This is a genomic window from Flavobacterium sp. (assembly GCF_044369455.1).
Classification (GTDB): Bacteria; Bacteroidota; Bacteroidia; order Flavobacteriales; family Flavobacteriaceae; genus Flavobacterium.
The window spans coordinates 1-57,671 of sequence record NZ_JBIPLW010000015.1; the positions used below are offsets into that span (position 1 = coordinate 1).

Genomic DNA, 57,671 nt, shown 5'->3' on the forward strand with positions numbered 1-57,671 from the left:
TTTTACGCTAAGTGTTACCGAGTTAGTACCCACAGCACTATTGAATATAAAACTAGGGTTTGCTATGTTATTAGCTCCAGAAATAGTTACACCTGCAGGTAATGGTGTCCAGTCGTAAGTAGCACCAGTTACTGGAGTAACACCTACGGTAGTGATTGCCGAAGCACTTCTTGCTACGCAATTAGGCGTGCCTGCAGTAAATGTAGGTGCGGCAGGTTGCACATTGATAGTAGTACTAGCAACAGGTGTACTACAAGGTGCAGTTCCTTGTGCTTGAAGCGTAAAAGAACCCGCTGCTGCTCCCGCAGCCGTAACGGTAACCGAATTGGTATTTCCACTAGGGGTAAGCGTGATACCTGCTATAGATGCAGGAACAGTTGACCAAGTTAGCGTAACTCCTACGGCACTGGCATTGATAGTATAGGTATTATTGGTAGGAACAAGAGTAGTGCCACCTCCTATACAATTAGTTGAAGGAGATACAGCTGTAATGGTTGTTGCGGCTGAAAGGCTTCTATTAATTTGGTAATTAAATATTGCAGGATCACAACCGTTGCCAGTGATGGTTAGGGTTAATGTTGCAGGATTGTTGTTACCATTCGTACTTACTGTAGTAGTAGTAGTACTTGTAGTGTTATTGCTAAAAGTCCAACCAGAATTTGGTGCTGACCATGTATAGTTTTGACCCGTTGGAGAGTTAGGGTATGTTATCGTAAATGTTGGTTGTCCAATGGCTAAACAAGCAGAGAAGTTACTATTTAAAGTAGTCAAAGTGGATAGTGTAGTTGCACTAAAGACTGGTGCTACAGGCGCTATTAAAAGAGTTTTAGTAACGCAAGTAGTACGTGTTGGAGTAACTACTTGATTTATAATTGTAAATGGGCCTCCATCGGCGGTGTTTGGATTTACCCTGCCATAGCAGCATCGTAAGGTAAATGTAGAAACAGTTGCGCCAGTTGTAAAAGTAATGGAACTTCTATCGGCAGAAGTGTATGTAGTGCTTGCATTAGCTAAAGCTGCAGGTAAACCACTCCAATAGTAGCTGTCAAAACCTATAGCATCATCGGTATTATCACTAACTATTTGGTCTACCGAGTAGGTGTATTGTGTATTAGGTTTTAAACAATCAGGACCTACTATTTTAGGTACAGCAGCTACAGGTGTAATAGGCGCAACAAGTGTAGTAATAGTTGGATTAAAATTTTTATAGACATTAAAAGTGATGGAGCTTCCACAACCACCAGAGGCCCAGTTTACTCGAACTTGCCCATTGCTTCGAGCCCAGCTTGGATTAGATGGAGCAACTCCTTCAGAAGTTCTATAACGTCTATTATAACTAAGTATAGTTGCAGTTAATCCTGCAGGTGGGTTTGTTGCACCATTGAATCTACCAGTAACACCACCTACGGTATTAGAAGCTGTAGTGTTAGATAAATCACCCAAAAGTGACCAAGTAGCAGTAGTAATTGCCGGTGTAGCTACAGGAGGAATAAAAGTAAAAGTTCCCCCTTGATTTGTTGTAAATGGAGATACTAATAGTATATCAGGCATAGCAACCACCCCACCTTGTCCCACTCGACCAGTTGGGTTAGGGCCTACTGTGCCACCAATACCGGCTACGACTACTCTGCACCCTGCGGGTACTGCTACCACTTGCGCAAAACCAAAGCTTGCGCTCAAAAAAATACTTGCTATCGCAAGGCATTTTAAAATTGAAATTTTTTTCATGTTGTTATTTTTAAATTGTTTGATTAAATTTTGTTCAATTCCTTTTGTTTACCGTGGGAGGAATAGGAACCCACAAGTTCCTATACTTTTTTTGAGTTCTTACTTTCATATCGTAGTATTTTATATCATTTTTCTTTTGGCTATGGTAGAATAACTTACCATTATAGTGTCATTCCGACGCAGGAGGAATCTATGTAAAATCAAAGAGTCAAGATGAAATTCCCTCGCTTGTTTGTGTAGCGCTTTCGATTCCTCCTGCATCAGAACGACAAATAGGGAGCTTTTTTACAGTAATTTCAAAAACTTAAATGGTTTTACTTTATTCAGAAAAATACCAGTGTACTACTGTTTTTTATGTGTTAGTAAATACCCCTGATAATTTGTTTGTTCTTGCCATAGTATAACAGGATTAAAATTTTGCCTATTCTTTATAGTATTTTTGGCTTTAACCTTTACAGTTTATTCTTTTATGAACTGTTTACTAATAATCCATTTTGATTCTTCTTCTTGGTCAAGAAGCAATTGGATATAGTATCGGTCATTTTCGATATTGTCTACTACTATGGTTTCATTGTTGGTAGGAGCAATAGCAACATCTTTTTTTAGTTCGAGATGGGAATTGTAAATTTTGTATCCAATTACGTTGGCTACATCAAGATCAGGCAGAATTTCAATTGAGTTGCTGTTGAGGGCTGATGAAATGGTTACCTTTATTCCGGCACCACCTCCATTTCCCGATGTTGATGTTCCTGTTCCTGAACTGGTTTGTGACCAAATTGGAAGCGAAAAAAATAATACTAGAAGGGTGATTTTTGTTCTCATTGCTTTTTTAGATTTAATTAATTTTTTTCTATAAACTTATTTTAAACCTTAACTCAAAACAATCCCATAAAACAAGGATATTTTATACCCACTTAATGCGATATTTTTAAGGGAAACTGTATATTTGTGTATGATCGCAACGAAGAAATTTAGTGTCATTTTAATTTTACTTCTTTGTATAGTGCATGCTAACGCTCAAAAGAGTAGTGAAAGGGTTAAGAGTGACATTGATTCTTTTTCAAAGTTTTTGGATAAAGATTTAGATGCTGCGCATTATTTTATTCAACGAGCTTATACAAAAAGTATCGTTTTAAAAAATGACTCACTCCTTGCCCGAACCTGCTATAACTTGAGTTATTATCACTATTTAAAAAATAACGTTGACAGTTCAAAGGTCTATTTGAAAAAAGGGCTTGAATTTTCTAAAAAATCGAATTTTAAAAAAATCATCTCGCTTAGTTATATTCAGGCAGGAACAATTGCGGCAGATGAAAATCAGTTTGAAAAAGCCTTAAAATACTATTTATTAGCATTAGACATTGCCGAAAGGAATAATCTTCATAAAAATAAATCGTGCGTTCTGGTTAATTTGGGCAACCTCTCTGTTAGGCAAAAAGACACTTTAAAAGCATTGGAGTATTACCGTCAGAATATAGAAAATGCCATAAAGTACCATTTAAATAATGAACTCATTAGCGGCTATTCCAATACTGCAATATTGTTTGCCTCGAGTGACAAAAAGAAAGCTGCAAAATATTATAACAAAGCACTTTTGATAGCCCGAAAAAATAAGAATTTGTATGCTGAATTTAATTTGCATATCAATTTAAGCGATTTGTATATCAGATATAAAAACGAAAAAGCGCTTAAAGCAGTTTATTATCAATTACTGCAAGCAAAATCCATACAGCAAAAGTTAGACGATTCGAATTTGCTTTTTTTTCTTAATTTTAATTTTGGTGGCTATTATAAACAAAAGAAACAATTTCCTACTGCCATTGAATATTATAAAAAGGCACTAAACACAATAAATAAAAATACACCTTCCAATCAGGTTTTAAATTTATACCATACACTCTCAGAGGCGTATGTTCAAAATAATGATTATAAAAATGCTTTACAGATTAAAGAAAAACAAAATAAACTATCAGAAACTATCTTCACTATAAAAAAAAACAAGGCATTTGATGAAATTCAGACTAAATATGAGGTTGATAAAAAGAATTTAAAGATTCAGCTTTTAACTAAAGATAAAATAATACAGAGCCGCAGAAAGCAAATCATTTTAATTGTTGGCGGAATAATCATTGTTTTTCTACTTATTTTTTTACTCTTTTATAAACAAAGAGTAAAAACACAGAAAATAATTGCCGAAAATGAAAATAAAATTCATTCACAGGAAGTAGCCCGACTAGAAAGCGAAAAGGAATTGAAACGCATTTTAGGGGTGGTTGAAGGGCAAGATCAGGAAAGGAACCGATTGGCACAAGATATTCATGACGGAATTGGCGGTGCTCTCGCGGGTATAAAATTAGAGCTTTCGCAAGTTAATACAAGCTTAAAAAATAATAAAATAGACCAGATAATTACTAAAATGCAAACGGCTTTTAACGAACTCAGATTAATTTCACATAATTTAAGTGTCAGTTCTTTAAAAGAAAAAGAATTTGATTTTTTACTCAATAAGTTAAAAGAAGAATACAAAAGCAGAGGAGAATTTGATACGGAAATAATTATTTTTCCTGAAAACGCAATGAATGCGATATCCCATAATACGCGTTATCAGTTGTTCAGAGTTATACAAGAACTTTTTACAAATACTTCAAAACACGCCAAAGCCAGTAAGGTTGTTTTAAGCTGTACCGTTTTTGATGAACAGATAAACGTAATATTTGAGGATAACGGCAGTGGATTTGATTGTTCAAAAGAAACGGGAATAGGTTTGAGAAATATTCAAGAACGTCTTTCAGTAATAAACGGAACAATAGTTATAGAATCGAATAAGGGCACTGGAACCACAATTATTATTGATATTCCACGCTATGGAAACTAACAATAAAATAAAAATTGCATTAGTTGATGATCATCAAATGTTTCTTGATGGCATGATATCCGTATTATCCAATCAAAAGGAGTTTGAAATAGTGTTTGTAGAAAACAATCCTCAAGTAGCACTTTTAAAAATTAGAACCAATATCCCCGATATCCTTATTTCAGATATTTCGATGCCGGAAATGAATGGTTTGGAATTCATCAAAATGGTAAAAAAGGATTTTCCTCACGTCAAAATATTAGTGCTAAGCATGTTCGATAGCCTTCAGTCAGTTCAGGACATTGATGGTTATTTGTTAAAAGAAACAAATACGGAAGAACTAATCAACATCATTACAGATATTGTTCAAAATGACACGAAACATTTTGGAAGCAGACAAATCATAGAAAATTCCTTCGATTTTAAAAAGTCAATTTTAACAGATAGGGAAAAAGAAGTTATTCAGTTAATTGCCAATGAATGCACAACGGATCAAATTGCCGAAAAATTAAATACCAGCAAAAGCACGATTGAAACCCACCGCAAAAATATTTTCTATAAGCTTCAGGTAAAAAACATTGCGGGTTTAATTAAAAAAGCAATTTATTTGGGAGTGGTGAAATAGCATTGAGAAAATACTTGCCTGCCGGTAGGCAGGGAGAATAGCAAAAATAGTTATGAAGAAAGATTTTTTTTTGGCTCTTTGTTGTTAATGTCTTTATTCTTTTCTCTTTTTTCTTTTTTCTTTAAAAATAATGTTTACTTTTGCGCCACTAAACGAGAGGAGGTGTCTATATTATGTTAATTATACCAATTAAAGACGGAGAAAATATCGATAGAGCATTAAAGCGCTATAAAAGAAAATTTGACAAAACAGGAACTGTTCGTCAGTTGCGTTCACGTCAGGCGTTCATTAAACCTTCAGTGGTTAGAAGAGCACAAATTCAAAAAGCGGCTTACATTCAGAACATGAAAGACGGATTAGAAAGTTAGTCTCTAATTTTTCTAAACATATACTAACCGTGAGTACTTAAAGTTTCATAACTTTGAGGCTAACGGTTTTTTTTATGGAAGTCATTGCGAGGAACGAAGCAATCTCAACATTAATTGTCAGATGAATAATATTAAATCTTTTCATGATTATTTGTTGCTAGAGAAAAACTATTCTCAGCATACCGTTACGGCTTATTTAAATGATATTGGCTTTTTCGAGTCTTTTTTAGCGAATGAATTTGAGGATGACAATTTGATAGCAGTCAATTATAATCAAATCCGGTCTTGGATTGTCTCGCTTTCGGATGATGGGATTTCAAATGCATCCATCAACAGAAAAATTGCTGCTTTAAAATCGTTTTATAAATTTTTGCTAAAAACGAAGCAACTTGATTCGAGTCCATTATTGAAACATAAAGCATTAAAATCTCCGAAAAAAATTCAAATTCCATTTTCGGAAAAAGAACTCGATATGGTTTTGAATCAAATAACCTACAAAGAAGGTTTTGAAGGAGTGAGAGATAAACTTATAGTTGATTTGTTCTATACCACTGGAATTAGAAGAACCGAGTTGATTCATCTAAAAACACAAAATATCGATTTGTCTACTAACACTATTAAAGTTTTAGGAAAGAGAAATAAGGAAAGAATCATTCCAATTTTGCCAATTATTACGGAACAAGTACAAAAATATGTAATCGAAAAATCAAGTATAAAGCAGGATAAAGGGGATGATTACTTTTTTATTTTGTTAAATGGCGTTAAATTAAACGATTCGTTTGTGTATCGATTAATTAATTATTACTTTAGTAATGTCTCCGAGAAGGTTAAAAAAAGTCCCCATATATTAAGGCATACTTTTGCAACTCACTTGTTAAATAATGGGGCAGATATAAATTCAGTGAAAGAATTACTGGGACATTCTAGTTTGGCTTCGACTCAAGTATACACACACAACAGTTTAGCAGAACTTCAAAAAGTATATCACAATGCCCATCCTAGAAACAAAAAGTGATTCTAAATGTTTAATTAATAAAACAATAATTATGAAGGTAAATGTTCATGCAGTTAACTTTACTGTTGACAAAAAATTAGTCGATTTTATAAATGAAAGATTAAGTAAACTTGAAAAATTTTATGATAAAGTTGTCTCTTCTGACGTTTTTTTGAAAGTTGAAAAAACAAGTGAGAAAGAAAATAAAATTGTAGAGGTAAAAATTCACGTTCCAGGAGATGATTTTATGGTCAAAAAACAGTGTAAAACTTTTGAGGAAGCCATAGAGATTTCAGCAGAATCATTAGAGCGATTATTGATAAAAAGAAAAGAAAAAATAAGAACACATATTTAAAATAATTTTTTTTAAAAAATGTTTTGAATAAATAACAAAAAGATATACATTTGCAGTCCGTTAGAAATAGCGGACTTTTTTTATTGATAATGCCAGCGTAGCTCAGTTGGCTAGAGCAGCTGATTTGTAATCAGCAGGTCGTGGGTTCGAGTCCCTCCGCCGGCTCTTTTTTTATTGAAATATGGTTAGGGGAGATACTCAAGCGGCCAACGAGGGCAGACTGTAAATCTGCTGTGTGAACTTCGCAGGTTCGAATCCTGCTCTCCCCACAAGCTTTTAGATAAGAATTTATCCGAAAGTTTACTTTCGAGTAAATTCGGTCTTAAAGTTTGAGTACCGATTTATAGGTACAGGATAATGGAGAGAATCGGAGTAATCCTGCTCTCCCCACAGAATGAAGTTTAAAGTTTAAGGGTTTAAATAGTTTAATGTAAAATGAAACAACTTTAAACTTTTAAACAATTTTAAACAAAATTTCTCTGCCGACTTAGCTCAGGGGTAGAGTGCTTCCTTGGTAAGGAAGAGGTCACGGGTTCAATTCCCGTAGTTGGCTCAAATTAAATTGAAAATTGAACACTAATAAATATATATAACTAAGTTTAAAATTAATTAAAATGGCAAAAGAAAATTTTAACCGTAACAAGCCCCACTTAAACATCGGAACAATTGGGCACGTGGATCACGGAAAAACTACATTAACTGCAGCAATTACAAAAGTATTGTCTGATGCAGGATATTGTCAAGCAAAATCATTTGATCAAATTGATAATGCTCCAGAAGAAAAAGAAAGAGGTATCACTATCAACACGTCTCACGTTGAGTATGAAACTGCTAACCGTCACTACGCTCACGTTGACTGTCCAGGTCACGCGGATTACGTTAAGAACATGGTTACTGGTGCTGCTCAAATGGATGGTGCTATATTAGTTGTAGCAGCTACTGATGGACCAATGCCACAAACACGTGAACACATCCTTTTAGGTCGTCAAGTTGGTATTCCAAGAATTGTTGTATTCATGAATAAAGTGGATATGGTTGATGATGCGGAGCTTTTAGAGTTAGTTGAAATGGAAATCAGAGATCTATTATCTTTCTACGATTATGATGGAGATAATAGTCCTGTAATTCAAGGTTCAGCTTTAGGTGGCTTGAATAATGATCCAGCTTGGACACCAAAAATTCTTGAATTAATGGCGGCTGTAGACATGTGGATTGAAGAGCCAGTTCGTGACGTAGCTAAACCTTTCTTGATGCCAGTTGAAGATGTATTTACAATTACAGGTCGTGGAACTGTTGCTACAGGTCGTATCGAAACAGGTATTTGTAATACAGGTGATCCAGTAGAAATCATCGGTATGGGTGCTGAGAAATTGACTTCTACAGTTACGGGTATCGAAATGTTCCGTCAAATCCTTGATAGAGGTGAAGCTGGAGATAATGCAGGAATCTTGTTAAGAGGTGTTGCAAAAGAAGATATCAAAAGAGGAATGGTTATTTGCAAGCCAGGTTCTGTAAAACCACATGCTAAATTTAAGGCTGAGGTGTACATCTTGAAAAAAGAAGAAGGTGGTCGTCATACCCCATTCCATAATAACTATCGTCCACAGTTTTACGTACGTACAACTGACGTAACAGGAGTTATTACGTTGCCAACAGGAGTGGAGATGGTTATGCCAGGTGATAACTTAACTATTGATGTAGCTTTATTAAGTGCAATTGCTTTGAACATAGGTTTACGTTTTGCTATCCGTGAAGGTGGTAGAACAGTAGGTGCTGGTCAGGTAACTGAAATCTTAGATTAATTTTAATAAAATAGAAATCCAGTGTCGTTTTTTTTTAAAACGACACTGTTTTTTAATAATAATCAACGGGCGTAGTTCAAGGGTAGAATAGCGGTCTCCAAAACCGTTGATGGGGGTTCGAATCCCTCCGCCCGTGCAAAAATAAAATACAATGACAAAAGTTGTTAATTATATATCAGAAGCATTTGAAGAATTAAAATCAAATGTTACTTGGCCAGATTGGTCTGAAGTTCAGCGATTAACTATTGTTGTGGCTGTTTTTTCAATTGTTTTCGCTCTAGCAACATGGGGTGTAGATGAAATGTGTGCCAAAGCAATTGCAGGGATATTTAATTTGATAAAATCATAATTCTCTGAAATGGCCGATAATAATGTAAAAAAATGGTACGTCGTTAGAGCGGTAAGTGGACAAGAGAATAAAGTCAAAGCTTATATCGAAACGGAGATCAATAGATTAGGAATGTCGGATTACATTTCTCAAGTTCTTGTTCCAACTGAAAAGGTTGTGACGGTTAGAGACGGAAAAAAAATTGCAAAAGATAAAGTATATTTTCCAGGGTATGTAATGATTGAAGCTAATTTAGTTGGTGAAATACCTCATATTATAAAATCAATTACTAGTGTAATTGGTTTTTTAGGGGAAGTAAAAGGAGGCGATCCTGTTCCGTTAAGAATTGCAGAAGTTAATAGAATGCTTGGAAAAGTTGACGAGTTAGCTGTCAATGTTGATAATCAAAACATACCATACACTATTGGCGAAACCATTAAAGTAGTAGATGGTCCTTTCAATGGTTTCAACGGAACTATTGAAAAAATAAATGAAGATAAGCGTAAACTAGAAGTAATGGTTAAGATTTTCGGAAGAAAAACTCCATTAGAACTAGCATTTGTGCAAGTAGAAAAAGTATAATTTGTTACACTATTATAAACCGCAAACGTCTGCTTCCACAGACCGCTGCAAATTTTTTAAAAAACAATGGCTAAAGAGATTAGTAAAGTAGTTAAACTACAAGTTAAGGGAGGCGCAGCGAATCCATCGCCGCCGGTTGGACCTGCTCTGGGAGCTGCTGGCGTTAATATCATGGAGTTCTGTAAGCAATTTAATGCTAGAACTCAAGATCAACCCGGCAAAGTGTTACCGGTACAAATTACCGTGTATAAAGACAAATCATTCGATTTTGTTGTAAAAACTCCACCTGCTGCAATTCAGTTATTGGATGCTGCTAAATTAAAATCTGGTTCAGGCGAGCCAAACAGAAAAAAAGTTGCTAACGTAACTTGGGATCAAATTAAAGGAATCGCTGAAGACAAGATGGTTGATTTAAATGCGTTCACAATTGAATCTGCAATGAGCATGATTGCTGGAACAGCTAGATCTATGGGTATAACTGTAACTGGGGATTCTCCTCTAAAATAAGGTAAGAAATGGCAAAATTGACAAAAAAACAAAAAGAGGCTGCTTCAAAAATTGAAAAAAACAAACTGTATTCTTTAAAAGATGCTTCGTCTTTATTGAAAGTTGTTGCTTCAGCAAAATTTGACGAGTCTGTTGACATTGCTGTTCGTTTAGGAGTAGATCCAAGGAAAGCAAATCAAATGGTAAGAGGTGTTGTAACCCTTCCTCATGGAACTGGAAAAGACACTAAAGTATTAGCTTTAGTAACTCCAGATAAAGAAGCAGAAGCAAAAGCTGCGGGTGCTGACTATGTAGGATTGGACGATTACCTTCAAAAAATTAAAGATGGTTGGACTGATGTTGATGTAATCATCACTATGCCAGCTATTATGGGTAAATTAGGTCCGTTGGGACGTGTATTAGGACCAAGAGGCTTAATGCCAAATCCTAAAACTGGAACGGTTACTATGGAAATTGGTAAAGCAGTTGCAGAGGTAAAAGCGGGTAAAATCGACTTCAAAGTTGATAAAACAGGTATCGTTCACGCTGGAATCGGAAGAATCTCTTTCGAAGCTGACAAACTTGTAGATAACGCTCACGAAATTATTCAAACATTAATCAAATTAAAACCAACTGCAGCTAAAGGTGCTTACATCAAGTCAATTCACTTGTCAAGTACAATGAGTCCTGCTATTGCTTTAGATCCTAAAGCAGTATAATTGGTAGTTAAACAAATTTTATTATGACAAGAGAAGAAAAATCAATCGCGATAGAAGATTTAACTGCAAGGTTGGCTGAAAGTAATATTGTATATATTGCGGATACTTCTGGATTAGATGCTGAAACAACTTCAAATTTAAGAAGAGCTTGTTTCAAAGCTGGAATCAAATTAGAAGTAGTTAAAAATACATTGCTTGGAAAGGCAATGGAAGCTTCAAGTAATGATTACGGTGATCTATCATCTGTTTTAAAAGGGAATTCTTCCATTTTTATTGCAGACATTGCTAATTCACCTGCAAAAATCATTAAAGATTTCAGAAAAAAATCAGATAAACCCGCTTTCAAAGGAGCTTACATCAACGGTGAAATATATATCGGGGATAATCTTTTAGATAGCTTGGCATCCTTGAAATCGAAAGAAGAAGTAATTGGAGAAATCATTGGATTACTTCAATCGCCTGCTAAACGTGTTATTGCAGCATTATTAAATAATGCAGAGCAAAAAGGCGCAGTAGCAGAATAATTAGAGCAGACTAAAAAACAATAATTAAAGAACATTTTAAACGATAGAAAAAATGGCAGATTTGAAACAATTCGCAGAACAATTGGTTAACTTAACTGTAAAAGAAGTTAACGATTTAGCTACAATATTAAAAGACGAGTATGGTATCGAACCAGCTGCTGCAGCTGTAGTAGTTGCTGCTGGCGGTGCTGGTGGTGGTGAAGTTGCTGAAGAGCAAACAGAATTCACAGTAGTTCTTAAAGAAGCTGGAGCTTCTAAATTAGCTGTTGTAAAAGCAGTTAAAGAATTAACAGGTCTTGGATTGAAAGAAGCAAAAGATCTTGTTGATGGTGCACCATCTAACATCAAAGAAGGAGTTACTAAAGCAGAAGCTGAAGGTTTGAAAAAATCTTTAGAAGAAGCTGGAGCTGTTGTTGAATTAAAATAATTCAACACTGGCTTTAGAACTAGGTTTAGGCCTTGGACGATGCGTCCAAGGGCCTAAACCATTTTTCGTATAATAAAATTATATCCAGTTTTATTGCTAGTACGAAAAATTTTTGATCGATAACGAAGAAAGAAAATGAGCGAACTTGGTTCATTTTTAAAGATGTATCGGTTTTAAAAAGAAAGTATGGATTACTAGTGTTTCTACACAAAAAATCACTTTTTTTTAATCAAAATTTTGCTCATTGATGATAACAAATCAGACTGAAAGATTGAATTTTGCCTCTACTAAAAACATACCGCAGTATCCAGATTTTCTAGATGTTCAGGTAAAATCTTTTCAAGATTTCTTCCAATTGGAAACAAAATCAGACGAAAGAGGCAACGAAGGTTTATACAACACCTTCATGGAAAACTTTCCAATTACTGATACAAGAAACCAATTTGTATTGGAATTTCTAGATTATTTTGTTGACCCACCTCGTTATACTATTCAAGAGTGTATCGAAAGAGGTCTAACGTATAGCGTGCCATTAAAAGCACGTCTAAAACTATATTGTACTGATCCAGAACACGAAGATTTCGAGACGATAGTGCAGGATGTGTATTTGGGAACTATCCCTTATATGACTCCAAGTGGAACTTTCGTAATCAACGGTGCTGAGCGTGTGGTAGTTTCTCAATTACACCGATCACCAGGAGTTTTCTTTGGTCAGTCTTTTCATGCCAATGGAACAAAGTTATATTCTGCTAGAGTTATTCCTTTCAAAGGTTCATGGATTGAATTTGCTACCGATATCAATAGCGTAATGTACGCTTATATCGATAGAAAGAAAAAATTACCTGTAACCACTTTATTCCGTGCTATTGGATTCGAAAGAGACAAGGATATTCTTGAGATTTTTGACCTTGCAGAAGAAATTAAAGTCTCTAAAACAGGACTTAAAAAATATATCGGTAGAAAATTAGCTGCGAGAGTATTAAACACTTGGCATGAGGATTTCGTAGATGAAGACACTGGTGAAGTAGTTTCTATCGAACGTAACGAAATTATCCTTGACAGAGATACCATTATTGATAAAGATAATGTCGAAGAAATTATCGATTCTAACGTTAAATCTATTTTGTTACACAAAGAAGATGCGAATCAAGGAGATTATGCCATCATCCACAATACGTTACAAAAAGACCCAACAAATTCTGAAAAAGAAGCCGTTGAGCATATTTACAGACAATTGCGTAACGCAGAACCGCCTGATGAAGAAACGGCTCGTGGTATTATAGATAAATTGTTCTTCTCGGACCAACGGTATAACTTAGGTGAAGTAGGTCGTTACAGAATGAACAAAAAACTTGGTTTGGATATCCCAATGGAAAAGCAAGTGCTTACTAAAGAGGATATCATCACCATTGTAAAATATTTGATTGAATTAATTAATGCAAAAGCAGATATTGATGATATCGATCACTTATCAAACCGTCGTGTTAGAACAGTTGGTGAACAATTGTCACAGCAATTCGGAGTTGGTTTAGCACGTATGGCGAGAACTATTCGTGAGAGAATGAACGTTAGAGATAACGAGGTGTTTACACCAATCGATTTGATTAATGCCAAAACATTATCATCGGTTATCAACTCTTTCTTTGGTACCAACCAGTTGTCTCAATTTATGGATCAAACGAATCCATTAGCCGAGATTACGCACAAAAGAAGATTATCAGCACTTGGACCAGGTGGACTTTCAAGAGAAAGAGCAGGGTTTGAAGTACGTGACGTTCACTACACGCACTACGGAAGACTTTGCCCAATTGAAACTCCTGAGGGACCAAATATTGGATTGATTTCTTCTTTAGGTGTTTACGCTAAAGTAAACGGAATGGGATTCATAGAAACACCTTATCGCAAAGTAACTAATGGTGTAGTAGATTTGAATTCGCAGCCAATTTATTTAAGTGCTGAAGAAGAAGAAGGAAAAATGATTGCTCAGGCGAACATTGAAATGGATGCTAAAGGAAAAATTACAGCTGATAAAGTGATTGCCCGTGAAGAAGGTGATTTCCCAGTAGTAGACCCAGGACAAGTTCATTATACAGACGTAGCGCCCAATCAAATTGCATCTATTTCGGCTTCTTTAATTCCTTTCTTGGAACATGATGATGCAAATAGAGCATTGATGGGATCAAACATGATGCGTCAGGCTGTACCACTACTACGTCCCGAAGCACCGATTGTTGGAACTGGTCTTGAAAGACAAGTAGCTTCTGATTCAAGAGTATTGATTAATGCTGAAGGAAACGGAACTGTTGAATACGTCGATGCTAATCTGATTACTATAAAGTATGACAGAACTGAAGCGGAAAGAATGGTGAGTTTTGATCCAGATGAGAAATCATACCAATTAATAAAATTCAGAAAAACGAATCAAAGTACATCTATCAACTTGAAACCTATCGTTAGAAAAGGGGACCGAGTGAAATTGGGACAAGTACTTTGTGAAGGATATGCAACGCAAAACGGAGAATTGGCTTTAGGTAGAAACCTTAAAGTGGCTTTTATGCCTTGGAAAGGATATAACTTCGAGGATGCGATTGTAATTTCTGAGAAAGTAGTTCGTGATGATATTTTCACGTCTATACACGTTGATGATTATTCGCTGGAAGTTAGAGACACAAAATTAGGAAACGAAGAGTTGACTAATGATATTCCTAACGTTTCGGAAGAAGCCACTAAAGATTTGGATGAAAACGGAATGATTAGAATTGGAGCTGAAGTAAAACCTGGCGACATTCTTATCGGAAAAATTACACCAAAAGGAGAATCAGATCCTACTCCAGAAGAAAAATTGTTAAGAGCAATCTTCGGGGATAAAGCGGGAGATGTGAAAGATGCTTCGCTAAAAGCTTCTCCATCATTACACGGTGTGGTTTTAGACAAAAAGTTATTCGCAAGAGCGGTAAAAGATAAAAAGAAACGTACCAAAGATAAAGACGATTTAACGACTTTAGAAATGGATTTCGAAACGAAATTTGTCGAATTAAAAGACAAATTAGTAGACAAATTATTCAACATAGTAAACGGAAAAACATCTCAGGGTGTAATGAACGATTTAGGTGAAGAAGTATTGCCAAAAGGTAAAAAATACACCCTAAAAATGTTACATGCTGTTGAAGATTTCGCTCACTTAACCAAAGGCCAATGGGTTGCTGATGACGAGACGAATACATTAGTAAACGACTTAATTCACAACTACAAAATCAAATTAAACGATTTACAAGGTGCCTTAAGAAGAGAGAAGTTTACCATCACCGTTGGAGACGAATTGCCTGCGGGTATTTTGAAATTGGCTAAAGTTTATATCGCTAAGAAACGTAAACTAAAAGTAGGTGATAAAATGGCGGGACGTCACGGAAACAAAGGTATTGTGGCTCGTATCGTTCGTCATGAAGACATGCCATTCCTTGAAGATGGAACGCCAGTTGATATCGTATTGAATCCACTTGGTGTACCTTCTCGTATGAACATCGGGCAGATTTATGAAACAGTTCTTGGTTGGGCCGGACAAAAATTAGGCAGAACGTATGCGACACCAATTTTTGACGGAGCAACATTAGAACAAATCAATGCACTTACTGATGAAGCAGGTATTCCGCAATTTGGTCATACGTATTTGTATGATGGTGGGACTGGAGAACGTTTCCATCAGGCAGCAACGGTTGGAGTTATCTATATGTTGAAACTTGGACATATGGTTGATGATAAAATGCACGCACGTTCTATCGGTCCATACTCTCTTATCACACAACAACCATTGGGTGGTAAAGCTCAATTTGGAGGTCAGCGTTTTGGAGAAATGGAGGTTTGGGCACTTGAAGCTTATGGGGCATCAAGCACGCTTAGAGAAATTTTGACTGTTAAATCGGATGACGTTATTGGTAGAGCTAAAACTTACGAAGCAATCGTTAAGGGAGAATCTATGCCAGAACCAGGATTGCCAGAATCATTCAATGTATTGATGCATGAATTGAAAGGTCTTGGATTAGACATCAGATTAGAAGAATAATCAAAAAGTAATCAGTGTTCAGTTTATAGTTAACAGCTTTACTGAACACTCATAACTGAACACTGAACACTTTAAAAATAATTTCAATAATATCAATAGTAAAAACTATGATGAATAATAGAAATAATAACAGAGATCCTAAAAATGCCATCAAGAGATTCGACAGAATTTCAATTGGTTTAGCATCTCCAGAATCTATCTTGGCTGAGTCTAGAGGTGAGGTTCTAAAACCAGAAACAATCAATTATAGAACGCATAAACCAGAACGTGATGGTCTTTTCTGCGAACGAATCTTCGGTCCAGTAAAAGATTTTGAATGTGCTTGTGGTAAATACAAAAGAATCCGTTACAAAGGAATCGTTTGTGACCGTTGTGGTGTTGAAGTTACAGAGAAAAAAGTACGTCGTGATAGAGTAGGACACATCAATCTTGTTGTGCCAATTGCTCATATATGGTATTTCCGTTCTTTACCAAACAAGATAGGATACATTCTTGGCTTACCTTCTAAGAAACTAGACATGATTATATACTACGAAAGATACGTAGTAATTCAAGCGGGTATTGCTGTGAATGCTGAAGGGGAATCGTTGCAAAGATTAGATTTCTTAACAGAAGAAGAATACTTGAACATTCTAGATGCACTGCCACAAGACAACCAATATTTGGATGATTTCGATCCGAATAAATTCGTGGCTAAAATGGGTGCTGAATGTATTATGGATTTGTTAGCGAGAACCGATTTGAATGCATTGTCATACGAATTGCGTCACGCTGCTAATAATGAAACTTCCAAACAAAGAAAAACTGAAGCGTTAAAAAGATTACAAGTAGTAGAATCATTCCGTGATTCTAACAAAAACAGAGAAAATCGTCCAGAATGGATGATTATGAAAGTAGTTCCAGTTATTCCACCAGAATTGCGTCCTTTGGTGCCACTTGATGGTGGTCGTTTTGCTACTTCGGATTTGAACGATTTATACAGAAGAGTAATCATCCGTAACAATCGTTTGAAAAGATTAATGGAGATTAAAGCTCCTGAAGTAATCTTAAGAAATGAAAAACGTATGTTGCAAGAATCAGTAGATTCCTTATTTGACAACACACGTAAGGCTTCTGCAGTAAAAACAGAATCAAACAGACCCTTAAAATCACTTTCGGATTCCTTAAAAGGAAAACAAGGTCGTTTTCGTCAAAACTTATTAGGAAAACGTGTAGATTATTCTGCTCGTTCGGTAATTGTTGTTGGGCCAGAAATGAAATTGTTTGAATGTGGTTTGCCAAAAGATATGGCTGCCGAACTATACAAACCATTCGTTATTCGTAAGTTAATCGAAAGAGGAATTGTTAAGACAGTGAAGTCAGCTAAGAAAATAATCGACAAAAAAGAGCCAGTAGTTTGGGATATCCTTGAAAATGTAATCAAAGGACATCCTGTAATGCTAAACCGTGCTCCTACTTTGCACAGACTAGGAATCCAAGCGTTCCAACCAAAACTTATTGAAGGAAAAGCAATCCAATTGCACCCATTAGTATGTACGGCATTTAATGCGGATTTTGATGGTGACCAAATGGCGGTTCACTTGCCATTAGGACCTGAAGCTATTTTAGAATGTCAATTATTGATGTTGGCTTCTCACAATATCTTGAATCCTGCGAATGGTGCACCAATTACGGTTCCATCACAAGACATGGTATTGGGTCTCTATTATATGACCAAAGAAAGATTATCCGTTCCAGAACATAAAATCTTAGGTGAAGGCTTGACTTTTTATTCTGCAGAAGAGTGTAATATCGCTTTAAACGAAGGAAGAGTTGAATTGAATGCTCGTGTAAAAATACGTGCGAAAGATTTTAATGAAAACGGAGAATTAGTATACAAAATTATCCAAACTACTGCCGGTAGAGTATTATTTAATGAAGTAGTACCCGCAGCAGCTGGATATATCAACGAAGTATTGACTAAAAAATCGTTGCGTGATATTATCGGAAAAATCCTTTCGGTAACCGACGTGCCTACAACGGCAGCGTTCCTTGACGAAATGAAAGACATGGGGTATAAATTTGCCTTCAAAGGTGGATTATCCTTCTCATTAGGAGATATTAGAATTCCCGAACAAAAAACGAAATTGATTGCCGATGCAAGAGAACAAGTAGAAGGTATTTCTATCAACTACAACATGGGTCTTATCACCAATAACGAGCGTTATAACCAAGTTATTGATATCTGGACTTCTGCCAATGCACAATTGACTGAATTAGCCATGAAAAACATTAGAGAAGACCAACAAGGTTTCAACTCGGTGTATATGATGCTTGACTCTGGAGCTAGGGGTTCTAAAGAACAAATTCGTCAGTTAACCGGTATGCGTGGTTTGATGGCTAAGCCGAAAAAATCAACTGCAGGTGGTGGTGAAATTATCGAAAACCCGATTCTTTCTAACTTTAAAGAAGGTCTATCAATCTTAGAATACTTTATTTCTACTCACGGTGCGCGTAAAGGTCTTGCCGATACCGCATTGAAAACAGCCGATGCGGGTTACCTTACTCGTAGATTACACGACGTTTCTCAAGACGTTATTGTAAACTCTGTTGACTGTGGTACCTTAAGAGGAATTGAAGTTTCTGCATTGAAGAAAAATGAAGAGATTGTTGAAACTTTAGGAGAGAGAATTCTTGGGCGTGTGGCATTGCATGATGTTATCAATCCGATGAATAATGAAGTTTTAATTCATTCCGGACAACAAATTACCGAAGCAGTTGTTAAAGCGATTGAAGAATCTCCAATTGAAAGAGTGGAAGTTCGTTCTCCTTTAGTTTGTGAAGCGAAGAAAGGTATTTGTGCTAAATGTTACGGTAGAAACTTGGCCACTGGAAAAATGACCCAAAAAGGAGAAGCTGTTGGTGTTATTGCAGCACAGTCTATCGGTGAGCCAGGAACTCAGTTAACACTTCGTACTTTCCACGTTGGTGGAGTTGCGGGTGGCGTTTCGGAAGAATCTACTATTGTAGCACGTTTTGGAGGAAAACTAGAAATCGAGGATTTAAAAACAGTTGTTGGAGAAGACGCTGATGGAAATAAAGTGGATATCGTAGTTTCTCGTTCAACAGAATTGAAATTGGTTGATGCTAAAACAGGTATCTTATTAAGTACACACAACATTCCTTATGGTTCTGTCATCAGTGTGAAAGATGGTGATGTGGTTGCAAAAGGCGCTGCCATCTGCAAATGGGATCCGTATAATGGAGTTATCGTTTCTGAATTTACTGGAAAAATTGCTTATGAAGATTTAGAACAAGGACAATCGTTCCAAGTTGAAATTGATGAGCAAACTGGTTTCCAAGAAAAAGTAATTTCTGAAGGAAGAAATAAAAAATTAGTACCAACATTATTGGTTTATGGTAAAGATGGCGAGTTAATTCGTTCGTATAACTTACCAGTTGGTGCGCACCTTATGGTAGAAGATGGCGAGAAAATTAAAGCTGGGAAAATCCTAGTAAAAATTCCACGTCGTTCTTCTAAAGCGGGAGATATCACAGGAGGTTTACCAAGAATTACCGAGTTGTTGGAAGCGCGTAATCCCTCAAACCCTGCAGTAGTTTCTGAAATTGACGGTGTGGTTTCTTTTGGAAAAATCAAAAGAGGTAACCGTGAAATCATTATTGAATCTAAATTTGGTGAGATTAAAAAATACCTAGTAAAATTATCCAGTCAAATCTTGGTTCAAGAGAATGACTTCGTAAAAGCGGGTGTGCCTTTATCTGATGGTGCAATTACACCAGAAGATATTTTAAGAATTCAAGGGCCATCGGCTGTACAACAGTATTTGGTAAACGAAATTCAAGAAGTATACCGTTTGCAAGGGGTAAAAATCAACGACAAACACTTTGAAGTAGTTATTCGTCAGATGATGCGTAAAGTAAGAGTGGAAGATCCGGGAGATACCTTGTTCCTTGAAGAGCAATTAATTCATACTGCTGATTTCTTAATCGAGAATGATAAATTGTATGGAATGAGAGTGGTTGAAGATGCTGGTGATTCGGAAGTATTGAAGCCAGGACAGATTATTTCGCCACGTGAGTTGCGTGATGAAAATTCGTTATTAAAACGTAATGATAAAAACCAAGTTTCGGCTCGAGAGGTTATTACAGCTACCGCTACTCCAGTATTACAAGGTATTACAAGAGCATCGTTACAAACCAAATCATTCATCTCTGCAGCATCGTTCCAAGAGACTACCAAAGTATTAAACGAAGCAGCCGTTGCTGGTAAAGTTGATACGCTTGAAGGTCTTAAAGAAAATGTTATTGTTGGACATAGAATCCCTGCCGGTACCGGTATGAGAGATTACGATCATACGATTGTTGGTTCTAAAGAAGACTATAACGAGATTATGGCCAGTAAAGAAGAATACATCTATTAATTAAAAGATTAGTAGTTCATAAACAAAAGCCACTATTTTATTTTTAAATTAGTGGCTTTTAATATTAGATATCAATGACAATATCAATGACAATTCCAAAATCTAATATTTAAAATCTAATATTTAAAATCTAAATCTAATATCTAATATCAAAAATCTAATATTAAAATGAGCGATAATAACCAACAACAAGGACAAATCAACATCGAATTAGATGAAAATACAGCTGAAGGAATTTATTCCAACTTGGCCATAATTAACCATTCTGCATCAGAGTTTGTAGTCGATTTTGTAACGATTATGCCCGGAACACCAAAGGCAAAAGTAAAATCGAGAATTGTATTAACCCCGCAACATGCGAAACGTTTTCTGAAAGCATTGGGCGAAAACATACACCGATTTGAAGTTGCCAATGGCGAAATTAAAGATGTAGAACAACCCCAAATCCCTCTGAATTTTGGTCCAGCGGGTCAAGCATAACCCACTATAAAATCTAAAAAACCTCTTCCTTCCAGAAACATCGGATGGAGAGGTTTTTTTTTAATTGCGAATTGTAAGATGTAAGTTCTAAGTGCTCTGTTCTCAGTCCCATCTCCCATCCCATGCCTATCGGCAGGCAGGTTCCATCTTCCATCTTCCATCTCCCAACCCATGCCTATCGGCAGGCAGGTTCCAACTCCCATCTCCCATCTTCCATCTCCTATCCCATGCCTATCGGCAGGGAGGTTCCCTCTCCCAAAAATACAAACATTTCAGTTATTAATAGGTAGGGTAGCTAAATTCACAACTGTTATAAAATCATTTAAAGATAAATACTACACTATAAATTTTTATCTACATTTAAACGGTTAAAATTTTGTTTTATAGAATTTTAATGTATTTTTAGCATCTTTTATTAACTTCAAAAAGTAATGACTTGATAGACACTCGTTTTTCGGGCTTTTTTTTTGATTTATAGAATGCTTTACTCGCTGTTATACATTTTAATATTTTATGCTTAATTATGAAAAATCAATTACTTAAAAGATTATTTTCATTGCAACCATTGCATACACTTTCTGTATTGTTGTTGCTTTTTATGACTTTTGTTTCAGAGAACTCTTATGCGCAACCAACGGTTTTAGGATCGCAGGTTGCAAACGGTGGTTATGTAACTTATGATTTAGTAACTCGTGGTGGCGGTGTTCGTTTTGTGCGCATCAATGCTACTTCTGCAGGATCCGCAGGAGCTCGTAATTGGGAATTTGCAACAGGAACTGCAGGAGCCACAAATTACTCTACCAACTGGAGGCCTTACACAAGTGGCCAACAATTGTCGGGGTTTAATGCTTACATAGATCCTGGATCGGCGGCTTCATCGGCACGATATAATACTGGATTTGGAGGGCAAAGTGGTACTTTACCAGCAATCGCTTCAGGTTCGTATTACACGTTTATTGTAGGCGGGAATAGCACTGCCAACAACTTTATGTCGGTATTGTCTACAACCTACAATCCTAGAGATATTACAGGTGCTTCTCAAAGTCCTGTTGCTGCTTCGGTAGGTGCTGGTCAGCCCGTAACGGTGACGACCACAATTTCGGGCACTTTGAATACTAACGAAACCGTTTTCTTACGGTACTCGAATGATAATTTTGTAACTTCTACGATTACTGCATTTAGTACTTCAGGAACTACATTGACTGCTACTATCCCTGGTGCTTTTAACACCGCAGGAGCTAATGTTTCTTACTATATTTTCTCTTCTAATCAGTCTACAGCTCCTTCGGTGGCTCAGGCGGATTATTTTACTTTAAATTTATACAATTCTTCGGGACAAAACGTCAGCGGAGGTGGAAGCAATTATACTTATACAGTAGGTGCTGCTCCAACTTATACTTGGAACCAAACCGGAACGGCTTCATGGGCAACTCCTGGCAACTGGACGCCAACGAGAACTGTTCTTGGTGTTTTTGATAATATGATTTTTAATAACGGCGCTACTACGACTGTAACCAACATTCCGGTGGAAACAGTTGGTGGATTGTTAGTGTCTGGAAATACCACCGTAAACTTACAACCTGCAGGAGCTAATACTTTAACGATTAGCAATGGCGTTACTGGTGCCGATTTATCGGTAGCTTCGGGCAGCGCTTTGAATGCGAATGGGGCTAGTGCTTTGTCTCTTGCATTGGCTGCGGGAGCAACAGGTAGTATTACTGGAAACATGGACTTCTCAGTTTCTGCAAATAGAATCTTGCCTACGGATAGCAATTCGCTGACATTTAATAGTGGTTCAAAATTGACACAAAATACAGGTAATTCAGGAAATATATTTAATAATTCAGGCACAGCAAATCTTGTTGTTTTTGCCAATGGCTCAACCTTCGATCAAAGAGACGGTGGTAACCCATTTGCGTTGACTCAACCGGCATCTAAGGTTACTTTTCAAACGGGTAGTTTGTATAAACTTTCGATTGCTAATGCACCCGATCTTGCAGGTAGAACATATGCTAACTTTGAATATGATGCAGCCGGTGCCGCTTCGGGCTCAGGAGGTACTGCCTATAGTATTGATAATCTTACAGTCACACAAGGTACTTTAAACTTAAATGTGACAGTTGCTTCAAGTGTTAGAGGGAATATATCTGTAGCAAGCGCTGCTACATTAACTTTTAGCCCAGCTTCTGCGGCAGCGGTGAACTTGAATGGTGCAGGTGTTCAAACAATTTCAAACTCAGGAACTCTAACTGTTGCGTCTAATGCTAACTTAACAGTAGTTTCTGGTTCAACTGTAAATTTTGGAACTTCAGTAATTACTGGAGCTGGAACATTTACTGCAGCAAGTGGTTCAACATTGAGAACAGGAAATACTGCAGGTATTGCTTCTTCTGGAGCAACGGGTTCTGTTCAAACTACAACAAGATCATTTAATGCAGGAGCCAATTATGTTTATAATGGCGTTGCCAATCAAATTACAGGAACTGGTTTACCTGCTACTGTTAATACCTTAACGATTAACAATACGGGGACGTCTCCAAATAATATAGTTACTTTATCTGCAATTACAGCGATCACAGCCACTTCTGGTTCGTTGACTTTAACCGCAGGTCGATTTGATTTGAATGCGAAACAATTGACGATACCAACAGGTGGATCGATTGTTGCTACGGCTGGTGACTTTACCGCTACTGCAGGACCTGTTTTTTTCTTGGGTGCAGGTTCGGTTTCAGGAACAGTTAATTTCCCTACAGTGACGATTGCAGGTGGTGTTAATTTTGGTTCGGCTTCTAATATTGTGACTTCGTTGCAATTTAATTCAGGTGCTTTTGTCAATACGAATGCGCCAACTTACGGAAGTGCTTCTACCTTAATCTATAATACGACGGGAACTTATGGTCGTAACTTAGAATGGAGTGCCACAAGTGGAAAAGGATATCCGAATCACGTACAAATTCAGAACGGGACAACGCTAGATTTAGCCGCAAATGGTTTTGCAGATCGTGCCATAGCAGGAAATTTAAACTTAGGTTTGGATGGATCGCCAAGTGCAGGTTCTCTAACTATGGGGACTACTACCAATAAATTGACTGTTGGTGGTAATGTGGTTATCGGAGGGAATACTACTGGAACTAGCGTGCTTACTTTATCGAGTGCAATCGGTGGCGATATTTACTTGAGTGGCAACTGGGATACCAAAACTAATGGTTCTTACAACTCTAATTCGAGAGCGGTTTTCTTTCAAGGGGCTGGAACGTCAACAGTAACTACTATTGGCGCTGCTACTTTTGATTTCTTGTTTATTAATAAAACAAGTGGTGGAACAGTGAGTTTGGCTAATGATATGACCGTAAACAATAACTTAACTTTAAATGCACAATTGGTTACTAATGCGTTTAAAGTAATTATTCCAACTGGGAACAATGTGACGGCGAATGTCAATGGATGGGTTCGTGGTAACTTACAAAAAAATATTCCAACGGGTACTAATTCTAGAACCTTCGAAATCGGAAGTAGTACTGATTATACACCGGTAACTACTGCTTACAGCGGGGTAACTGGTGCAGGTAATTTGGTGGTATCTACTACAGATAATGATCATCCACAAATTGGTAGCTCTACTTTAGTAGCTACTAAAACAGTAAACCGTTTCTACAGCATTGCAAATAGTGGTGTTACTGGAGGAAGTTATGACGCGACGTTTACTTTCGTTGCAGGTGATGTAGATTCTGGAGTAAGTACATCGGCTTTAGGAATTGCCAATTATGTAAATCCAACATGGACGAACTTGACCATCGGTGCTAGAACGAGTACGACTACACAAGCGACAGGAGTTACTGTTTATGGTGACTTCCAATTAGGAGAAGGTCAAACCACTTGGACTGCAGGCGCAAGCACAACCGCTTGGGCAACTTCAGGAAACTGGTCTAATGGTTTACCAACTTTGCAGTCGAATGTCTTTATAGCAAGCGCTAGTTTTTATCCAGTAATAAGTTCAGATGTTTCTGTTAATTCATTAACAATAAATTCAACTACCTCAGTAATAGTGAACTCTGGATTTGATTTAACAGTAACTAATGCTATAGTAAACAACGGAACGTTAACATTGGAAAACAATGCTAATTTATTGCAAACTACTAATGATACTAATACAGGTTCGGGTTCTACTATAGTACAACGTAACAGCTCACTTTTAAAACGTCTAGATTATACGTTATGGTCCTCGCCAGTTACTGGGCAAGGATTGTATGCTTTCTCTAAGTTTACACTTCCCAATCGTTTTTATGTGTATGATACTGCAACTGATTTATATAATAATTCTGTAGGTTTCAATTTAACGGGTTTACAATACCCTTCTCCTTTGGTTTCACCAAATGGTGTTGATGGAACTGATAATGCTAATGTTCAATTCACTAACGGAATTGGTTATTTGATTAGAGTTCCCTACAATCACCCAACATCTCCAACAGTTTACAATGGTATTTTTACCGGAGTTGCTAATAATGGTCCTATCTCTGCAACAGTATCCACAGCATTAAATGGATTTAACGCTGTAGGAAATCCTTATCCATCTAGACTTAATGTACACAATTTTATAGATGGTAACACCAACATAACCGGACCACTATACTTATGGAGAAAAACGAATACTACAGCAGTATCAACCTCATATGCCACACTTACCAAAACTGCTTATGTAGCCAATGGTTCAGCAGGAGGCGATGCAGGTACAGGTTTCTTCCCTACAGGTGGTGGACAAGAGCAAGATTGGGTTCTTAATATTGGGCAAGGATTTATTGTAAAAGCTACAAGTGGTTCAACCATAAGCTTTACTAATAGTATGAGAAGAAGTTCAAATGCAAATCAGTTTTTTAGAAATTCACAAACAACCACTAGCATAAATAACGGATTGTATTGGTTGAATTTAATTGACAATACAGGAGTTTATAGCCAGATGGCTGTTGGTTACAGTTCAGAGGGAACGATAGCAGATGATAGAGGAATTGATGGGGAAAATATCAATAAAGAATTTTATTTAACTAGTTTAATTGGAGCTGGTGAATATTCTATTCAAGGAAGGCCTGAGTTTGACCCAAGCGATGTGGTGCCTTTGTCTTATAAAGCTCTTACTTCCGGCAATTACAGCATTGCCATCGATCATGCTGATGGTTTGTTCACCAATACTAACCAAGCGATTTACCTCAAAGACAATCTAACGGCTACAGAACATAACTTACAAACAGGTGCTTATAATTTTACTTCTGTAGCAGGTACATTCAATAGTCGTTTCGAAATCATCTATCAATCGCAATTAGGAGTTGGAACGCCAACATTTAACGAGAATACTCTAATTATCTACAACCAAAATAATGATTTTGTGGTTAACACAGGAAATATAGTTATGGCCTCTATAAAAGTATTTGATATCAGAGGTAGATTGTTAGTTGAGAAAAAAGGAATCAATGCAAGTCAAACCATTATTGGTGGTGGATTAGGAAACCAAGTGCTTTTAGTTCAAATTGCTTCCGAAGATGGTGTAGTGGTGACTAAAAAAGTGGTGAGATAAGTTAGTAAAAGATACCAATAAAAAATCCCTGTTAGCGATAATAGGGATTTTTTTATGATAAAAAATAAATTTTTTTAAGCTTGTTTTTTAGATTTATTAACAGTGTAAAGAACAAAAAGAATTCCCATAATAGCTAAAAGAATTAATTTACTATTGATTGGTGCCGGTGCTGGATCACCATCTTCAAGACCTCCGCCACCGTCATCATCACCAGGTTGCGCAAAAGTCACAAAATCAGACAGTAAGATCAAAGACAATAAATAAAATTTGTAAAACTTTCTCATAAATACTCTATTTCAGCGCGTAAATATAGAGTAATCCTTTTTAATAACAAAAAAAAAAATGTTTTTTATAGGAATTTATTAGAACTCCGAAGTGAAAAATAACTGTACAGTCGGAAATTTACTTTGTGTCATTTGTATGGTGAATTCAGAATCGGCAAGAAATACCAACTGTCCATACTTATCATGAGCCAAAAACTTTTGTTTAATTCTTTTAAATTCTTTGAATTCTTCATTTTTTGGGTCGCTAGCTTTTACCCAAAACGCTTTATGAACCGGAAAATTTTCATAACTGCATTTAGCACCATATTCATGCTCTAAACGGTATTGTATCACTTCATATTGAAGCGCACCTACGGTACCAATTACTTTTCGGTTGTTCATCTCCAAAGTGAAGAGTTGCGCCACACCTTCATCCATCAATTGGTCAATACCTTTATCTAGTTGTTTTGCTTTTAGCGGATCCGCATTATTGATGTATCGGAAATGTTCGGGAGAAAAACTTGGAATGCCTTTAAAGCTCATTACTTCACCTTCGGTAAGTGTATCGCCAATTTTAAAATTCCCCGTATCGTGCAATCCTACAATATCGCCTGGATAAGAAATATCTACAATCTCTTTTTTCTCAGCAAAAAAGGCATTTGGACTTGAAAATTTTAGATTTTTGTTCAGTCGAACATGCATGTAAGGTTTGTTTCTTTCAAAAGTACCCGATACAATTTTTACAAAAGCCAGTCTATCTCTGTGTTTTGGATCCATATTAGCATGAATTTTAAATACAAATCCAGCCATTTTTTCTTCTTCGGGTTTTACTAATCTCGTTTCCGATTCTTTAGGTTTTGGCGATGGTGCTATTTCAATAAAGCAATCCAACAATTCTCTCACACCAAAATTATTTAATGCTGAACCAAAAAAAACGGGTTGTAAATTACCATTAAGATACTGTTCCCGATTAAATGCTGGATAAACTTCTGAAATTAATTCTAATTCCTCTCGTAGTTTGGTAGCTGGTTTTTCGCCAATAATTTTCTCTAATTCGGAACTGTTAATATCAGAGAATGCAACGGTATCTTCAATATTTTTTCGGCTATCACCGCTAAAAAGATTAATATTATGTTCCCAAATATTATAAATCCCTTGAAAATCATACCCCATTCCAATAGGGAAACTCAATGGGGTAACACTCAATCCTAATTTTTGTTCCACTTCGTCCATCAAATCAAAGGCATCTTTACCTTCTCGGTCTAACTTGTTAATGAAGACAATCATCGGAATGTTGCGCAATCTGCAGACAGCCACTAATTTTTCGGTTTGTTCCTCCACACCTTTAGCAACGTCTATAACTACAATGACACTATCAACAGCAGTTAACGTTCTAAACGTATCTTCAGCAAAATCCTTATGTCCTGGTGTATCTAGAATATTTATTTTTTTCCCTTGATAATTAAAAGCCAAAACCGAGGTCGAAACCGAAATTCCTCTTTGACGCTCAATTTCCATAAAGTCAGAAGTAGCCCCTTTTTTTATCTTGTTGTTTTTAACCGCACCCGCTTCTTGAATTGCACCTCCAAACAAAAGTAATTTCTCTGTTAGTGTAGTTTTTCCAGCATCGGGATGTGAAATAATTCCAAAGGTTCTGCGGCGTTGTATTTCTTTTAAAAAACTCATGATTTTTGATAAATAGGTTGCAAAAATACTATTATTTACTGATTATCGCTACATGGTTTTTATTTCAAATTTGGAGGCTGTTTTTTCTGTATTTTGTTGTGTTAATAAAATTTTGTTAATAGTAGCGACTATAGTTGGATAATGTGATTGAATTGTTATTTTTGTTGATTGTTATATGCTATTCATACGTAGTTTCAGCATGACTCAAAACATAAAATATATTTGTAAAATTTTTATCAGCATGAACTTAAAACAGTTTTTTATCGGGTTATTTTTTTTAGCATCATTTATCGGTAATGCACAAAATAAATCAAAGGAAGTTCTTTTCACAATCAATGACAAACCTTATTATACCGATGAATTTGAAAGGATTTACAAAAAGAATCTTGATTTAGTTAAAGACGATACCCAGAAAGATTTGGATCAATACTTAGAGTTGTTTATTGGGTATAAACTAAAAGTAAATAAGGCATACAAACTCGGTTTGCAGAATAACGCACCCTATCAAAATGAGTTAAAATCCTACAGAGCTCAATTAGCTAAAAACTACTTTAATGACACAAAAATAACACAAGAACTCGTTGAAGAAGGATATAACAGACTTCAAAAAGAGATTAGAGCCTCACACATACTTATACTGGTAGATGAAAACGCTACTGCAGAAGATACCTTAAAAGCCTTCAAAAAAACAGAAGATATCAGGAAAAGAGCACTTGCTGGAGAAGATTTTGAAAACTTAGCATCTCAATTATCAGAAGATCCGTCAGCCAAGGATAATAAAGGCGATTTAGGCTATTTTACAGCTTTCAGAATGGTGTATCCGTTTGAAAATGCCGCTTACAATACACCAAGAGGTGAAATTTCTAAAATAATCCGAACCCGTTTTGGATATCATATTTTGAAAATTAATGATGTTAGAGATAACCGAGGAGAAATTACGGTGGCACACATTATGATTTTGAATCCGAAACCAGAAGAAGCAGAGAAAGATTCTAAAATTACAATTAACGATATTTATAAAAAAATTCAGCAAGGAGAAAAATTTGAAGAATTAGCCAAACAGTTCTCAGAAGATAAATCGTCATCCTCAAAAGGTGGTGTTTTGAATAGATTTGGCTCAGGTCAATTAAGTTCGGAAGAATTTGAAAGCATGGCTTTTTCGCTTAAAAATGTAAATGAGATTTCAGCGCCTTTTCAATCACAATTTGGATGGCATATTATTAAATTAATAGAAAAACATCCAATAAAAACATTGGATGAGATGAAATCCGAGCTTGAAACCAAAATAGGTAAGGATGATAGATCAAAAAAAATCACGGCTTCTTTAAATGAGAAATTAAGAAAAAAATACACCTACAAAAGAGATAACAAACAGTTTGCTGCACTTTCTAAATTAGTAACCAATGATTTCTATGAATCAAAATGGACACAACCAGAAAACACTAAAGACTATACGGCAACACTACTTACTATTAATTCAAAAAAAATAGAAGGTAAAACTTTTTTAGATTTTATTGATAAACAACAAAAAGCGGGTTTAAAAACCAAGCCATTATCGAAATTGACCGATGATTTGTATACTACATTTTTAGACGAGCAATTAAAAACGTATTATGATGAAAATTTAGAAAATGATTTTTCAGACTTTGCTCATGTTATGGAAGAATATCGTGACGGATTGTTGCTTTTCGACCTTATGGAAAAAGAAATTTGGGATCGTGCTAAAACAGATACAATTGGATTGAAAAATTTCTATGACCAGCATAAAATGGAGCATATGTGGAAGAGAAGAGTTGAGGTAACTGTTGCTTCTTCTACCAAAGAGGATATAATTAAAAAAGCACAAGCATTATTGAAAAAAAATACGGAGCCACAAGCGATTAAAGACAAACTAAATGTTAATAACATAGTGAATGTGATGACCAATAGCGGCACTTTTGAAGAAGGAAGTGATGCTTTGCCTAAAACAATCAAATACAAGCTTGGTGTTTCAGAGGTATTTAAAGAAGGAGAGTATTATTTTGTTACCAATATCAAAAAAATTATTCCGGAGGGTGAAAAAACACTTGAAGAATGTAAAGGAAAAATAGTAAATGAATACCAACAAAATTTAGAACAACATTGGGTTGATGATTTAAAAAAAGAGTTTACTGTTAACATCAATACAGCTGTTTTTGAGGGTGTAAAAAATCAGTTGAAATAGTCATAATGATTAGAAATAGTCTTTTCCTCTTTATTTTAACGGTTTGTTCTTGTAATTATTTCAAACCACAACAAAATACACAATCTATTGCCAGAGTAGGGAAAAATTATTTATATAAAAGTGACATTACTACTTTGGTTCCAAAAGGAACATCAAAAGAAGACAGTATATTATTAGTTAGAGATTTTATTGATAGATGGGCAAGTCAAAAATTATTGATTGAGGCCGCTGAGCGAAATCTGAGTGAAACGAAAAAAAAAGAATACAACGCCATAATCAAACAGTTTAAAATAGATTTATACACCAGAGCTTACATAGAAGAAGTTGTAAAAAGCACTGTAGATACGCTTGTAAGTCAGGAAGAATTAAAAAAATATTACAAGGAGAATAAAGAGAATTTCAAAACTAACGGAACTTTAGTTCGATTGCGATATATTAATATGTCAAAAAGCAATCCGCGTTTTGAAACCATACGAAGTAAGTTCTTTGATTATAATAAAAAAGATAAAAAGTTTTGGAGCACATATGCTTTGCAATTTAACAGTTTTGCGTTTAATGATAGTGCATGGGTCGATATGATTCAGGTATACGAAAAGCTACCCGTCATAAATCCGGATAACCGAGAGGATTATATTCAATCGGGAAAAAGAGCACAAATTCAGGATAAGGATAACGTTTATTTAATTAAGATAACGAATGTAATTGATAAGAATCAGGTTTCTCCGTTTGACTATATAAAGCCTACTTTGAAAGAGGTTATATTAAACAAGAGAAAATTAGAATTGATTAAAAAATTTGAAAAAGATATCACGGATGATGCCATTAAAAACAATGATTATGAAATATATAAATAGTAAACTTACACTAATAGCAATTTTTTGTGTTGTAAGTTTTACCAATGCTCAAGAAATTATTAAAGACTCGGTGAAAACGAAACCAGTTTCAAATACTTCTAAAAAGCAAAAAGTGGATGGTGTAATTGCAACTGTAGGCGATTATATCATCTTAGATTCTGATATTGATAAAACATTTTTAGAATTGTCAAGTCAAAATCAATCCATAAAAGATATTACCCGCTGTCAAATGTTGGGTAAATTGTTAGAAGACAAACTGTATGCGCACCAGGCGGTTCAAGACAGTATCATTGTAAAAGATGAAGAAGTTAAAGAAAAAATGACCGACCAATTGGCTTATATGGTAGAACAATTAGGGTCTATGGAAAAAGTAGTGCAATATTTCAAAAAGAGCAGCGAAGAGGAATTTAAAACGGAGTTGTTCGAAATAATTAAGATGAATAAATTGGGCGCAGAAATGCAAAAGAAAATAATTGATGCGGTTGAAATTACACCTGAAGAAACCCGTACCTTTTTTAAAGCCATTCCAGAATCAGAATTACCCGTTTTTGGAGCTGAAATGGAAGTAGCACAAATTGTTATAGCGCCAAAAATTACGGAAGAAGAAAAGCAAAGGGTCATTAATAGATTAAAGGAAATAAAAGCTGAAGTATTAGCTGGATCTAGTTTTAAAACTAGAGCCGTAATTTATTCAGATGATAGAGGCTCTGCGTCAACCGGCGGTTTTTATAAAATAAATAGAAAAACACAGTTTGTAAAAGAATTTAAAGATGTAGCTTTTTCTCTCGGGGAAGGTGAAATCTCTGATCCCTTCGAAACCGAATACGGCTACCATATTATCATGGTTGAAAAAATTAAAGGTCAGGAAGTTGAATTGCGTCATATTTTAATGATGCCCAAAGTTTCAGATCAAGCCCTGAAAGATGCTAAAGAAAAGATAACATTGATTAAAAGAAGAATTGAAAACAAAGAAATCACTTTTGCAGAAGCAGCAAGAACCTTGTCTGATGAAAAAGAAACACGAACCAATGGCGGAACTTTAATCAATCCAAAAACTCAGGATACTCATTTTGATTTGACTAAAATGGATCCAAGTTTATATAGCGAAGTTTCCAATTTGAAAGACAATGCCATAACACAACCCATATTAGACGATGATCCAAGAAGTGGGAAAAAGTATAAGATCATTACAGTGACCAACAGAATCAATGAGCATACTGCCGATTATGCCAAAGATTACATCAAAATAAAAGATCTGGCATTAAAAGAAAAGCAAATCAAAGCCATTGCCAAATGGTCTTCTGAAAAAATTAATGAAACCTATATTAAAATTAACGGAGAATACAAAGATTGTGTGTTTTCTAATGATTGGTTAAAAAAAACAAATAAGTAATTTAAAAGTATATATCCCATGTCAGATGTTTCAGCCATTACAGAATTAGTTAAAAAACGAAAAGAGCTCAAAGCCGAAATTGCTAAAATTATTGTAGGTCAGGATGATGTTGTTGATCAAATTTTACTGAGTATATTTTCAGGCGGACACGCACTATTGGTTGGTGTACCTGGTTTGGCGAAAACATTAATGGTAAATACCATTTCACAAGCGTTAGGATTAGATTTTAAACGAATTCAGTTCACTCCTGATTTGATGCCTTCGGATATTCTTGGAAGTGAAATTTTAGACGAAAGCCGTCAATTCAAGTTTATTAAAGGACCTATTTTTGCCAATATCATTTTGGCCGACGAAATTAACAGAACACCACCAAAAACACAAGCCGCATTACTCGAAGCGATGCAGGAACGTTCGGTGACGATTGCAGGTCAAAATTATAAATTAGACTTACCGTATTTTGTTTTAGCAACACAAAACCCAATTGAGCAAGAAGGAACTTATCCCTTGCCCGAGGCACAATTAGACCGATTTATGTTTGCCATCAAATTGGATTATCCGTCTTTTGCAGAAGAAGTCGATGTCGTAAAAAGTACAACCTCAGATAATAAACCTAGTATTAATCCACTCTTTACTGCACAAGAAATCATCGATTTTCAACACCTCGTGCGCCGAATTCCAGTTACCGATAATGTGATTGAATATGCGGTTACCTTGGTGAGTAAAACACGTCCAAACAATCCGTTGTCAAACGATTATATCAAGAATTATCTGGATTGGGGTGCTGGGCCAAGAGCGTCACAAAACTTAATTTTAGCAGCCAAAACCAATGCCGCTTTCAATGGGAAATTTTCTCCGGATATTGAAGATGTAAAAGCCGTAGCAACTGGAATTCTTCGTCATAGAATTATCAAAAACTACAAAGCCGACGCCGAAGGTATTACGGAAGAAATGATTATAGATAAGTTGTTATAATTTACTTTAACTATTTTATTACATTTAGTTAATGGATAAAACAGTAGAAGATTCTCAACAAGCTACTAGAATTTTTGGTCTAGATCTAATGCGAGCCGCCGCTATCGCTATGGTGTTATGTTCACATATTTTATGGATTTACAATCCCAATGACGGTTTCATTCGTCAGCTTTTTGCGCTATTTGGGTTTTTAGGAGTGGAATTTTTCTTTGTTTTAAGCGGTTTTCTGATTGGTAAAATACTCTATAAAATATTCATCAAAGAAGATTTTACCATAAAAAGTGCCCTAGGATTTCTCAAAAGAAGATGGTTTAGAACCTTACCTAATTATTATTTGGTACTCTTTATTAATATTATTATCACTACGAGTCTTGGTTATGCTACACCTAAATTAGGATTGTATTTTATTTTTCTTCAGAATGGTTTTTCTAAAATGCCTACTTTTTTTCCCGAATCGTGGAGTTTGTCAGTAGAAGAATGGGCATACATTATTTTGCCAATTTCTCTTTTGCTTTTATCATTGTTATTTAAACCAAAAAATAAAAACAGATTTTTTCTGATTATCAACTTGTTGTTGATATCATTATTTATTTTATTTAAATATGTATACCAAAGCAAAACGCAAACGACAACACTTGATGAATGGAATTCATCGGTAAAAGCGGTAATGATCTACCGTTTAGATGCCATTTTTATGGGTGTTTTATGTGCATGGATTAGTATTAATTATCAAAAATACTGGCATAAATTTAAATTCCATTCCGCTTTCATTGGAGTTTTAATTATGCTTTTCATGTACTTTGGAATGGGCTTATTAAGAATTCTACCCGAAACGTATCCTTTTGTTTGGAATGTAATTTATCTTCCTTTGACATCATTATCAATAGCGTTTTTTATGCCTTTCTTTTCTCAGTTAGAAACTTCTATCTGTTTACTAAAAAAACCAATCGAATTCATTAGCAAGATTTCATATTCTATTTACCTATTTCATTATAGTGTGATTTTACAATTAATCATGTTATTTGTAGATAGACCTACTACTTCTTTGATTCAATTTCATATGATTACAGCGTTTTATCTTTCCGTTTTAATTCTTGTAAGTTATGTTTGTTACCGTTTTTATGAAAAACCATTAATGGATTTAAGAAATAAAAATTAAGAATAGACAATTTTCAACCCATTAAATGATAGATTGATAAAAAAAGAATAGTAAAAATTACTTTTTCATAAAATAACATGCTTAACCAACATATTACAGCAATTTTTTTTAAAGAAGTACAACGTTTTCGTAAATTTGCAAAGCACTCGAGGCCATGTGGTCAAACAGAACGCAGTTAAACAAATAAACCTATTTATATTATGGCTTTTGATATTGAAATGATTAAAAAAGTATACGGCACAATGGCTTCTCGAGTAGATAAAGCTCGTGAGTTGGTTGGACGTCCTTTAACACTTTCTGAAAAGATTTTATATTCCCATTTATGGGAAGGAACTCCTTCTCAATCGTTCACTCGCGGAAAAGATTATGTAGACTTTGCTCCCGATAGAGTAGCGTGTCAAGATGCGACTGCTCAAATGGCATTGTTGCAATTTATGCACGCCGGAAAAAAGACGGTTGCCGTTCCCACTACAGTGCATTGCGATCACTTGATTTTAGCAAAAAACGGTGCTAAACAAGATTTAGAATTAGCCAACAGTCAGTCCAAAGAAGTTTTTGATTTCCTTTCTTCGGTGTCCAATAAATACGGTATCGGATTTTGGAAACCAGGTTCAGGTATTATTCATCAAATTGTTTTAGAAAATTATGCTTTTCCAGGCGGAATGATGATTGGAACCGACTCACATACGGTGAATGCTGGTGGATTGGGTATGTTAGCCATCGGTGTTGGAGGTGCAGATGCGGTTGACGTAATGAGCGGAATGTCGTGGGAATTGAAATTTCCAAAATTAATTGGCGTAAAGTTGACCGGAAAATTAAGCGGTTGGACTGCACCAAAAGATGTTATTTTAAAAGTAGCAGATATTCTTACTGTAAAAGGTGGAACTGGTGCCATTGTTGAATATTTTGGTGAAGGTGCTACTTCTATGTCTTGTACAGGAAAAGGAACTATTTGTAATATGGGAGCTGAAATTGGCGCAACTACGTCAACTTTTGGTTATGATGACTCTATGAGACGGTATTTAACAGCAACAGGTCGTCAAGATGTGGTGGATGCTGCTGATAAAGTGGCTGATTATTTAACTGCCGATGCGGAAGTATATGCTAATCCTGAACTGTATTTTGATCAATTAATTGAAATTAATCTATCAGAATTAGAACCCCATATCAACGGTCCATTTACACCCGATAGAGGAACTCCAGTTTCTCAAATGAAAGAAGAAGCAGCTAAAAATGGATGGCCAATTAAGGTAGAATGGGGATTAATAGGTTCGTGTACCAATTCGTCTTACGAAGATATGGCTCGTGCAGCATCCATTGTGGAACAAGCAGTCGAGCACGGAATTACGCCAAAAGCTGAATTTGGTATCAATCCTGGTTCAGAGCAAATTAGATATACTATTGAAAGAGACGGTATTATTGCCACTTTTGAAAAAATGGGAACCAAAGTATTTACCAATGCTTGTGGCCCATGTATTGGTCAATGGGATAGAGCTGGAGCAGATAAACAAGAAAAAAATACCATCGTTCATTCCTTTAATAGAAACTTTTCAAAACGTGCTGATGGAAATCCAAACACCCATGCTTTTGTAACTTCACCCGAGATGGTGGCCGCTTTGGCCATTGCTGGAAGATTGGATTTCAATCCGTTAACCGATACTTTATTGAATGATAATGGCGAAGCTGTCAAATTGAATGCACCCTTTGGAGATGAGCTGCCTAAAAAAGGTTTTGATGTTGGTGATGCCGGATTTCAAGCTCCAGCAGAAGATGGAAGCAATGTTCAAGTAGCTGTTTCACCAACCTCTGATAGATTACAATTACTAGCTCCTTTTGATGCTTGGGATGGAAAAAATATTATTGGAGCTAAGTTGTTGATAAAAGCATTCGGTAAATGTACCACAGACCATATATCTATGGCGGGACCTTGGTTGCGTTTCCGCGGACATTTGGATAATATTTCCAATAATATGCTGATTGGAGCTGTGAATGCTTTTAATCAAGAAGCCAATAAAGTTAAAAACCAATTAACAGGATCTTATGATGCAGTTCCCGCTGTACAAAGAGCCTACAAAGCAGCTGGAGTTCCAACTATTGTTGTCGGAGATCAAAACTATGGAGAAGGTTCGTCAAGAGAACACGCAGCCATGGAGCCACGATTTTTAGGTGTAAAAGCGGTATTGGTAAAATCATTTGCTCGTATTCACGAAACCAATTTAAAGAAACAAGGAATGTTAGCGTTGACTTTTGCTAACGAAGCTGATTATGATAAAATTCAAGAAAATGATACCATCAATTTTTTAGACCTAACTGAATTTGCTCCTGGAAAGCCGTTGACTCTAGAATTTGTTCATGCTGATGGTTCAAAAGATATTATCTTAGCCAATCATACCTACAACGAAAGTCAAATAGGTTGGTTTCTGGCTGGTTCAGCATTGAATTTGATTGCGGCTGGAAAAGCATAATAGCAATATACTATTTATAAAAAAAGCTCAACTTTAAAAATTGAGCTTTTTTTATTTTCTTGTAAACTAATAATAAGTATAACGTCTCACTTTGGCAATGTATTTTGCCAAACGAATCACTTGGTGACTATAACCATATTCGTTATCATACCAAACATAGAGCACAATATTCTTTCCATCACCAGAAACGATTGTGGCATTGCTGTCATAAATTGATGGTGCAGATGTTCCCACAATATCAGAAGAAACTAACTCATTATTTAATGAATATTTAATTTGTTCTACCAATTCGCCTTCTAAAGCATAGCTCCTCATGATAGCATTGATTTTTTCTACGGAGGTTTTTTTGCTAATTTCTAAATTCAATACTACCAATGAACCATTTGGAACTGGCACACGAATCGCGTTAGAAGTTAATTTCCCCGTTAAATTAGGTAGCGCTTTAGCAACGGCACTACCAGCACCAGTTTCTGTAATTACCATATTCAAAGCGGCTGCACGTCCACGACGGTATTTTTTGTGCATGTTGTCTACTAAGTTTTGGTCATTGGTATAGGCGTGAATGGTTTCTAAATGTCCTTTCACCACTCCAACTGTATCTTCTACTGCTTTTAGTATTGGTGTGATTGCATTGGTAGTACACGATGCTGCAGAAAAAATTGCCACTTCATCAGGGTTGTATTCGTTATGATTTACACCATAAACAATATTAGGAACTCCTTTTCCTGGCGCTGTCAATAGTACTTTGTCAACACCTTTTGAAACTAAATGACGCTTCAATGCTTCTTCAGTAGTAAAAGCACCTGTATTGTCAATCAGTAAACAAGCTGCAATGCCATATTTTGTATAATCAATTTCTTCTGGAGCATTTGCTGTAATAATATGAACAGTAGTACCATTTATTATCAAAGCATTATTGGCTACATCGGCTTGAACGGAACCTTCAAAATCACCATGGATTGAATCATATCGTAGTAGAGAAGCCCTTTTTTCTAAAGAAACAGCATCATTTTTATCACGAGTTACAATTGCCCGAAGTCGTAATTGCTGTCCTTTGCCAATTTTGCTCATCATTTCTCTTGCAAGCAATCGACCAATTCGCCCAAAACCATACAGCACAACATCTTTTGGTTTTATGTCCTTCGAATTTTTAGCATTTTTAAGTTTATCAATGACAAAAGCTCTGGAGTCATGGTATTTATTATCTTCTAAATGGTATTCATAAGTCAATTTTCCTATGTCAATTCGGGATGGTGGTAAATCAAGATTTTCAATAGCTCTCGCAATTTCAACAGTATCAAAAACATTAATTGGTTTTTGAACAAACTCGCCAGCATATTCATGAAGATTCATGATGTCACTCACATTTCTATCGATTAATTGATTTCTAAAAAGCATTAATTCGATGGATTTGTCATACCATAAATCGCTGATAATTTTAATGAATTCCACGGCAGCTTTACGTCTGTCGGCTTGGAATGATAATTCCTTTTCGTATAAAGTAGTACTGTTCATAAAAAGAGAATAAGTTTTAGTTTTGTTTTTATTCTGTTCCGAAGTTTTGGGATATTGCAGAATTGTATTATTTGGCGCAAAAGTATAAAATTGAAGTGTTTCACGAAAACGATTTCGTAACTTTTTTTCATAAAAAAAACCAATCCATTTTTTGGATTGGCTTTAAAGAAAAAAGTAAGATGAATTATAAGATAACTTGAATGACCTGACTGTTTCTATTAATCATTTGAATGCTAACATTTTCGTTTTCGTCATTCTTGTTTAAATAACTTGAAATACTTTCCAAATCGGTAGCTTTTACACCATTAACAGACAAGATAATTCCGCCTTTAAGTTGTTCAGAATAGGGTTTTAAATTTTCATTATTAATTTCTTTAATGCGAACACCATAATCTATTTTATATCTCTTTTTGTCAGATGAATCAATATTTTCTAATTCCAATCCTTTATACTCTGTGGTGAAAACATCATTTTTAATCAAAGTAACAGGAACAGTTTTTACCTCACCATCTCTTACAAATGTTACTTGTACTAAGTCACTTGGTCTTTTGGTATTAATATAACCTGAAAGTTCAGAAAAAGAAGTTATTTTTTGACTGTCCAATTTTTTAATCACGTCACCTTTTTGCAATCCCGCTTTTTCGGCACCAGAGTTTTTGGTTACTTTATTAATGTAAAATCCTTCGGCGTCTTCTAATCCTAGTTCTTTAGAAATTTTACCATTGAGCTCAGAACCTTCTATTCCTAAAATTCCTCTTTGAACGCCTCCAAATTCCATAATGTCTTCAATGATTTTTCTTGTAATGTTAGACGGAACCGCAAATGAATATCCAGTGTAACTTCCGGTTGGTGATGAAATCATCGTGTTAATACCAATTAATTCTCCTCTGGTATTTACTAATGCGCCTCCACTGTTTCCTGGGTTCACAGCGGCATCTGTTTGTATAAAAGATTGAATTCCTTTTGTGTCAACGCTTCTGGCTTTTGCCGAAACAATTCCTGCCGTTACTGTTGATGTTAAATTATAGGGATTTCCAACCGCCAAAACCCATTCGCCTACTTTCACTTGATCAGAATCGGCAAAAGTGGAATAAGGTAATTTTTCATCGGCACTTATTTTTAGCAAAGCAATATCCATTTTAGAATCCGTACCAATGAGTTTTGCTTTATACGATTTGTTATTATTTAAAGTAACTTCAAGCTCTGTAGCATCTTTTATCACATGATTATTGGTTACAATATAACCGTCTTCCGAAATAATTACACCCGAACCAGTGCCAACTTGTTCTTGTTGTTGTCCGCCACTAGAACCATAAAACCATTGCATCATTGGATTATACACAGTTCTAATAGAAACATTTTTTACGTGTACCACAGAGTGAACCGCATTTTCGGCAGCAACAGTAAAATCAACTGCTTCACCATTTAAACCTACCGTTCTGTTGTAATTTGTTGGCGCCATAGATACAATCGAATTGCGACTGTCCTTTCCTTCAATAAATAATTTGTAAGCGCCAAGTGTGGTTGCTCCACTCAATAAAGAAACCAAAAATAAACTTGATAATCGTTTCATAGTCATATACATTTTAAATTATTTGAATGTAAAATTAAAAACATTCTTTTTTTTTACAAATATCCTTTAACGCTCGTTTAACAATTTTTAAGATAATCTTAATATTTGCTATATTTGTTGAAGTTATATGCGCTATGAAAATTTCTTTTTTTAAATTCCAAGGTACCGGAAATGATTTTGTGATGATTGATAATCGCCAAAATAATTTTCCAAAAGAGAACACAAGTCTTATTGAAAAATTGTGCGATCGCCGTTTTGGAATTGGTGCAGACGGCTTGATTTTACTCGAGAATGATGAAACTGATTCAAATCTCGCAAAACCGACCGATTTCAGTATGATTTATTACAACTCCGATGGCAATCAGAGTTCTATGTGTGGCAATGGCGGAAGATGTATAGTAGCTTTTGCTAAAATGTTATCAATAATTGACAACGAAACCACTTTTTTAGCAACTGACGGTTTGCATCATGCTTCAATGTTGGAGAATGGTATCGTTTCCTTGCAAATGAAAAATGTAGCAGAAATAAAAATTGAAAACGACTATGTTTTTTTGAATACCGGTTCACCGCACCATGTAATGTTGGTGAATGATTTAGAAAATTATGATGTTAAAAAGAATGGTGCTTCAATTCGTTATTCTGAATTGTATGGAAAGGAAGGTAGTAATGTGAATTTTGTTAAACAATTATCAGAAAATCATTTTGCTTTACGAACCTACGAACGTGGTGTTGAAGACGAAACGTTATCTTGTGGAACTGGTGCAACTGCTGTCGCTATTGCTATGCATGCTATCGGAAAAACCAACGCTCATCATATCTATTTAGATGTTGAAGGGGGAAAATTGGAGGTTTCTTTTGTTAAAGATGGGAATAATTACACTAACGTTTTTTTAAAAGGTCCGGCAACATTTGTTTTTGAAGGGGAAATAGCATGGTGACACTTCAAGGAAATACTATTTTTCTACGTGCTCTCGAACCCGAAGATTTAGCGTTTATCTATCATATAGAAAACGATGAAACTATTTGGGAAGTGAGCAACACACAAACGCCGTATAGCAAATTTTTAATTACTCAATATCTTGAAAATGCGCATCAAGATATATACGAAGCCAAACAGTTGCGCTTGGCTATTTGTAAAATTGAAAATCTTGAAGCTATTGGATTGATTGATTTATTTGATTTTGACCCAAAAAACAAACGCGCTGGTGTTGGTATTATTATTCAAAATGATGTTGATCGAAACAATGGTTTTGGAAAAGAAGCTTTGGGTTTGATGATTAATTATGCATTCCACCAATTGCAATTACATCAATTGTATGCAAATATTGGCACAGAAAACCTACCGAGTTTGTCCCTTTTTACGACATTTGAATTTGAAAAGATAGGAGTTAAGAAAGATTGGAATTTTACCAACAATTCTTTTCATGATGAAGTATTATTGCAATTAATTAAAAAATAAACTAAAATATTTTCGATTTTGAATACAAAGAGAAATACTATTTTTAAAGTCCTAGCAATTGCTTTTTTGCTTATTGTCATAGTTGTTTTTGTCAAATTTTTTACTTCAAATACTAATTTTGATAAAGATGAAATTTATGTTCAAGTCCCAACCGGTTCTACTTATACAGATGTTGTGAAAATCATTTCTCCCTACATCAAGAACATGAATGATTTTGAGGTTATTGCCAAACTTCGGTCGTTTCCTAATAATGTTAAGTCAGGACGATTTTTGTTTAAAAAAGGCATGAGTGCTTTTCAATTGGTAGGCGCCATAAGGAGGAATATTCCAGTAAAATTGGCTTTCAATAATCAAGAACGGTTAGAAAATCTGTGCGAACGAGTTAGTTCACAAATTGAACCTGATACCACTACATTATTAGCGACTTTTCGGGATACTCTTTTTTTAAAGGAAAACGATTTTACTAAAGATAATGTTTTTGCCATGTTTCTGCCCAATACGTATGAAGTCTATTGGAATATTTCGGCAGAAAAATTCAGAAGTAAAATGTTGGACGAATACAAACGTTTTTGGACCAAAGAACGAATTGCTAAAGCGGATGCTTTGAATTTAACTCCTGTTCAAGTGATTACTTTGGCATCAATTGTTCACAAAGAAACCGTTAAAAAAAGCGAAAGGCCTACTGTGGCTGGGGTTTATCTAAACAGATTGAATATTGGAATGCCTTTACAAGCGGATCCAACTGTGATTTATGCGTTAAAACTAAGAGATAAAAATTTCGTCCAAATAATAAAGCGAGTTTTATATAACGATTTGTTTATCAATTCGCCTTTCAATACGTATCAAAACATTGGATTGCCACCGGGACCAATCGCCATGCCCGATGTGGATGCTATTGATGCCGTACTAAATGCTGAAAAACACGGCTACATCTATTTTTGTGCAAGTGTTGAAAAATTTGGATACCATGAGTTTGCTTCAACCATTACGCAACACAATGTCAATGCCAAAAAATATGCAGATTGGTTGAATGCTCAAGGAACTAAAAGATAATTTTGAAAGTATTCAAAAGCATAATCGTTTTCATTTTTTTTTGGTATAGTCAAAATGCTGTAGCTCAAAGTTCCATTGAAAACTTTTTAAAACCATCGGATACCTTAAATAAAAAGCGACTTAAAACCCTGGTTATTTCTGAGGCAGCAATAGGTACTGCCGCTTTAGTTGGATTAAATCAATCGTGGTATGCTGATTATCCTCGTTCCGATTTTCATTTTATTAATGACAATGCCGAATGGCTTCAAATGGATAAACTAGGACATGTTTTTTCATCATATCATCTAGGAAGTTATGGTGCAGATGCTCTGAAATGGTCTGGAGCCAGCAGAAAAAGCCAACTGATTTATGGTTCAACACTGGGTTTAGCATTTCTAACTGCCGTTGAGGTTTTTGATGGCTATTCTGCTAATTGGGGTGCATCAATGGGAGACGTTGCTGCCAATGTTGCTGGAACGGCTTTGTATGTTTCGCAAGAATTACTTTGGAAAGAACAGCGAATTGTGCCCAAATTTTCTTTTCATACGACACCTTATGCTTCTGCTCGTCCAGAAGTTTTGGGAAGTTCTATACCAGAGCAGATATTAAAAGATTATAATGGTCAAACCTATTGGTTATCAGCCAATATTCACTCTTTTGCCAAGTCTTCAGTTATCCCAAAATGGCTTAATGTAGCCATTGGATATGGTGCAGAAGGAATGATTACAGCTAATGATGAATTTATTAATACCATTTTCCTACCTGAAAGCAAAAGATACCGTCAATTTTACCTCAGTCTTGACCTTGATTTGACCAAAATCGAAACTAAATCTCACTTTGTTAAGACACTTTTAACAGTTTTTAATTCCATCAAGATTCCAGCTCCAACGTTTGAAATCAAGGGTTCAGGCGGAACTAAATTCCATCTACTTTATTTTTAACTGCTTGAGATTCAATTTTATAAAATAAGTTGTATATTTGCACACGGAAATATCAAGATGGTGACAGCGCTTGGAAATAACTCTAAATGTTAAAGAAAAGTATATTTTATATTTCAATCCTACTAACTGTAGCGTTCATAAGCTCAGGTTTTAAACCTTATAATTCCCAAATCAACAACGGATTTCGTGTTGATGAAAACGAAGAACTATCCTATGTTTTTCCTTCACCTAATTACATCGACTACGCATCTCTTAAGATTCCATTCATTGGAAAATATTTTATTGGCTTTAAAGAAGCTATTGCTCACAAAGAATCTCAAGGTAAATACACTAAAATAAATACTTTGGGTTATTTAGGCAAATACCAATTTGGAGTGGAAACACTAAAATCAATTGGTATCAAAGATAGTGTTGGATTTATGAACAGTCCTAAACTTCAAGAAAAAGCATTTGTTGCTTTGCTCTCAAAAAACAAATATGAACTTCAAGATTATATTGATTATTTTGAAGGAAAAATTGTTGATGGCGTTAAAATTACAGAATCGGGAATATTGGCTGCAGCTCATTTAGGTGGTGCAGGTTCAGTTAAGCGTTTTCTGAACTCTAATGGAGAACGAAAATGTAAAGATGAATACGGAACTTCAGTTAAAACCTATATGCGTGATTTTGGAGGTTTTGAAACCAAAGGAATTATAGCGATCAAAAACGCTAAAGTGCAATAATCACATTTTATGAATAATAAAGATAGTAGGTCGGTTGTGTAAATCGACCTTTGTTTTTTTCCAGTCTGCCACTCGTAAAGTTTTTATAAATTCTGTTGGTAAAGTGATATCGGTTGCAATACAAAGATGCGTATTGGGTTGTAACGCTTGTAATAAATCTTCAAATAAGGTATTGTTTCGATATGGAGTTTCAATAAAAATTTGAGATTGATTTTTGGTACTCGACAAGTTTTCATAGTTTTTTAAAGCCGCCTTTTTTTCACCCTTATCAATAGGAAGGTAGCCATTAAAAGCAAAACTTTGCCCATTCATTCCTGAACCCATCATGGCCAATAGGATAGAAGATGGACCAACTAAAGGAACAACTTGGATGCCTTTTTCGTGTGCAATTTTTACAATGACCGCACCTGGGTCTGCGACGCCTGGGCAGCCAGCTTCACTCATTAGACCTATATTTAAACCGTTTAAACAAGGAGCTATCATTGCGTTGTATTCGGAAATTTCAGTTCGTTTGTTAAGTGAAGATAACCGTAGACTTGACTGTACTTTCTCGGGATGAATAGATTTGATGAATTTTCGAGCTGTTTTTTCATTTTCAACGATGTAATCGTCAATAAAATCGATGGCTCTTTTTACGGTTTGAGGTAAAACATCATGTGGGTTCATTTCTCCCAAGGTTGTTGGGATTAAGTAAAGTTTTCCTTTAAGTGTTACAGGTTTCATCTGTGTTTTTCCATCAGTTTATTAGACAGAATGTCGCAAGCTTCGTCAAGCATTTCATAAACCAAATCAAAACCATTTTGAAGTCCGTAATAAGGGTCGGGAACATCTACATTATCCCCTGGAAACAATTCATTTAGAATGAGTTGTACTTTATTTTTTTGTTCTTCATTTTTTGCCAATTCAATTACATCGTCATAATTGGTATTATCCATTACATATATATAATCAAAATCTTCAAAATCTTTTGGAGTAAATTGTCTTGCTTTTTGATACGATATATCGAGCCCGTGTTTTTGTGCTGTAAATACTGAACGTTGATCAGGTTGTTTACCAATATGGTAATTTCCTGTCCCTGCTGAATCTACGAAAAACGTATCTTTGGGAAGTTTGGATGCTAAAAGACTTTCTGCCAAAGGTGATCGGCAAATGTTTCCAAGACAAACCATTAAAATTTTAACAGGCATAATGTGTTTATTTCTAAACCGCAAACTTACTCAAAAAGGAATTATAGCGATAATTTTTTATGAATATCTTCTACAAATTTTTTGAATTGCTTATCAGTTGAAACCAAGTTGTCAACTGTTTTACAAGCATGTAATACTGTAGCGTGATCTCGGTCTCCAATTTGAGAACCGATGTTAGCTAAAGAGGACTTTGTAAATTTCTTTGCAAAGAACATAGCCAACTGACGCGCTTGTACTACGTGACGTTTTCTGGTTTTAGATTGCAGGGTGTCTATATCCAACTGAAAATAATCAGAAACTACTTTTTGAATATAGTCAATTGAAATTTCACGTTTTACATTTTTAACAAATTTCTCTACGACGCTTTTTGCCAAATCTAAAGTTACTTCTTTTTTGTTAAAAGATGACTGGGCTATTAGTGAAATTATTGCGCCTTCTAATTCTCTAACATTTGATTTAATGTTACGAGCGACATATTCTATAATTTCATCAGGCATTTCAACACCATCACGATATAAAATATTTTTTAAGATAGAGATTCTAGTTTCGTAATCGGGTTGGTGTAATTCTGCAGATAATCCCCATTTGAAACGAGACAACAAACGTTGCTCAATGTCTTGCATGTCCACAGGAGCTTTATCTGAAGTAAGAATTACTTGTTTGCCATTCTGATGCAAATAATTAAATATGTGAAAGAAAACATCTTGCGTACCTGTTTTTCCGGAAAGGAACTGTACGTCATCAATAATTAATACATCAATTAACTGGTAGAAATGGATGAAATCATTTCTATTATTTTTTTTAACAGAGTCAATATACTGTTGCGTAAACACTTCCGCTGAGATATATAAAACTGTTTTTTCTGGATATTTATCTTTTATTTCAACTCCAATAGCATGAGCTAAGTGTGTTTTCCCTAATCCAACCCCACCAAAAATTAATAACGGATTGAAAGAAGTTCCGCCGGGCTTGTTGGCAACCGCCATACCTGCAGATCGTGCTAAACGGTTTGAATCACCTTCGAGGAAGTTGTCAAAACTATAGTTAGGGTTTAGTTGCGACTCAATTTTTAAGTTTCTAATTCCTGGAATTACAAATGGATTTTTTAATTCGGGATTCAGATTTTTAAAAGGAGCGTCAACGTCTTGAGATTTTATTGGACTGCGGTGCGCACTTGGCAATTGTTCCGTAAACGGTTGTTTGTTGCCATAAGTGTTTTCCATTTTGATTTTATACAGTAACTTTGCATTTTTACCAAGTTCTTTAGTTAGTGCAACTTTTAAAAGTTTTACATAATGTTCTTCGAGCCATTCATAAAAGAATTTGCTTGGAACCTGAATATAAAGAGCATTATCTGTTAGTTCAACTGATTTAATCGGTTCAAACCAAGTTTTAAAAGCTTGCTCTTGAATATTGTCTTTTATAAATAACAGACAGTTTTCCCACACCGATTGCGCAGTTTTACTCATATTTGGTTTAAAATTATTGTAATTATGTATTAGGTTTTGACTCTAAAAAAACAATGAATGTTTTACTTTTTTTCGGGGTAACAAATATGTGAATAAATTTCGTTAAAAAAAATTAAAATGGCATTGATTTTTAAAAAAAAATGTTGTAAAGAGGTGTTTTAATTTTATATAAATAGCAAAAAAATCTGATGAAAGAACATCAAATTCAATTTAGAGTACGGTACTCAGAAACCGATCAAATGAGTGTGGTTTATCATGGCAATTACGTGCCTTATTTTGAGATGGGACGCGTAGAATGGCTTAGAAACAAAGGGATTTCGTATAAATCTTTGGAAGAAAGTGGAATAGCTTTACCGATAGTTTCTATGACTATAAATTACAAAAAACCAGCGCGTTATGACGACTTACTTACAGTGATTACCAAATTCAAAGGGCATTCATCAGTTAAGATAGAATTTGATTATGAAATTCGTAATGAAAACAACGAGTTGTTAACAACTGCCCATTTTATCTTGGTTTTTGTAGATATAAATACAGGAAAAGCTATGCATCCACCTCAGTATATTTTAGATATATTGAAAGACTAAGAGTTATTGCCTTTTTATGTCAACTTCAAATGAATTAGTAAAAATGTCAAAAATTATTTCGGCATTTTTTTTTCGAATACTAATTTCAATTTGACAGTTTTCACTCATATTTTGTGAAACAATGTTTAGATTTTTTTCTTTTATAATCCGCATTACCCTATTCATGTTTTTGTAATCAAAGCTAATTTGGAAATGAACGTCAATTGTTTTTTCAATGATTTCAGTTTCATCCAATGTCATTTGTGCCGCGGTTTTATAAGCTGAAATTAACCCACCAACCCCCAATTTTATGCCACCAAAAAAGCGAACAACAACGATTAATATATTGGTTAACCCAAAAGATTGAATTTGTCCATATATAGGCATTCCCGCTGAATTGCTGGGCTCACCATCATCATTTGTACGATAATATACTGTTTCCGTCCCAATTTGATAAGCATAACAAAAATGACCTGCATGAGCGTGTTGCTTTCGTAAGTCGTGTAAATGAGATTTAACTTCCTCTTCGGTGGTTATTGGAAAGGCATAGCCAAAAAATTTACTATTTTTTTCCTTAAAAAGAATTTCTGTCGAAGCAAGTCCAATAGTTTTAAAAGAATCATTTATTTCCAAAACTATAATGGCAATTGTTTTTGATCAAACAAATCGACAACATCTTCCTTGCCTACTTGTAAATTCCAAACATGAAGTCCAAGTGATTCAGCCACATCAGTATTGTCTTTTTTGTCATCAATAAATAAGGTTCTTTTTGGAAACAAATCATGTTTTCGAATCAAAGTGGCAAATATTTCAGGGTCTGGTTTTCTCATCCCCATTTCGTAAGAATAATATACTTTTTCAAAACAACGATAAAAATCACTATAGAATGACATTCCAACTTTATGTTCAAAACAATCAATGTGAATAGCATCCGTATTGGTCAAAAGAAATAAGCGGTATTTGCTCGATAATAATTGTAAAAACTCAAGTCGATAAAGAGGGAAATCACCTATGGAGGCATTCCATGCCTTTCTAACTTCTTCAATATGAGCATCTGGAATGTATTTCAAAAAAGTTTCAATAAATTGAAGTTCTGTTATTTTTCCTTTTTCAAACAAATCATTATGAGCCAACAAATCTTCATTTGGGCCATGTAAACCTAATTTTTTAAACGCTTCAATTGATGCCTCTTTTTCAAGGTTGATAAAAACATCTCCAAAATCGAAAATAATAGTGTTAATCATGATTGAAATAAAGTTTAAGTTCGTCATCCTTTTCATTTTTTGTTTGGAAACTTCCTTTTAAAACAGGTGCAGTAAGGCCATTTTTCAAATGAATATTCCCAACAAAAACTCTAGCTTCATCCCAAAGATTATCATCTATAAAACTTTGTAGCGTTTGTTTCCCACCTTCGATTACTACAGACTGAACGCCATATTTGTTTAAAATATGGCTAATGCTTTTGGTTAGCTGGATATCAAAGATAGCTTTTTCATAAATACAATTTTCACTAAATGTTAAATTTTCTTGCTCCGTTATGATAATGGTTTTTATTTTTTTGTCTTTTACATTATGGTGATTCGTTATTTTTCCAGTTTTGTCTAAAACGACCCGAATGGGGTTTTCTCCTGTCCAATCTCGAACATCTAATTTTGGATTATCGTCTAAAATAGTGTTCGTACCAACCAAAATCGCTTGTTCTTCGCTGCGCCATTTGTGAACCAATTGTCTCGAAAAGACATTTGAAATCCAAACAGGCTCTTTCTTTTCTTTCGCTAATGGAGCTATAAATCCATCCTGACTTTCGGCCCATTTTAATATGATATAAGGGCGTTTTTTGTTGTGGAAAGTGAAGAATCTTTTGTTTAATTCAGCGCACTCTTTTTCGAGGATACCTACGGTAACATTTGCTCCGTTTTCCAACAATTTTTTAATGCCAGTTCCAGCTACTTTATTGTTGGGGTCTACAGTTCCGATAACCACACGCGGAATTTTATGTTCACTAATTAAATCACAACATGGAGGTGTTTTTCCGAAATGACTACAAGGTTCAAGTGAAACATAAATTGTTGATTTTGATAGTAGAGATTTATCTTTTACCGCATGTATTGCATTAACTTCAGCATGTGGTCCGCCTGCTTTTAGATGCCAACCTTCGCCAATAATTTTATTATCATATACAATCACACTGCCAACTAACGGGTTTGGGTAGGTCGTTCCCAAACCATTTTTAGCCAATTCTATACAGCGATTTATATATTTTTCATGTATCTTCACCACACAAAAATAGGATATTAGTTTTAGAATGGACAGTATACTCATCAGAGAAATCCAAAAGGGAGATAATGTTCAAATTGCAGCTGTAATTCGGGAAGTTTTTATCACGGATGATTATCCCAAAACGGGAACTGCTTTTGCGGATACCCAATTGGATTTTATGTTTGAAGCGTATGACAAGCCAAAAGCAGTCTATTTTGTTGTTGAGGATAACGGGCGAATCATTGGCGGAGCAGGAGTGAGTCAACTAGAAAATTCAGATGAAAATATTTGTGAATTGCAAAAAATGTATTTTCTGCAAGAAGCTAGAGGAAAAGGATTTGGCTATCAAATGATACAAATGTGTTTGGGTAAAGCTACTGAATTTGGGTATTTTAAATGCTATCTCGAAACGTTACCCGAAATGCTAACAGCACAATATTTATATAAAAAAGCAGGTTTTGAATATCTTTGTGAGCCAATAGGAAATACAGGCCACACTACTTGTCCTGTTTGGATGATAAAAGAATTGACCATTGATAATGAATAATTGATAATGCTACTTAAAAATTACAAAACCACTTTTCATAAGGAGCTTTCTTCGCTATACGACGAACATGAAATTGATAGTTTCTTCTATATAATCGTAGAGAAGTTAAATGGTTTAAAGCGAATAGATTTGGCGCTCAATCCCGAAAAAGTGCTAGATGGCATACATCTAAAAAAATGGAAGAGTATAGTTTTGGATCTAAAAACTCAAAAACCAATTCAATATATTTTAGGAGAAACGGAGTTTTATGGCGCACCATTTTTAGTAAATGAAAACACTTTAATCCCAAGACCAGAAACGGAAGAATTGGTGGAATTGATTATTAAACAAAATCCCAAATCCGAAATTCCACCCGAGCCGAAGGTGAACGGAGCGAAGCTAAATTCCAAATTAAAGATATTAGATATTGGCACTGGTTCCGGTTGTATTGCAATTTCTTTAGCGAAAAATATTTCAAATGCCGACGTTTTTGCTATCGATGTTTCGGAGGAAGCTTTGGTAATAGCCAAAATGAATGCGGCAATTAATAAAACAGACGTTACATTTTTGTTAGATAATATCTTAAAAATAGTTGATTTAGAGCAACAATTCGATATTATAGTTTCCAATCCGCCTTATGTCCGGAATATAGAAAAAGCTGAAATAAAACCGAATGTGTTAGCATACGAACCGCATTTAGCTTTGTTTGTGGATGATATGGATGCATTGCTTTTCTATAGAAAAATTGGACAACTTGCTAAGAAAAACCTCAATCCAAATGGGAAATTGTATTTTGAAATCAATCAATATCTAGGGAAAGAAACCGTTGAATTGCTTGAAGATTTAGGATTCAAGAATGTTGAATTGAAAAAAGATATTTATGGAAATGACCGAATGATTTCTGCTATTCATAGCGCAATGCTTCAATAGGATCAAGGCGTGAAGCTTTTATTGCCGGATACAAACCTGAAACTAAGGCAACGATAAAACTGGTTATAAAAGCGGCTATCATTGCGCCCCACGGAATTACAAAGTCCCACTTTGCGGCTATACAAATCCCATAACCAATTAAGATTCCGAAAATAATTCCGATAACACCACCTAATTGACCAATAGTTAACGTCTCAATAAAAAACTGCCAAGCAATGGTACTTTTTTTAGCACCTAGCGCTTTGCGAACACCAATTTCTCGCGTTCTTTCGGTTACAGAAACAATCATAATATTCATTAAGGCAATGGAAGAACCCAGTATGGTTATGATTCCCATAATCCAAGCAGAAGCACCCAAAACATCAGTAATACTCGCTATTCTATTCAGTAAATCATCACTTCTTGAAATTCCAAAATTATCTTCTTCCACTGGATTTAATTTCCTGATTTGACGCATCGTGATTATAGCGTTATCAATAGCAGCATCGAGTAATTCCGTTTTTTGAATCATCGTACTTAAAGAATAATTGATGTTGGGTTGCGAAAACAACGAACGTGCTACTTGAATCGGAATCATCACTCTTAAATCGCGGCTATTGCCAAAAGTGGATCCTTTTTCTTTTAATACGCCAATTACTTTAAATTTGGCACCGCGTATCGATAGTGTTTTACCAATTGGGTTGATGTCTTTCAATAATCCTTTGGAGGCAAAATCAGATCCTACAATGCAAGAATAGACATTATTAGAAATATCAAAAACAGTAAAGGTTCTTCCTTGAGTAACTTCTAACCCAGAGTTTGTCAGATAGTATTCATCAACTCCAAGAACAGATATTTCTGGGTCTGTTTTTTGGTTTTCAAATTTCACTTCAGCATTAGCCGTTGCCGTAAAAGACAAAGAAGTTTGTGTTGCTGGAAAACTGTATTTTTCTTTAAATGCTTTAGCTTCTGTGTAGGTAATGATAGGATTTATTTTTTCTATTTCATTTCCCCCATCTCCTCGTAGTGTATTTTTATACTGATTAATATTAAATGTATTCGAACCCATCGAAGCAAAACTGGAAGTTAGATTGTAATCTATTGCAGTTACTACGGTCAAAATTCCAACCAAAGCTGTAATTCCAATAGCAATAATAACAATAGTCAAAATGGTGCGAAGCAACTGTGTTCGTATCGAACCTAATGCAATTTTAATATTTTCTCTAAATACTCCGATTCGTAACATATGGCAAATTTGACACTAAATTACAGTTTTTGTTACAAGAATATTGACTTAGTTGTCGAAAATAGTTTTAAAAAGTAAGATATTTGCAAAATGATTTAGGATTTGGGATTTTCGATTTATGATTTTCCGAGTTATCCCAATTCCTGAATCCTTATTCCTAAATCCTTAATTAACAATGGCATCAAAACCAAGTATTCCCAAAGGAACAAGAGATTTTTCACCTGCTGAGGTTGCTAAGCGTAACTACATCATTTCGATTATGAGAACTCATTTTGAGAATTTTGGGTATCAACCCATAGAAACTCCTTCGTTTGAAAACTCGGATACTTTGATGGGAAAATATGGGGAAGAAGGCGATCGTTTGATTTTTAAGATATTGAATTCGGGTGATTACTTTGATAAGGTTCCATCGGAACAATTACAAAATATCAATTATAAACAATTAACTTCTAAGATATCAGAAAAAGCCCTGCGCTACGACTTAACGGTGCCGTTTGCGCGTTATGTAGTGCAGCACCAAAGTGAGATTGAATTTCCGTTTAAACGCTATCAAATTCAACCTGTTTGGCGTGCTGACCGTCCCCAAAAAGGAAGGTTCAGAGAGTTTTATCAGTGTGATGCCGATGTGGTAGGTTCCACCTCATTGTGGCAAGAAGTAGAGTTGGTACAATTATACGATTCAGTATTTACAGCACTAGGTTTGGAAGGTGTAACTATCAAAATCAATAATCGAAAAATTTTATCTGGAATTGCTGAAGTGATTGGTGCTTCGGATAAATTAATTGATTTTACAGTGGCTTTGGACAAATTGGACAAAATAGGTGAGGACGGCGTGAAGAAAGAAATGCTAGAGAAAGGAATTTCAGAGGTAGCTATACAGAAAGTGCAACCTTTGTTTCATTTCACAGGAACTATTCAAGAGAAAATCGATAAACTATCATCGTTACTTTCTTCTTCTGAAGAGGGAAAGAAAGGAATATATGAATTACAATTTATTTGCGATAACATCGCTAAATTGGGATTAAAAAAATCCATCTTTGATTTAGATGTTACCTTAGCGCGCGGCTTGAATTATTATACTGGAGCTATTTTTGAAGTGGCACCGCCAAATAGCGTATCGATGGGTTCTATTGGTGGTGGCGGTCGTTATGATGATTTGACTGGAATTTTCGGATTGAAGGACATGAGTGGTGTTGGGATTTCTTTTGGTTTGGATAGAATTTATTTGGTTTTAGAAGAGTTGAATTTATTCCCACTAACGGTTACTAATACTACCAAAGTTTTGTTTTTAAATTTTGGCGAAAGCCAAACTTTTGAAGCTATGAAAGCCATTACATTACTTCGAAATCAAAACATCAAAGCAGAGATGTATCCCGATAACGCTAAGATTGAAAAGCAATTTAAACATGCAGAGCGAAGAGGCATTCTATTTGTAGTGAAAGAAATTGTAGGATCGAGCTTTATGGTAAAAGACATTCAAACAGGAGAGCAAATGCAATTAAATAGTGAGGAACTCATTCATAAGTTCTCTGACTAATTTGACAAATGATATAAAATAAAAAATCCCCGAATGGGGATTTTTTTAAATGCAGTTTAGTGTCAAATAAAAAGCAAAATAGAATTATTTTTTAACCAAGATTTTTTTCGTGATTTCACCACCATCTGTAAATACTTTTACGATATACGTTCCTGCACTTACATCAGATACTTTTAGTTGAATATCGGCTTGGTTTTGGTTGTCAATTTTCCAATTAGTTACTTGCTGTCCTAATAAGTTGAATAATGAAACTGATTTTACAGTCACTTCTTGTAACACATTTTTAATAGTAATCATGTTATTTGATTGTGAATGTATGACTGCAATTCCGTGGTTTTCTTCATTGTCTGTTGTTCCAAGTGAAGATCCATTTGTAAATCGTAACGTAAATCGAGTATCATAAGTTCCCGCAGGAAGATTTACCTGATAAGGTTGTGATTTGATACTGTTGTACGTATTGGTCACATTATCGTGAATATAAATTTCTTGACTATCACTAAAGTTTTCTTTTCCATCAACTACGAAAGTAACATTACCAGAGGTTGCATTTTTAACACCAATTGGATATACGTTGTTTACATTGAAGAAACCATCACCATTGATATTTAATTTTTTTGCTCCGTTAATGAAATACATATCATTAGTCAGTGTTTCGATGCTAATTCCATCATAACCATTGTCATATCCGGCAGTTGCATATTGGTTCATAAAACCAAGTAATGTTTGTCTGTGGTAGTTATTCGTAGAATTGAATCCTAATCTTAATTTCATAAATTGCTCTTCAATATAGCTGTCTTGAGCGTTGTTCATTTCTGGATTAGAATCTGCTCTTACAGTTGGATTTGTTCCTTTAAACATGGTATATGAAGTAGCATCATCTTCTTTAACAAATAATCTTTGTCCGTTATTGAATGTAATCGTTCCACCAGTAGCCGAACCTGTAACGAAAAATCCTTGACTAACTGGAATAAATCGTTTAGGTGTTTTACTGCTCGAACCTATTCCGCTCACTCCAGACGGAGCTACTGGTGCAGTTCCACCCGTTTTTGTATAGGTTGCATACCCACCTTGATACTCAATAGTATTATGAGAGGTATTAGAGCTATAATGCTCCCATATGTATAACGTACCAGTGATACTTGTTATATTATCATCAATAAATTGATTTGCATCAATTGCTGATGGAAATGGATTACCACATAGGTTTAAGTTATTAGCCCCAACCGTTGAGGTAATCGTTCCGTTATTTGGCTTACCAATAAAGGCATAGTTTTGATTTGCAGTTGCTGCACTACTTCCTTTCATCGTAAATCCTTGACCTGCTAATAACGTTCCATTTTGTCCAACAGACGACCAGTTTGCATAGGTGTTGGATGAATTTTGGAATTTAAATATCCAATAGCTACTTAATGTGATTGGCGACGTAGCCGTACTATTAATACCCGTAGTCCATTGTAAATTTTGTGGTGAACTAGCATTGGTTCCGTCTCTCATAACTCCATTTACAGTAAATCCGTGATTAATTGTTGTACTGTTTATTGTACTCACCGGAGATGACCAATAATTATAGTTAAACATGTTCGACTGTCCTTGCTGGTCTCTTTCTATCGAACCAGTGCTTGTAGCATCAAGTTCAGAATCAGCGGTTTGAATTAATTGAGATTTTCCAACTAAGTCAATCTTACCATCTAGTTTCAAATACCAATCATTTTGAATTTTAGTGTCATTGGTCATATTAACCGTAACTCCTGAGTCAACTAACATTGCTAAATCAGTGCTATTTGCTGTTTCAGTAATATTATGTTTTACTTGAATAATCGAATAATCAAAATCCATTACATCCAAGCCACGAATGTCTTTTGAAGAATCGTCTATGGCAGTAGCGAAAGTACCCGTTGTTCTTGTTACAAAAGGAATCGGTGCTTCTTGTGCTTTGATTATTTTATGGTTATAAATTTTCATACCTGTTCCAGAATCTATTGATGCAGTTGTAACGTCGTCAACGATATCATCTTTATAGGCATCCATTCTGTAATTTCTTAACAAATTGGCGTAAGGTAGGGATTGAATGTCTTTAGGGACAATTGAACCACGCACTTGCGAGCCAGTATTTTGCACTTCTTGATATACCATTCTTTGGAATTGTAAGTCAGTCAAAGCCACATCAAATATTCTAACCTCGTCTATTTTTCCTTTGAAATAGTTTGAAGCAGCACTTGGGTTTTTACCTAAGGTCAATGCTGCAGAAGCAATATTTCCTGAAGCGGCACCACTAGCCACCATTACACCATTGAGGTATAATTTTACTGTTGAACCATCATATACGGCACCTACATGGTACCATTGAGAGGTGTTCAGCACAGCAGTGGCAAATGGCGCTACGGGAGTCGAGTAGGTTATAGTCGATCCATTCACGACCGCTTGTAGATTTCTACTGCTGTTGATTCTCAATTGGAAACCAGGTTGACCCGCAATTACTCCAGCGGCAGAGAAAGCACTATTCAAATCGACCCAAGCCATGATGGTTTCGTTAGCCAAAACACCAAGAGCAGTCGCATCTTGCCCGTAGTCATTTCGACCATCAAAATCTAAGTATAGTTTTCTATTCAAATCTCTTGGAGAACCTTTCACCGCGGTATTCGTGTCGAAAGCATCTAGTAAACCATCGTTATCTATATCTACTGTGCCATCTATTTTTCCGTCATTATTGATATCCAATGCACTATATAATGTTTCGGCGATGTCTTTTACACCGTCACTATTAGAATCGAGTTGCATATAATCTGGAGTTCCATTTACATCGGCATCTTGTGCGTAAGCTCTAGCTGTTGTTCCATAAGAAGCGGAATTATCATAAAGATTTAGTAAACCATCTCCATCACCGTCTAATCCGTCACCATTTCCATCTCCATTACTATCGCAATCTCCATTACTATCTCCGTCGCCATTAAATATGTTGGCTTCGTCTATATCAAATAACGCGTCGTTATCGCTATCTAAATCTCTGTAGTTAGGCACTCCATCTCCGTCTGTATCTGGTAAAAGGTACGTTCCTGCTGTAATCATCGCATCAATAAAATCATTAATTCCGTTGGCATTAGCATCAACCCAAGTGGCAGCGCTGCTTCTATCCATCGTTGATTTTCCGTTACTGTATGCCTTAAATCCGGCTTCTTCAATATCTGGAATTCCATCATTATCATCATCAATATCAAGAGTATCAGTCACGCCATCGCCATCTGAGTCAATACAGCATTCTAAGGTATCGATAATTCCATCGTTGTCATCGTCTCCATCGGCAGTATCTCCAACACCATCACCATCGGTATCTCTTGTTACCGTTATGGTGCCAGTTGCATTAACAGCACCACAACCACCAGTTAATGGTATACTATAGTTGAAAATCCCTACTACTG

The 57,671-nt window shown here is 35.4% G+C and carries 45 protein-coding genes, 4 tRNA genes and 1 pseudogene (1 of these 50 running past the window's edge); 36 read left to right on the forward strand and 14 right to left on the reverse strand.

The features are described 5' to 3' along the window. Positions 1–1,728: hypothetical protein (locus ACIQ2L_RS12075; protein WP_396159147.1), on the reverse strand; the 1,728-nt coding region annotated here is incomplete at its 3' end. Between the two features lie 459 nt (positions 1,729–2,187). After that, positions 2,188–2,550 carry a hypothetical protein gene (locus tag ACIQ2L_RS12080; protein ID WP_396159149.1) on the reverse strand — a complete coding sequence of 121 codons (363 nt, stop codon included), beginning with the start codon at positions 2,548–2,550 and terminating at the stop codon, positions 2,188–2,190. Between the two features lie 130 nt (positions 2,551–2,680). On the opposite strand from ACIQ2L_RS12080, the pseudogene ACIQ2L_RS12085 reads away from it, so the two are divergent. From ACIQ2L_RS12085 to ACIQ2L_RS12185, 21 genes and pseudogenes are all read left to right on the forward strand, one after another. Further along, positions 2,681–3,331 (forward strand): annotated as a pseudogene (locus ACIQ2L_RS12085) (tetratricopeptide repeat protein); the annotation flags it as partial. Between the two features lie 15 nt (positions 3,332–3,346). Continuing rightward, positions 3,347–4,603, forward strand: a complete 1,257-nt coding sequence (locus tag ACIQ2L_RS12090) for a sensor histidine kinase (RefSeq protein WP_396159226.1) — start codon at positions 3,347–3,349, stop codon at positions 4,601–4,603. Then, positions 4,593–5,207, forward strand: coding sequence for a response regulator (locus tag ACIQ2L_RS12095; protein WP_396159151.1), 615 nt, complete (start codon positions 4,593–4,595; stop codon positions 5,205–5,207). The genes ACIQ2L_RS12090 and ACIQ2L_RS12095 overlap by 11 nt, the downstream gene beginning before the upstream one ends. 173 nt (positions 5,208–5,380) lie before the next feature. Further along, entirely contained in the window at positions 5,381–5,575 is a 195-nt protein-coding gene (gene rpsU / locus ACIQ2L_RS12100) for a 30S ribosomal protein S21 (protein ID WP_396159153.1), read from the forward strand. Positions 5,576–5,696: 121 nt separating this feature from the next. Beyond that, positions 5,697–6,590 carry a tyrosine-type recombinase/integrase gene (locus ACIQ2L_RS12105; RefSeq protein ID WP_396159155.1) on the forward strand — a complete coding sequence of 298 codons (894 nt, stop codon included), beginning with the start codon at positions 5,697–5,699 and terminating at the stop codon, positions 6,588–6,590. A 31-nt stretch (positions 6,591–6,621) separates the two neighbouring features. After that, positions 6,622–6,924: a ribosome hibernation-promoting factor, HPF/YfiA family gene (hpf, locus tag ACIQ2L_RS12110; RefSeq protein WP_396159228.1), complete on the forward strand. Its 303-nt coding sequence runs from the start codon at positions 6,622–6,624 to the stop codon at positions 6,922–6,924. Between the two features lie 91 nt (positions 6,925–7,015). Beyond that, a tRNA-Thr gene (locus ACIQ2L_RS12115) sits at positions 7,016–7,089 on the forward strand. 23 nt (positions 7,090–7,112) lie between these two features. Further along, positions 7,113–7,193, forward strand: a tRNA-Tyr gene (locus ACIQ2L_RS12120). A 212-nt stretch (positions 7,194–7,405) separates the two neighbouring features. Further along, positions 7,406–7,477 (forward strand) — tRNA-Thr (locus ACIQ2L_RS12125). Between the two features lie 61 nt (positions 7,478–7,538). Continuing rightward, complete coding sequence (tuf, locus tag ACIQ2L_RS12130; protein WP_396159157.1) at positions 7,539–8,726, forward strand: elongation factor Tu; 1,188 nt, start codon at positions 7,539–7,541, stop codon at positions 8,724–8,726. 65 nt (positions 8,727–8,791) lie between these two features. Next, positions 8,792–8,862: transfer RNA gene (locus tag ACIQ2L_RS12135), tRNA-Trp, on the forward strand. Positions 8,863–8,877: 15 nt separating this feature from the next. Beyond that, on the forward strand, positions 8,878–9,075 hold the full coding sequence (gene secE / locus ACIQ2L_RS12140; protein WP_396159159.1) for a preprotein translocase subunit SecE: 198 nt from the start codon (positions 8,878–8,880) through the stop codon (positions 9,073–9,075). A gap of 9 nt (positions 9,076–9,084) precedes the next feature. Then, positions 9,085–9,636: a transcription termination/antitermination protein NusG gene (gene nusG / locus ACIQ2L_RS12145; protein ID WP_396159161.1), complete on the forward strand. Its 552-nt coding sequence runs from the start codon at positions 9,085–9,087 to the stop codon at positions 9,634–9,636. A gap of 66 nt (positions 9,637–9,702) precedes the next feature. Beyond that, positions 9,703–10,143 (forward strand): 50S ribosomal protein L11, encoded by a 441-nt coding sequence (gene rplK, locus ACIQ2L_RS12150; RefSeq protein WP_264522323.1) that lies wholly within the window; start codon positions 9,703–9,705, stop codon positions 10,141–10,143. 8 nt (positions 10,144–10,151) lie between these two features. Beyond that, positions 10,152–10,841: a 50S ribosomal protein L1 gene (gene rplA, locus ACIQ2L_RS12155; protein WP_396159163.1), complete on the forward strand. Its 690-nt coding sequence runs from the start codon at positions 10,152–10,154 to the stop codon at positions 10,839–10,841. 23 nt (positions 10,842–10,864) lie between these two features. Beyond that, on the forward strand, positions 10,865–11,365 hold the full coding sequence (gene rplJ, locus ACIQ2L_RS12160) for a 50S ribosomal protein L10 (protein WP_396159165.1): 501 nt from the start codon (positions 10,865–10,867) through the stop codon (positions 11,363–11,365). Between the two features lie 52 nt (positions 11,366–11,417). Then, on the forward strand, positions 11,418–11,792 hold the full coding sequence (gene rplL / locus ACIQ2L_RS12165) for a 50S ribosomal protein L7/L12 (protein WP_396159167.1): 375 nt from the start codon (positions 11,418–11,420) through the stop codon (positions 11,790–11,792). Positions 11,793–12,039: 247 nt separating this feature from the next. Next, positions 12,040–15,852 carry a DNA-directed RNA polymerase subunit beta gene (gene rpoB / locus ACIQ2L_RS12170; RefSeq protein ID WP_396159169.1) on the forward strand — a complete coding sequence of 1,271 codons (3,813 nt, stop codon included), beginning with the start codon at positions 12,040–12,042 and terminating at the stop codon, positions 15,850–15,852. A 107-nt stretch (positions 15,853–15,959) separates the two neighbouring features. After that, positions 15,960–20,273, forward strand: a complete 4,314-nt coding sequence (rpoC, locus tag ACIQ2L_RS12175; RefSeq protein WP_396159171.1) for a DNA-directed RNA polymerase subunit beta' — start codon at positions 15,960–15,962, stop codon at positions 20,271–20,273. A gap of 168 nt (positions 20,274–20,441) precedes the next feature. Next, the gene (locus ACIQ2L_RS12180; protein ID WP_396159173.1) at positions 20,442–20,753 is read left to right on the forward strand and encodes a DUF3467 domain-containing protein; all 312 of its coding nucleotides are present in this window, start codon (positions 20,442–20,444) and stop codon (positions 20,751–20,753) included. 523 nt (positions 20,754–21,276) lie between these two features. Next, positions 21,277–26,319 (forward strand): beta strand repeat-containing protein, encoded by a 5,043-nt coding sequence (locus ACIQ2L_RS12185; protein WP_396159175.1) that lies wholly within the window; start codon positions 21,277–21,279, stop codon positions 26,317–26,319. A 74-nt stretch (positions 26,320–26,393) separates the two neighbouring features. On the opposite strand, the gene ACIQ2L_RS12190 is transcribed toward ACIQ2L_RS12185, so the two are convergent. Together ACIQ2L_RS12190 and ACIQ2L_RS12195 are read right to left on the reverse strand one after the other, a co-directional pair. Further along, positions 26,394–26,603 carry a hypothetical protein gene (locus ACIQ2L_RS12190; RefSeq protein WP_396159177.1) on the reverse strand — a complete coding sequence of 70 codons (210 nt, stop codon included), beginning with the start codon at positions 26,601–26,603 and terminating at the stop codon, positions 26,394–26,396. Between the two features lie 78 nt (positions 26,604–26,681). Further along, positions 26,682–28,268, reverse strand: a complete 1,587-nt coding sequence (locus tag ACIQ2L_RS12195; RefSeq protein WP_396159179.1) for a peptide chain release factor 3 — start codon at positions 28,266–28,268, stop codon at positions 26,682–26,684. A gap of 241 nt (positions 28,269–28,509) precedes the next feature. Here ACIQ2L_RS12195 and ACIQ2L_RS12200 point away from each other — a divergent pair, with 241 nt between their 5' ends. The 6 genes from ACIQ2L_RS12200 to ACIQ2L_RS12225 all read left to right on the forward strand — a co-directional run bounded on the left by ACIQ2L_RS12200 (position 28,510) and on the right by ACIQ2L_RS12225 (position 37,314). After that, complete coding sequence (locus ACIQ2L_RS12200) at positions 28,510–30,471, forward strand: peptidylprolyl isomerase (RefSeq protein ID WP_396159181.1); 1,962 nt, start codon at positions 28,510–28,512, stop codon at positions 30,469–30,471. 5 nt (positions 30,472–30,476) lie between these two features. Beyond that, entirely contained in the window at positions 30,477–31,325 is an 849-nt protein-coding gene (locus tag ACIQ2L_RS12205; RefSeq protein WP_396159183.1) for a hypothetical protein, read from the forward strand. Then, on the forward strand, positions 31,288–32,718 hold the full coding sequence (locus ACIQ2L_RS12210) for a peptidylprolyl isomerase (RefSeq protein ID WP_396159230.1): 1,431 nt from the start codon (positions 31,288–31,290) through the stop codon (positions 32,716–32,718). The genes ACIQ2L_RS12205 and ACIQ2L_RS12210 overlap by 38 nt, the downstream gene beginning before the upstream one ends. A gap of 18 nt (positions 32,719–32,736) precedes the next feature. After that, on the forward strand, positions 32,737–33,690 hold the full coding sequence (locus ACIQ2L_RS12215) for an AAA family ATPase (protein WP_396159185.1): 954 nt from the start codon (positions 32,737–32,739) through the stop codon (positions 33,688–33,690). Between the two features lie 31 nt (positions 33,691–33,721). Further along, positions 33,722–34,849, forward strand: coding sequence for an acyltransferase family protein (locus ACIQ2L_RS12220; RefSeq protein ID WP_396159187.1), 1,128 nt, complete (start codon positions 33,722–33,724; stop codon positions 34,847–34,849). A gap of 200 nt (positions 34,850–35,049) precedes the next feature. Beyond that, the gene (locus ACIQ2L_RS12225; protein WP_396159189.1) at positions 35,050–37,314 is read left to right on the forward strand and encodes an aconitate hydratase; all 2,265 of its coding nucleotides are present in this window, start codon (positions 35,050–35,052) and stop codon (positions 37,312–37,314) included. 66 nt (positions 37,315–37,380) lie between these two features. On the opposite strand, the gene ACIQ2L_RS12230 is transcribed toward ACIQ2L_RS12225, so the two are convergent. Both ACIQ2L_RS12230 and ACIQ2L_RS12235 read right to left on the reverse strand, forming a co-directional pair. Continuing rightward, entirely contained in the window at positions 37,381–38,829 is a 1,449-nt protein-coding gene (locus tag ACIQ2L_RS12230; RefSeq protein WP_396159191.1) for a glyceraldehyde-3-phosphate dehydrogenase, read from the reverse strand. Positions 38,830–39,013: 184 nt separating this feature from the next. Beyond that, on the reverse strand, positions 39,014–40,402 hold the full coding sequence (locus ACIQ2L_RS12235) for a trypsin-like peptidase domain-containing protein (RefSeq protein WP_396159193.1): 1,389 nt from the start codon (positions 40,400–40,402) through the stop codon (positions 39,014–39,016). Between the two features lie 134 nt (positions 40,403–40,536). On the opposite strand from ACIQ2L_RS12235, the gene dapF reads away from it, so the two are divergent. The 5 genes from dapF (at position 40,537) to ACIQ2L_RS12260 (ending at position 44,556) form a co-directional block, all read left to right on the forward strand. Beyond that, positions 40,537–41,340, forward strand: coding sequence for a diaminopimelate epimerase (gene dapF / locus ACIQ2L_RS12240; RefSeq protein WP_396159194.1), 804 nt, complete (start codon positions 40,537–40,539; stop codon positions 41,338–41,340). Continuing rightward, positions 41,334–41,861, forward strand: a complete 528-nt coding sequence (locus ACIQ2L_RS12245) for a GNAT family N-acetyltransferase (RefSeq protein WP_396159196.1) — start codon at positions 41,334–41,336, stop codon at positions 41,859–41,861. The genes dapF and ACIQ2L_RS12245 overlap by 7 nt, the downstream gene beginning before the upstream one ends. Before the next feature lie 18 nt (positions 41,862–41,879). Beyond that, positions 41,880–42,914, forward strand: coding sequence for an endolytic transglycosylase MltG (gene mltG, locus ACIQ2L_RS12250; protein WP_396159198.1), 1,035 nt, complete (start codon positions 41,880–41,882; stop codon positions 42,912–42,914). 2 nt (positions 42,915–42,916) lie between these two features. Continuing rightward, the gene (locus tag ACIQ2L_RS12255; protein WP_396159201.1) at positions 42,917–43,834 is read left to right on the forward strand and encodes a DUF2279 domain-containing protein; all 918 of its coding nucleotides are present in this window, start codon (positions 42,917–42,919) and stop codon (positions 43,832–43,834) included. 86 nt (positions 43,835–43,920) lie between these two features. Next, positions 43,921–44,556 carry a peptidoglycan-binding protein LysM gene (locus ACIQ2L_RS12260; protein WP_396159203.1) on the forward strand — a complete coding sequence of 212 codons (636 nt, stop codon included), beginning with the start codon at positions 43,921–43,923 and terminating at the stop codon, positions 44,554–44,556. Here ACIQ2L_RS12260 and ACIQ2L_RS12265 read toward each other — a convergent pair whose 3' ends face one another. Genes ACIQ2L_RS12265 through dnaA form a run of 3 tightly spaced genes read right to left on the reverse strand, consistent with a single transcriptional unit; the run spans position 44,557 to position 47,212 of the window. Continuing rightward, positions 44,557–45,279 carry an SAM-dependent methyltransferase gene (locus ACIQ2L_RS12265; RefSeq protein ID WP_396159205.1) on the reverse strand — a complete coding sequence of 241 codons (723 nt, stop codon included), beginning with the start codon at positions 45,277–45,279 and terminating at the stop codon, positions 44,557–44,559. Further along, positions 45,276–45,743: a low molecular weight protein-tyrosine-phosphatase gene (locus ACIQ2L_RS12270; RefSeq protein WP_396159207.1), complete on the reverse strand. Its 468-nt coding sequence runs from the start codon at positions 45,741–45,743 to the stop codon at positions 45,276–45,278. Before ACIQ2L_RS12270 ends, ACIQ2L_RS12265 begins: the two co-directional genes overlap by 4 nt. A gap of 41 nt (positions 45,744–45,784) precedes the next feature. Continuing rightward, on the reverse strand, positions 45,785–47,212 hold the full coding sequence (gene dnaA, locus ACIQ2L_RS12275) for a chromosomal replication initiator protein DnaA (protein WP_236460469.1): 1,428 nt from the start codon (positions 47,210–47,212) through the stop codon (positions 45,785–45,787). A gap of 188 nt (positions 47,213–47,400) precedes the next feature. Here dnaA and ACIQ2L_RS12280 point away from each other — a divergent pair, with 188 nt between their 5' ends. After that, positions 47,401–47,799 (forward strand): acyl-CoA thioesterase, encoded by a 399-nt coding sequence (locus ACIQ2L_RS12280; RefSeq protein WP_396159209.1) that lies wholly within the window; start codon positions 47,401–47,403, stop codon positions 47,797–47,799. Positions 47,800–47,802: 3 nt separating this feature from the next. On the opposite strand, the gene ACIQ2L_RS12285 is transcribed toward ACIQ2L_RS12280, so the two are convergent. From ACIQ2L_RS12285 to ribD, 3 genes are read right to left on the reverse strand one after another with little or no spacing between them, the layout of a single operon-like run. Then, complete coding sequence (locus ACIQ2L_RS12285; protein WP_396159211.1) at positions 47,803–48,411, reverse strand: IMPACT family protein; 609 nt, start codon at positions 48,409–48,411, stop codon at positions 47,803–47,805. 2 nt (positions 48,412–48,413) lie between these two features. After that, positions 48,414–49,022, reverse strand: a complete 609-nt coding sequence (locus tag ACIQ2L_RS12290; protein ID WP_396159214.1) for an HAD family hydrolase — start codon at positions 49,020–49,022, stop codon at positions 48,414–48,416. Further along, a complete protein-coding gene (gene ribD / locus ACIQ2L_RS12295) occupies positions 49,015–50,055 on the reverse strand; it encodes a bifunctional diaminohydroxyphosphoribosylaminopyrimidine deaminase/5-amino-6-(5-phosphoribosylamino)uracil reductase RibD (protein ID WP_396159232.1) in 1,041 nt (346 codons plus the stop codon). Before ribD ends, ACIQ2L_RS12290 begins: the two co-directional genes overlap by 8 nt. Before the next feature lie 28 nt (positions 50,056–50,083). On the opposite strand from ribD, the gene ACIQ2L_RS12300 reads away from it, so the two are divergent. Both ACIQ2L_RS12300 and prmC read left to right on the forward strand, forming a co-directional pair. After that, positions 50,084–50,584: a GNAT family N-acetyltransferase gene (locus tag ACIQ2L_RS12300; RefSeq protein ID WP_396159216.1), complete on the forward strand. Its 501-nt coding sequence runs from the start codon at positions 50,084–50,086 to the stop codon at positions 50,582–50,584. 6 nt (positions 50,585–50,590) lie between these two features. Next, positions 50,591–51,493: a peptide chain release factor N(5)-glutamine methyltransferase gene (gene prmC, locus ACIQ2L_RS12305; protein ID WP_396159218.1), complete on the forward strand. Its 903-nt coding sequence runs from the start codon at positions 50,591–50,593 to the stop codon at positions 51,491–51,493. Here prmC and ACIQ2L_RS12310 read toward each other — a convergent pair. Then, positions 51,468–52,718, reverse strand: a complete 1,251-nt coding sequence (locus tag ACIQ2L_RS12310) for an ABC transporter permease (RefSeq protein ID WP_396159220.1) — start codon at positions 52,716–52,718, stop codon at positions 51,468–51,470. The genes prmC and ACIQ2L_RS12310 overlap by 26 nt on opposite strands. A gap of 175 nt (positions 52,719–52,893) precedes the next feature. On the opposite strand from ACIQ2L_RS12310, the gene hisS reads away from it, so the two are divergent. Next, positions 52,894–54,255, forward strand: coding sequence for a histidine--tRNA ligase (hisS, locus tag ACIQ2L_RS12315; RefSeq protein WP_396159222.1), 1,362 nt, complete (start codon positions 52,894–52,896; stop codon positions 54,253–54,255). An 84-nt stretch (positions 54,256–54,339) separates the two neighbouring features. Here hisS and ACIQ2L_RS12320 read toward each other — a convergent pair whose 3' ends face one another. Beyond that, on the reverse strand, positions 54,340–57,671 hold the 3' end of the coding sequence (locus ACIQ2L_RS12320; RefSeq protein ID WP_396159224.1) for a BspA family leucine-rich repeat surface protein. The gene runs 9,286 nt beyond the window's last position; the window shows 3,332 of its 12,618 coding nt (coding positions 9,287–12,618); its start codon lies beyond the right edge, outside the window — the gene reads right to left on this strand; its stop codon occupies positions 54,340–54,342.

What these genes read in the sequence shown, in the direction of transcription:
- ACIQ2L_RS12200 (WP_396159181.1), top strand. Translation starts at nt 28,510, where the DNA reads ATGAACTTAAAACAGTTTTTTATCGGGTTATTTTTTTTAGCATCATTT.
- ACIQ2L_RS12280 (WP_396159209.1), top strand. Translation starts at nt 47,401, where the DNA reads ATGAAAGAACATCAAATTCAATTTAGAGTACGGTACTCAGAAACCGAT.
- dapF (WP_396159194.1), top strand. Translation starts at nt 40,537, where the DNA reads ATGAAAATTTCTTTTTTTAAATTCCAAGGTACCGGAAATGATTTTGTG.
- ACIQ2L_RS12220 (WP_396159187.1), top strand. Translation starts at nt 33,722, where the DNA reads ATGGATAAAACAGTAGAAGATTCTCAACAAGCTACTAGAATTTTTGGT.
- ACIQ2L_RS12210 (WP_396159230.1), top strand. Translation starts at nt 31,288, where the DNA reads ATGCCATTAAAAACAATGATTATGAAATATATAAATAGTAAACTTACA.
- rpoC (WP_396159171.1), top strand. Translation starts at nt 15,960, where the DNA reads ATGATGAATAATAGAAATAATAACAGAGATCCTAAAAATGCCATCAAG.
- tuf (WP_396159157.1), top strand. Translation starts at nt 7,539, where the DNA reads ATGGCAAAAGAAAATTTTAACCGTAACAAGCCCCACTTAAACATCGGA.
- ACIQ2L_RS12260 (WP_396159203.1), top strand. Translation starts at nt 43,921, where the DNA reads ATGTTAAAGAAAAGTATATTTTATATTTCAATCCTACTAACTGTAGCG.
- ACIQ2L_RS12230 (WP_396159191.1), bottom strand. Translation starts at nt 38,829, where the DNA reads ATGAACAGTACTACTTTATACGAAAAGGAATTATCATTCCAAGCCGAC.
- ACIQ2L_RS12245 (WP_396159196.1), top strand. Translation starts at nt 41,334, where the DNA reads ATGGTGACACTTCAAGGAAATACTATTTTTCTACGTGCTCTCGAACCC.
- hisS (WP_396159222.1), top strand. Translation starts at nt 52,894, where the DNA reads ATGGCATCAAAACCAAGTATTCCCAAAGGAACAAGAGATTTTTCACCT.
- ACIQ2L_RS12290 (WP_396159214.1), bottom strand. Translation starts at nt 49,022, where the DNA reads ATGATTAACACTATTATTTTCGATTTTGGAGATGTTTTTATCAACCTT.
- ACIQ2L_RS12235 (WP_396159193.1), bottom strand. Translation starts at nt 40,402, where the DNA reads ATGAAACGATTATCAAGTTTATTTTTGGTTTCTTTATTGAGTGGAGCA.
- rplJ (WP_396159165.1), top strand. Translation starts at nt 10,865, where the DNA reads ATGACAAGAGAAGAAAAATCAATCGCGATAGAAGATTTAACTGCAAGG.
- hpf (WP_396159228.1), top strand. Translation starts at nt 6,622, where the DNA reads ATGAAGGTAAATGTTCATGCAGTTAACTTTACTGTTGACAAAAAATTA.
- ACIQ2L_RS12180 (WP_396159173.1), top strand. Translation starts at nt 20,442, where the DNA reads ATGAGCGATAATAACCAACAACAAGGACAAATCAACATCGAATTAGAT.
- ACIQ2L_RS12105 (WP_396159155.1), top strand. Translation starts at nt 5,697, where the DNA reads ATGAATAATATTAAATCTTTTCATGATTATTTGTTGCTAGAGAAAAAC.
- nusG (WP_396159161.1), top strand. Translation starts at nt 9,085, where the DNA reads ATGGCCGATAATAATGTAAAAAAATGGTACGTCGTTAGAGCGGTAAGT.
- dnaA (WP_236460469.1), bottom strand. Translation starts at nt 47,212, where the DNA reads ATGAGTAAAACTGCGCAATCGGTGTGGGAAAACTGTCTGTTATTTATA.
- ACIQ2L_RS12215 (WP_396159185.1), top strand. Translation starts at nt 32,737, where the DNA reads ATGTCAGATGTTTCAGCCATTACAGAATTAGTTAAAAAACGAAAAGAG.
- rpsU (WP_396159153.1), top strand. Translation starts at nt 5,381, where the DNA reads ATGTTAATTATACCAATTAAAGACGGAGAAAATATCGATAGAGCATTA.
- ACIQ2L_RS12265 (WP_396159205.1), bottom strand. Translation starts at nt 45,279, where the DNA reads ATGAAACCTGTAACACTTAAAGGAAAACTTTACTTAATCCCAACAACC.
- rplA (WP_396159163.1), top strand. Translation starts at nt 10,152, where the DNA reads ATGGCAAAATTGACAAAAAAACAAAAAGAGGCTGCTTCAAAAATTGAA.
- secE (WP_396159159.1), top strand. Translation starts at nt 8,878, where the DNA reads ATGACAAAAGTTGTTAATTATATATCAGAAGCATTTGAAGAATTAAAA.
- rpoB (WP_396159169.1), top strand. Translation starts at nt 12,040, where the DNA reads ATGATAACAAATCAGACTGAAAGATTGAATTTTGCCTCTACTAAAAAC.
- ACIQ2L_RS12185 (WP_396159175.1), top strand. Translation starts at nt 21,277, where the DNA reads ATGAAAAATCAATTACTTAAAAGATTATTTTCATTGCAACCATTGCAT.
- rplL (WP_396159167.1), top strand. Translation starts at nt 11,418, where the DNA reads ATGGCAGATTTGAAACAATTCGCAGAACAATTGGTTAACTTAACTGTA.
- ACIQ2L_RS12095 (WP_396159151.1), top strand. Translation starts at nt 4,593, where the DNA reads ATGGAAACTAACAATAAAATAAAAATTGCATTAGTTGATGATCATCAA.
- ACIQ2L_RS12080 (WP_396159149.1), bottom strand. Translation starts at nt 2,550, where the DNA reads ATGAGAACAAAAATCACCCTTCTAGTATTATTTTTTTCGCTTCCAATT.
- ACIQ2L_RS12300 (WP_396159216.1), top strand. Translation starts at nt 50,084, where the DNA reads ATGGACAGTATACTCATCAGAGAAATCCAAAAGGGAGATAATGTTCAA.
- ACIQ2L_RS12190 (WP_396159177.1), bottom strand. Translation starts at nt 26,603, where the DNA reads ATGAGAAAGTTTTACAAATTTTATTTATTGTCTTTGATCTTACTGTCT.
- ACIQ2L_RS12205 (WP_396159183.1), top strand. Translation starts at nt 30,477, where the DNA reads ATGATTAGAAATAGTCTTTTCCTCTTTATTTTAACGGTTTGTTCTTGT.
- ACIQ2L_RS12195 (WP_396159179.1), bottom strand. Translation starts at nt 28,268, where the DNA reads ATGAGTTTTTTAAAAGAAATACAACGCCGCAGAACCTTTGGAATTATT.
- ACIQ2L_RS12270 (WP_396159207.1), bottom strand. Translation starts at nt 45,743, where the DNA reads ATGCCTGTTAAAATTTTAATGGTTTGTCTTGGAAACATTTGCCGATCA.
- rplK (WP_264522323.1), top strand. Translation starts at nt 9,703, where the DNA reads ATGGCTAAAGAGATTAGTAAAGTAGTTAAACTACAAGTTAAGGGAGGC.
- ACIQ2L_RS12310 (WP_396159220.1), bottom strand. Translation starts at nt 52,718, where the DNA reads ATGTTACGAATCGGAGTATTTAGAGAAAATATTAAAATTGCATTAGGT.
- prmC (WP_396159218.1), top strand. Translation starts at nt 50,591, where the DNA reads ATGCTACTTAAAAATTACAAAACCACTTTTCATAAGGAGCTTTCTTCG.
- ACIQ2L_RS12225 (WP_396159189.1), top strand. Translation starts at nt 35,050, where the DNA reads ATGGCTTTTGATATTGAAATGATTAAAAAAGTATACGGCACAATGGCT.